The sequence below is a fragment of the Paractinoplanes durhamensis genome, from assembly GCF_016862175.1.
GTDB classification, from domain to species: Bacteria; Actinomycetota; Actinomycetes; order Mycobacteriales; family Micromonosporaceae; genus Actinoplanes; species Actinoplanes durhamensis.
In genome coordinates this window covers 1-55,626 of the sequence record NZ_BOML01000012.1, presented here as the reverse complement: position 1 = coordinate 55,626, position 55,626 = coordinate 1, and the positions used below count along the sequence as shown (strand labels likewise).

Here is a 55,626-nt window from a genome sequence, read left to right as displayed (position 1 = left end):
CGGCTCGGCCCGGGTGCGCAGCACGGCGAGCGTCTGCGGGAGGGTGTCGCTGTCCACCGCGTACACCGAAGACTTGGATTTTGATGCTCGCTTGGCGAGGGTCATCGCCTCGGCGACCGCCGTGCCCTCGTCGAGCATCGACGCGTTCGCCGTGGTCAGCCCGGTGAGGTCGGTGACCATGGTCTGGAAGTTGAGCAGCGCCTCGAGCCGGCCCTGGCTGATCTCCGGCTGGTACGGGGTGTACGCCGTATACCAGGATGGGTTCTCCAGGACGTTCCGCTTGATCACCGCCGGGGTGAACGTGCCGTAGTAGCCGAGCCCGATCATCGGGGTGGCGACCGTGTTGCGCGCGGCGATCTCCCGCAGCTCGGCGATCGTCTCCTCCTCGGAGGCGGCGGCCGGCAGGTCGAGGGCGTCGGTCCAGCGGATCACCTCGGGGATCGCCGCGTCCATCAGGGCGTCGAGCGAGGGATATCCGACGGCTTTGAGCATATGGGTCTGCTCGTCCGGATCGGGACCGATGTGCCGGGCGGCGAACGTCATGGCGGCTCCTAAAGGAGAGGTCGCTGAAGGCGGCCTCCCCCTCTGTCATACCCACCCGAGCAGCAGGTATTTCAGAGTCGCGTAGCCCACACGGTCCGTTGTGCCTGAGAGGTTCCGGGGAGGATTTGCCCCTTCGGCGCCAACCTGGGGAGGTTGGACTCTCCCGCATGGCTGGCACCCAAACTACCAGTGACCTTGTTTCAAATCGGTATCCCTAGGGTGTGTATGTGACCTACACCCCCGCGCAGCAGCGCTACGACTCGATGACCTACCGGCGCGCCGGTCGTAGCGGCCTCAAGCTGCCCGCCATCTCGCTCGGCCTCTGGCACAACTTCGGCGACACCCGCCCGCTCGGAACCCAGCGCGACATCGTGCGCCGCGCCTTCGACCTGGGCGTCACCCACTTCGACCTGGCCAACAACTACGGCCCGCCGCCGGGCAGCGCCGAGTCGAACTTCGGCCGCCTGCTCGCGACCGACCTCAAGCCCTACCGGGACGAGATCGTCGTGTCGACCAAGGCCGGCTACCACATGTGGGAGGGACCGTACGGCGAATGGGGCTCCCGGAAATACCTGGTCAGCTCGCTCGATCAGTCGCTGGGGCGGCTCGGCCTCGACTACGTGGACGTCTTCTACCACCACCGGCCCGACCCGGACACCCCGCTCGAGGAGACCATGTCGGCGCTGGACGCGATCGTCCGCAGCGGCAAGGCCCTCTACGTCGGCCTGAGCAACTACAGCTCCGAGCAGACCGCCGCGGCCGCGAAGATCCTGCGGGAGCTGGGTACGCCGTTGCTGATCCACCAGCCCTCGTACTCGATCCTGAACCGCTGGATCGAGCGCGACAACCTCCTCGACACTCTCCACGAGGCCGGCGCCGGGTGCATCGCGTTCAGCCCGCTGCAGCAGGGTCTGCTCACCGACCGCTACCTGGGCGGCATCCCGGCGGACTCGCGGGTGCGCACCAGCGTCTTCCTCAACGAGAGCAACCTCGATGACAAGACGATGGGCCGCATCCACGCGCTCAACGACATCGCCAAGCGGCGCGGCCAGTCGCTCGCCCAGATGGCCCTGGCGTGGGCGCTGCGCGACGAGCGGATGACCAGCCTGATCATCGGCGCGAGCAGCGTCGGCCAGCTGGAGAACAACGTCGCCGCCCTGGCCAACCTGCCGCTGACCGACGCGGAACTGGACGAGATCGACGGGACCGTCCTCGACCGGTAATTCGGCTGATCCCGCGCGGGCCGGCCGGTAGCGTCGCCCGCGTGAACGAGTTGGTCGAGCAGCACACGATCCTCGCGGTCGTGGTCGGATCCCGGGCCTACGGACTTGACGGCCCCGGCTCCGACCACGACCGCCGTGGCGTGTTCGCCGCCCCGACCCGCAGCTTCTGGGCCCTCGACAAGCCGCCCACCCACCTCGACGGCCCCCTTGCGGAGCAGTTCTCGTGGGAGATCGAACGGTTCTGCGTGCTCGCCCTGCAGGCCAACCCGACCGTCCTCGAAGTGCTCTGGTCCCCGCTGATCGAGAAGATCAACCCCGACGGAAAAGCCCTGCTTGCGGTACGCGACGCGTTCCTGTCCCGCCGCGTCGCGGACACCTACGGGGCGTACGCCCGGGACCAGCTCGCCCGGGTCGACGCCCGCCGGGAGCGCACCGGCGAGACCAACCACAAACAGGCCATGCACATGCTGCGGCTGCTGATGGCGGGCGCCCACGTGCTGCGCACCGGGGAGATCCTGCTCGACGTGCGCCCGTGGCGCGATCAGCTCCTGGCGGTCAAGCGCGGCGAGGTCCCGTGGGATTCGATCACGTCGTGGGCCGCTTCCCTGCAGGAGGAGCTGGCCGCGGCCGCGGAGGCGACCTCACTGCCCTCGTCCCCGGGCACCTCTGTCATAGATCAACTGCTTTACGACGTACGGGAAAGGGGGTTGACATGACCATCGACGTGCCGGAGTGGGCCGCCGAGACCGCGCACGCACTCCCCTACCCCTTGATCTTCGCGACCGTCAGCGGGGCGCATCTGTACGGGTTCGCGTCGGTCGACTCCGACCTCGACGTGCGGGCGGCGCACCTGTTGCCGGCGGCCGAGGTGCTCGGGCTGCGCAGCGGGCCGTGCCGCGCTGGAGGAGGCGCGGGATTCATCGCCGCTCCCCGCGGCGGCTTCCGAGTCGGCCGTCGAGGCCCTGCACGACCTCGTGGTCCACACCCGCCTGTCCACCGTGGGAGAACCGGCATGACGTTGCGGACAGCCGTTCCCGGCGATTTCGACGCCGTCCTGGCCCTCGCCGTCGACTTCTACGCCGAGGACGGGTTCGCGACGCCCCGCTCCCGCCTCGCCGCCCACCTGGAGCACCTGCTCGGCAGCGACGCCGCGCACGTGGCGGTGATTGCGTCGGGCGGGGCGGTCGTCGCGTTCGCGATCAGCACGTCCAGTTACGGCCTGGAGAACGGGCTGATCGCCGAGCTGGAGGACCTTTACGTCGCGCCGGACTTCCGGCGGCGTGGGCTGGCCGCTTCACTCATCGAGGACAGTGCCGCCTGGGCGACCGGGATCGGGGCGGCCCAGCTGGAGCTCGTGGTGGCCCCGAACGGGACGGACGCGTCGCATCTGTTCCGCTATTACCGGGCGGACGGTTTCGTCGACGAGGGACGCCAACTGCTGGCCCGGCCGCTCAGCGACCCGACGACCTGAAGTAGTCGTAGATCTCGGCGTGCAGGAACCGGTAACCCTCGCCGTCACGGATCATCAGGCCGCAGTCGGCGGCCTGCGCAAAAAACTTCCGCGGGCGGGGCGGCAGTATGCCGAACGCGACCGCCAACAGCCAGACACCGAACTCCTCGATCCCGACGGGTGGACGCCACCACCACCCCGAGCGTCACCAACGCCCAGTTCGGACCGGTCAGGTGCTGGACCGTGGAGGCGAGCCAGCAGCATGCAAGAGCTCGACGGTCAGCGGCACAGCTACGCCGGCGAGGGTCAACCCGGCCAGGAAGCCGGGGAGCAGCACCCAGCGGTAGGCGTAGAGCGAGGTTTCGCCCAGCAGGACAAGCTGGTAGTGCCAGGGCCACCGCACCCTGTATATGTGTGCCGGCGTCCGCTGCAGCCAGCGCCGCATTCGCACCGGCGAATAGTGCCCACTACGAAGCACCGCGGTGACGTACTGCTCGATGATGGCGTGACCCCGCCACCTCCGCATGGCAGCCATTGTGCCGGGCGGCGCACCTCACCAGGTCGGGAGCATGCCGCCGTCGATGCCGAAGTCGCTGCCGTTGACGTTGCCGGCCGCGTCGCTCGCCAGGAACAGCACGATCGCGGCCACCTCGTCCGGGGTGGAGAACTTGCCGCTCGGGATCTGGCTCTTCGCCTGCGCGACGATGTCCTCGGGCTTGGTGCCGGCGCCGGCCGAGACGGTGGCGGCCACGCCGTTGCCGCCGAGCCACAGGTCGGTCTCGACCGGGCCGGGGCTGACCGTGTTGGCGCGTACGCCCTTGGGGCCGAACTCCTTGGAGATCGACTTCGAGAACGACACCAGGGCCGCCTTGCCGGCGCTGTAGTCGACGACGAGGGGGTCGGAGAACCGCGCGTTGATCGATGCCACCGTGACGATCGAACCGTGGCCGCGCTCCACCATCGACGGCAGGGCCGCGCGGGTCATCCGCACCGCGGCCAGCAGGTTGAGGTCGATCGTCCGCGCCCACTCGGCGTCGGTCACCGACAGGAAACCGCCGAGCCGGGCCGGGGCGGTGCCGACGTTGTTGACCAGCACGTCGACCGTGCCGCCGGCCGCCTCGATCAGCGCCGCCGGGGCGGCCGGGTCGCTCAGGTCGGCCCGCACCCAGCGCACGTCGCCGCTCTTGGCGAGGGTCTCCAGCTCGGGGGTGCTGGTCCGGGCGGCCGCCAGGACGGTCGCGCCCGCTCCGGCCAGGGCCCGGACGATCGCCAGCCCGATCCCCTTGCTGGCGCCCGTCACGATCGCGGTCTTTCCCTGCATGGCCCCACCTTTACCTCGTCAGCATCAACATCGATGACGCTACGGCCAGGGTCAACCCGCCCGATTCAGTCAATCGACTGCGCCGCCGGCACCCGCCCGGGCGGGTGCGGAGCGCTCAGGCGGAGTGACGGACGAGGGCGCAGAACTCGTTGCCCTCCGGGTCGGCCAGGATCGTCCACGGCAGGTGGTCGTCGACGTCGGTGGCGCCGAGCGCCCGCAACCGGGCCAGCTGGGCCGGCCGGTCGTCGGCGAGGTCCGGCGCGGTGTCCAGGTGCACGCGGTTCCACACCGTCTTCGGCTCATCGACGCGAAGGAACTCCAGGTACGGCCCGACGCCCTTGGCCGACCGCAGCGACGCGTAATCGGCGGTCACCTCGTGCCGGGTCCACTCGACCGCTTCGCCCCAGAACCCGGCCATCGCCCGCGGATCCGCGCAGTCGACCACGACGGCGGCGATCGGCCCGGTGTCCCGGTATCTCTCCCGCGGCTCCAGCACGCAGAACTCGTTGCCCTCCGGGTCGGCCAGGACCGTCCACGGCACGTCCCCCTGGCCGATGTCGGCCGGCGTCGCACCGCGCTCGATCAGCCGGGCGACCAGCTCGGCCTGATGCTCGGCGGAGGTGGTGGCGAGGTCGAGGTGCACCCGGTTCTTCACCGTCTTGGGCTCGGCCGAGTTGATCAGGTCGATGCAGACCGCCGACGGGTCGGGCCAGTCGAACCCCACCGGCTCCAGATTGATCACGCCGGGGCCTTCGCTGGACAGATTCCAGCCGAGCGCCGCCGCCCAGAACCGCCCGAGCGCAGCCTCGTCGCGCGCCTTCATGTTCACCTGCACCAGCTGCATCGCCATATCGACGATCCTAGGAGCTACCCGCGAGGGCATCGCGCAACGAGGCCCGCGAGGAGACCCCGAGCTTGGGAAAGACCCGGTAGAGGTGAGCGCCGACGGTCCGCGGCGACAGGAACAGCTTGGCGCCGATCTCCTTGTTGCTCAACCCGCCCGCGGCCAGCTCGGCGATCTCCCGCTCCTGCGGGGTCAATGCCGAAGCGCCGTCGGCGGCACTCCCGGCCGCCGGCCCGGTCGCCTTCAGCTCGGCCTGCGCCCGAGCCGCCCACGGCACCGCGCCCAGCCGCTCGAACCCCGCCGCGGCCTCGGTCAGCACCGCCCGGGCCGCCGAGCGTTCCCGCTGCCGGCGCAGCCACATGCCGTGCGCCAGCTGCACCCGGGCCCGGTCGAACGGGAACTGCAGCGCCGCCGGATGAGCCGCCGCGGCCGCGAACCCGGCACCGGCGTGGTCGGTGAGGGCCAGCGCGGCGGTGGTGAGGAAATCCAGCCGCCCGGAGACCCCCGGCAGGTGCAGATCACGGGCCGCCGCCGCATGAGCCTGCGCCTGATCGAGGCGCCCGGTGTGCACCGCCGCCTCGACAAGATCGAAGAGCGTGCGAAGAGACAGCTGCGAGTACGGGCGGAAGGTGCCGGGTGCGGTCAGACCACTGGCGTACGCGTACGCCGCCTCGTAATCCCCCGAAGTCAGCCCGGCCGCCACCCCGATCGCCTCGGCCAGGTCGGTCAGGTACCCCACCCCGCGCGGCCGGGCCCAGCGGTCGAGCCGGTCGGCGGCCCGGTGCGCGGCCTCGACGTCGCCACGCCACGCCTGCACGAGCCCGGTGAACCCGTAGAACTGGTGCTCGAACAGCGTGTACCCGTGCTCGACGGTCAACTCGAGCCCACGCCGCCCGGTGGCCAGGGCGTCGTCCCACTCGCCGGCCGAGATCTGGTCGAGCATGACCAGCTGCAGCAGGGTCATCGCGTTGGTGACCGCCCCGCCGTGCTCCTCCCGGGCGGCCACCGACCGGACCAGGTCGCGGTGCTCGGCGAGCGCGTCGACGAAGAACGCCGCCACCCCGAGCCGCATGACGTCCCACGGCTGGCCGTCCCCGATCCGCCCGAACGCGGCCCGCACCCGGTCCCCCGCGCCGTGGCCGTGCCGGGCCACGTCGCCCCACGCGTCCCGGTAGAGCAGCGACATCTCGTCGGCCCCGGCGCAGAACCCCTCGGCCACCCGCCACATCGCCTCGTCGTGCGCGAACATGCTGATCGCCAGGAGCAGGTTGAGCAGCCGGGCCCGGGTGTCGGCATCGAGCGCACCCGCGCCGGACAGCGCCGCCGCCACCCGCCGGTGCGCCGCCCGCACGTCACCCTCGCGGTAGAGGGCCGCATACGCCGCGGTCAGCGCGGCCGCCGGCGACTGCGGACCGGCGGTCACCCGCAGCTCGTGCGCCTCGTCGAGCAGGGCCGCCTGCGCGGCCACGAACGCCGCCTCCTCAAGGCGCTGCGACCGGCCGGCCGCGGTCGGGCTCAGCTCGGCGGCCCGGGTCAGCATCGCCACCGCCGACGCCGCACCGCCACGCCCGCTGGCCGAGTGCGCCCCGTACTCGAGGGCCTCGGCGACCTCCTCGTCCGGGTCCACGGTGGCCGCCGCGATGTGCGTCGCGTACCGCTCGGCATCCTGTTCGTGCAGCTCGGCCAGGTCGCGGTGGGCGGCGTGCCGCTCGTTGGGCGAGGCCGTGCGCAGCAGCGCCGACCGGACCAGCGGATGCCGGAACACCACGTCCCCACTGGCCGGGTCGACGGTCAGCAGGCCGCTGTCGAGGGCTTCGCCGACGTCGGCAAGCCGGTAGCGGACCCGCCCCGCTCCCCCGCCGGCGACCAGGCCGTCGAGAGCAGCCCGGAGCAGCGCGGCCCGGACGGGCGGGCTCAGCGCGGCGATCCGCGCGCCGAAGAGCCGGTTGTCCGGTGTGGAGGAGGCGCTGGGCAGCGCCGCCCGGGGCAGCTCGACCAGGGCGAGCGGGTTGCCCTGGGCCTCGCGCAGGATCTCGTCGCGGGCGGTGTCGGCCAGCTCGGGCGCGATGGCCGCCAGGAGCTGCTCGGCCGCCGGGGCGGCGAGCGGCGCAACCACGAGCGAGGGCAGGCCGGCGGTGTCCCAGCCGGAGACGATCTCGGAGCGTACGGCGGCCAGCAGGTGCACCGCGTGCCCGGCGAGACGCCGCGCGATGAACGTGCACACCGCCACCGACTGCGGGTCGAGCCAGTGCGCGTCGTCGATGACCAGCAGCAGCGGCTCGGTGCCGGCGGCCAGGGCCAGCAGGTCGAGGACGGCCACGCCGAGAGCGAGGACCGACGGCGCTTCGTCGCTGCCCCGCCCGAAGATCGGGTCGAACGTGGCGCGGGTGGCCGGGTCCAGGCCCGCGGCGTACGGAAGCAAGGGGTAAAGAATTTGATGTAAGCCCGCGTAGGCGAGCTCCGACTCGGCCTCGGCGCCGATCGCCCGCAGCACCCGCCGCTCGCCGCCGGCTGCGTCGAGCAGCACGCTCTTGCCGACGCCCGCGTCACCGCGCACGACCAGCGCTCCCCCGGGGCCGCGGAGGAAGGCTTCGAGCGCGGCGAGCTCGGTGTCGCGGCCGACGATCTCAGTTGTCACGTAGGCGAACCTAACAACCCGTAGAGCGTCCTAGGATCCTACCCTTTTATGGTTCGGGTGGGTTGTCGGTTTACGCTGATCACATGCCCGCCACGACGCGAGAGGCCCCGGCCGTCCACCTGTCCCGGCCGCACCGTCCGGTTCTGGTCGCGGGCACCCTCGGCGAGCTGACCGGTCCCACCCGCGGGCTGGTCGAGCTGCCGCTGCGGCTCTGGTGGAACCCGATGCGCACGTTCGACCTCGGCGAGCCCACCATGCTGACGTGGATGTACGAGAACGTCCTGCGCGAGGCGATCCGGGTCGACGAGCTCCGGTCGTACATCGACGGGACCACCCTCGTACACCTGTGGCCGCAGTTGAATCTCCCCCGGGCCGTGCGGGCCGCGTGGGAGGCGCGGCATCCGCGCCTGCGCCGGGCGTGAGTTTCGAAAGCTTCTACCGCGACGTCGCCCGGGTCGCCCTCGCGGTCGCCGACAAGCACGGCTTCGTCCTCGGCGGCGGCGTCGCGTGGCTGGTCAACGGCCTGGTGGCCCGCCCGACCGAGGATGTCGACCTGTTCACCGACACGGCCGGCGGGGTGGCCGCGGCGGCCGGCGAGGTGAGCCGGGCGCTGGCCGACAGCGGCTACCGGGTGCTCCGCGAGGAGGGCGACGAGCTGTTCGCCGGGATGGACGAGGACATCCAGGAGTTCGTGGTCAGCCGGGACGGACGGGCGCTGCGGCTGACGCTGTGCCGGCTCGACCGGCACCGGGCGCCGGTGGTGATGGAGCTCGGCCCGGTGATGCACCTCGACGACCTGGTCGCCACCAAGGTGGCGGCGCTGGTCAACCGGCGCGAGGTGCGCGACTACATCGACGTGGCGGCCGCCCTCGAGCGCTACCCCCTCGACCGCATCCTGGAGCTCGCGCACGCCGTCGACCCGGCGCTGGATCCGGCGGACATCGCCGACGCCGGCCGCTACCTGGATCGCCTCGACGACGCCCGTTTCACCCTTTATGGGCTGGACGCGCCGCAGATCACGGAATTGCGGGCCAGGCTGGCCGCCTGGCCCCGTGGTTAGCGTCTCAGGCGCGGCGCAGCCAGTAGTTGAGCGTGAAGGGCCCGTGCCCGTACGTCGGTGAACCCCCCAGCACGTCCCCGACGCCGGTGGTCAGCTTCTCGATGGTGAAGCCGGCCTTGTCGAAGATCGGCTTGCAGGTCTTCTCGGTCAGCGACAGCGGATGCATGTGGTCCGCCTTGTCGTGCATGTCGAACGTGAGGAAAGCCAGCCCGTCCGGCGCCAGGTACTCCCGGATGTTGCGGACGATCTCCGCGAAGTCGAAGCAGTGGTCCAGCACGTTGATGCTGATCACCAGGTCGGCCCGGCCGACCAGGCCGTCGATCAGCTCCTCGGCCGGCCGCGAGTAGACCTCGGCGGCGTCCTTGAGGTCGCAGGCCGGGATCTCGGCCAGGAAGCGGTCGGCCAGCGGCTCCACCACGACCAGGTGCGCGTCGGTGAAGAACCGGGTCCGCAGCATGCTTCCGGCCCCGACGTCGACGACCACCTTGCCCGCGTACTGTTCCGGAGTGAAGCCGAAGTGGCGTAACAACCGGTCCGTCTGGTTCATGAAGTCGGGGGTCTTGCGCCACGTGTCGTTCTTGTGGAACTGGAACTCGCCGTCCTGGGCCACGGCGGCCCACGTCTCCCGCGACTCACTGGTCTTGGAGACGACGGCTTTGCGCCCCAGCAAGCGATTCACGATGCGCCGCACATCGATCAAGGTAGTCATGAGGGCGCAGGGTACGGCGACGCGGGCGGGAGCGGAACCCCCGTTTTCACAGATAACGCTAAGGTTTGCACATCATGACTTTGACTGATCGCCTTCCGGGCACGACCGAACCCGACGCGGTCTTCGACGCCTTCCAGAAATGGGCCACCGAGCAGGGCCTCGCCCTCTACACCCACCAGGAAGAAGCGCTCATCGAGCTGGCCACCGGGGCCAACGTCATCCTGAACACGCCGACCGGCTCCGGCAAGAGCCTGGTCGCCACCGGCGCGCACTTCATCGCCCTGGCGGACGGCCGCACCACCTTCTACACGGCGCCGATCAAGGCCCTGGTCAGCGAGAAGTTCTTCGCCCTCTGCGCGATCTTCGGCGCGCACAACGTCGGCATGCTGACCGGCGACGCCAGCGTCAACGCGGACGCGCCGATCATCTGCTGCACCGCCGAGGTCCTCGCCAACCTGGCCCTGCGCGAGGGCGCCGCCGCCGACGTCGGCCAGGTCGTGATGGACGAGTTCCACTTCTACGCCGAGCCGGACCGCGGCTGGGCCTGGCAGGTGCCGATCATCGAGCTACCGCAGGCGCAATTCCTGCTGATGTCGGCGACGCTCGGCGACACCACCCGCTTCGTCGACGACCTCTCCCGGCGCACCGGGCGGCCGACGGCCGTCGTGGCCAGCGCCGAGCGGCCGGTCCCGCTCATTTTCCAGTACGCGATGACACCGCTGCACGAGACCATCGAGGAACTGCTGGAGACCAAGCAGGCCCCGGTCTACATCGTGCACTTCACCCAGGCCGCCGCCCTCGAACGCGCGCAGTCGCTGATGAGCGTCAACATGGCGACCCGGGCCGAGAAGGACGCGATCGCCGTCGCGCTCGGCAACTTCCGGTTCTCGTCCGGCTTCGGCAAGCAGCTGTCCCGCCTGGTCCGGCACGGCATCGGCGTGCACCACGCCGGCATGCTCCCGAAATACCGCCGCCTGGTGGAGACCCTCGCCCAGGCCGGCCTGCTCAAGGTGATCTGCGGGACCGACACGCTGGGCGTCGGCATCAACGTGCCGATCCGCACGGTGCTGTTCACCGGCCTGTCCAAGTACGACGGGGTGAAGACCCGGCTGCTCAAGGCGCGCGAGTTCCACCAGATCGCCGGCCGGGCCGGGCGGGCCGGGTTCGACACCCTCGGCACCGTCATCGTGCAGGCCCCCGAGCACGTCATCGACAACGAGCGGGCCCTGGCCAAGGCCGGCGACGACCCGAAGAAGCGCCGCAAGGTGGTCCGCAAGAAGCCGCCGGAGGGCACCGTCGGGTACGCCCAGCCCACCTTCGACCGCCTGGTGTCGGCCGAGCCCGAGCCGCTCACCTCTTCGTTCCAGGTGTCGCACGCGATGCTGCTCAACGTGCTGGCCCGCGGCGGCGACCCGTTCGCGGCGATGCGGCACCTGCTCACCGACAACCACGAGGAACCGGCCGCCCAGCGCCGGCACATCCGGCGGGCCATCGCCATCGCCCGGGCGCTGATGGCCGGCGGGGTGATCGAGCGCACGGACGACGGGGTCTATCGCCTCACCGAGGACCTGCAGCTCGACTTCGCGCTCAACCAGGCCCTCTCCCCCTTCGCCCTGGCCTGCCTGGAGCTCCTCGACCGGGAGGCCCCCGACTACCCGCTCGACGTGGTGTCGGTGATCGAGTCGACCCTCGAGGACCCGCGGCAGGTGCTCTACGCGCAGCGCACCAAGGCCCGCGGCGAGGCGGTCAACGCCATGAAGGCCGAGGGCATCGAGTACGAGCAGCGGATGGAACTCCTCGAGGACGTCACCCACCCGCGGCCGCTCCTCGAGTTGCTGGAGAACGCGTACGAGACGTACCGGCGCGGGCACCCCTGGGTCGCCGACTACGAGCTCAAACCCAAGAGCGTCGTGCGGGACATGTACGAGCGGGCGATGACCTTCACCGAGTACGTGTCGTTCTACGGCCTGTCCCGCTCCGAGGGCCTGGTATTGCGGTATCTGGCCGACGCGTACCGGGCGCTGCGGCACACCGTGCCCGAGGACGCCCGCACCGAGGAGCTCGGCGACCTGATCGAGTGGCTCGGCGAGCTGGTCCGGCAGGTCGACTCCAGCCTCCTCGACGAGTGGGAACGGCTGCGCAACCCGGGCGCCGAGGTCGCCGAGGTCCGCCTCGACGACAAGCCGCCCGCGGTCACCCGCAACGTGCGCGCCTTCAAGGTCCTGGTCCGCAACGCGCTGTTCCGCCGGGTCGAGCTGGCCGCCCTGCGCCGCTGGTACGACCTGGGCGAACTCGACGGCGAGAACGGCTGGACATCCGACCGCTGGTCGGAGGCGATGGCCGACTACTTCGAGGAGTACGACGAGGTCGGCACCGGCCCGGCCGCGCGCGGGCCGGCCCTGCTGCACATCGACGTCGGCCCGACCGCGTGGACCGTCCGGCAGGTGTTCGAGGACCCGGACGGCGACCACGACTGGGGCATCGACGCCACCGTCGACCTGGCCGCCTCCGACGAGGCCGGCGCGGCCGCGGTGGTGGTCACCGCCGTCGGCCCACACTGATGTCGCCGCCGCTGTCCCCGCGGCGGCGGATCGCCGGGTTCGCCCTCGCCGCCGGCGGGCTGCCGCTGCTCACCGCGGTCACCGGGGAGATCTCCCTGTTCCTGGCGGCGGTGGTCGGGGTGGCCCTGGTCGGTGGGCTGTGGCCGGCCCTGCTGGCCGCGGTCGGCGGGTTCCTGCTGCTCAACTACTTCCACGTCGCACCGCTGCACACCCTGGCCGTGGCCACCGGCGAGAACCTCCTCGCCCTGGCCGCGTTCGTGGTGGTCGCGGTGGCCGTCTCGTGGGTGGTGGAGCTGGCCGCCCGGCGCAGCGCGCAGGCGCACACCCTGGCCGAGGTGGCCGGCGGCGTGCTGCGCGGCGGCCCCGACCCCCTCGACGGGCTGCTCCGGCAGCTGCGCGACACGTTCACGCTCGAGTCGGTGACGCTGCTGGAACGCGTACCCGGCGGATGGCACCCGGTCGCCGCCGTCGGCGAACCGCCCGCCGCAAGCCCGGCCGACGGCGACGCCGAGGTGACCGCCGACGATTCCCTGGTCCTCGTCCTGCGCGGCCGGCCGCTGACCGCCGGGAACCGGCGCATCGTCACGGCGTTCGCCGCGCAGGCGGCGGTGGCCCTGCGCCAGCAGCGCCTGGCCGCCGCGGCCGAGGGCGACAAGGTCCGCACCGCCCTGCTCGCCGCCGTCGGCCACGACCTGCGCACCCCGCTCGCCTCGGCGAAGGCCGCGGTGGCCGGGCTGCGCAGCACCGAGGTCGAGTTCGGCGAGCACGACCGCGCCGAGTTGCTCGCCACCGCCGACGAATCCCTCGACCGGCTGGCCGCCCTGGTCGCGAACCTGCTCGACATGAGCCGCCTGCAGGCCGGCGCGCTCGGCATGAGCCCCGCCGACATCGGCCTCGAGGACGTCGTCCCGGCCGCCCTCGACGAGCTCGGCCCGGCCGGCCGGGACATCTCCCTGCAGCTGCCCGACGACCTGCCCGCCGTGCACGCCGACCCCGGCCTGCTCGACCGGGTCCTGGTCAACGTGGTCGGCAACGCCCTGCGGTTCAGCCCGCCCGGCCGGCCGCCGTCGGTGACCGGCACCGCCCGCGGCGACCGGGTCGAACTGCGGGTGATCGACCACGGCCCCGGCATCCCGGCCGCCGAGTGGGAGCACGTCTTCCAGCCGTTCCAGCGCCTCGGCGACCGCGACAACCACACCGGCGTCGGCCTCGGCCTGGCCCTCTCCCGCGGCCTCGCCGAGGCGATGGGTGGTTCGGTGCAACCGGCCCACACGCCGGGCGGCGGCCTCACCATGATCGTGACCCTGCCGGCCGGGAGGACCTCATGACCCGCATCCTGGTCGTCGACGACGACCCGCAGATCCTGCGCGCCCTGCGGATCAACCTGCGCGCCCGGCAGTACGACGTGGACGTCGCCGCCGACGGCGCCGGCGCCCTGCACGCGGCCGGCGCCCACCCACCCGACCTGGTGGTCCTGGATCTGGGCCTGCCCGACATGGACGGCGCCGACGTGATCCGCGGCCTGCGCGGCTGGACCGCCGTGCCGATCATCGTGCTGTCCGGCCGGGCCGAGGGCACCGACAAGGTGGCCGCCCTCGACGCCGGCGCCGACGACTACGTGACCAAACCGTTCGGCGTCGACGAGCTGCTCGCCCGGATCCGCGCGGTCACCCGCCGGGCCCACCCGCAGGACCCGGCGGCCGGCGCCATCGTCACCGTCGGCCGGTACACGGTCGACCTCGGCGACCACACGATCAACCCCGAGCAGCGGCTCACCCCGACCGAGTGGCAGCTGCTCGAACAGCTGCTGCGCAACCCCGGCAAGCTGATCACCCAGCGCCACCTGCTCAAGGAGGTGTGGGGCCCGCAGTACGGCACCGAGACCAACTACCTGCGGCAGTACATGGCCCGGCTGCGCCGCAAGCTCGAGGACGACCCGACCCGCCCGAAGCACCTGCTCACCGAACCGGGCATGGGTTATCGCTTCCAGCCGTGACCACGCCCCGGCCGGATGTTCATCATTCGTGACACGCGACCGGACCCGTGCACTGATCCTGGTTGCGTCACCCGGGCGTCAGTAGCCTGGCCAGCAGCAGCCGTGTCACCCAGGCCCGGCGTCCGACCCCGACGGACCGGGAGCGACCATAGTGTCTCCACAGGTATCGGCAGAGGCGAACGTCAAGACGGCCGATGGGCGCACCCTGCGGTACCGGGTGCACGGCGCCACCGACGGTTACCCGGTCTTCCTCCTGCACGGCAGCCCCGGCAGTCGCCTCGGCCCGCAGCCGCGCGGCGGCGTTCTCTACCGCCTCGGCGTGCGCCTGATCAGCTACGACCGGCCCGGCTACGGCGGTTCCGACCGGCACCCCGGCCGCAGCATCGCCGACTGCGCCGCCGACGTCGCGTGCATCGCCGACGACCTCGGCCTCGGCACGTTCGCCGTGGTCGGCCGCTCCGGCGGCGGCCCGCACGCGCTCGCCTGCGCCGCGCTGCTCGGCGGCCGGGTCACCCGGGCCGGCGTGCTGGTCAGCCTCGCCCCGCACGAGGCCGGTGACGATCTCGACTGGTACGCGGGCATGAACGAGGCCAACGTCCGCGAGTTCAGCGACGCCCGCGCCGAGGAGCAGAAGCTGGTGGAGAGCCTGCGCCTGCGGGCCGACCGGACCAGGCGCAACCCGGCCAGCCTGCTCGAGGCGCTGCGCGGCCAGATCAGCGACGCCGACCGCCGGGTGGTCGCCGACCTCGCGATCGAGCGGCTGCTGCTGGAGGCGTACGCGGAGGCCTTCCGCTCCGGCCCCTACGGCTGGATCGACGACACCCTGGCGGTACGCCGCCCGTGGGGTTTCGCCCTCTCCGACGTCTGGCAGCGCGTGCTGCTGTGGCACGGTGCCGAGGACAACGTGGTGCCGGCCAGCCACACCCGCTGGCTGGCCGAGCGCATCCCGAACGCCGACCTGCGGGTCGAGTCCGGCTCGGCCCACTTCGGCGCCATGGTGACCCTGCCGTCGATCCTGTCCTGGCTGGTCCAGGACGACCAGCCACAGCTCTCGGCCGGCTAGAACGGTTGCGGGTCGAGCGTGCGGTGCAGGTAGCGCCGCTCCCGCATGGCCTCGACCGCCGGGTGGGCCGGGCCCAGCGCCCGGACCAGCCGCTGCAGCACCTCCTGCTCCTCGTCGGGTGACGGGCCGAGGAGGTCACGGCGGATCAGCGTCACGTTGGCCTCGGCGCGGATCGCGTCCGGGTGGTCCGGCCCGAGGACCCGTGCCGCCCGCTCGGCGACCGGCTGGAGCAGCTCGTACGCCTGCGGTACGGCACCCCACTCGGCCGCGAAGACGGCAAGGTTCGTCCAGGCCGCCATGGTGTACGGGTGTTCCAGCCCGAGCACCACCTGGAACTCGTCGGCCGCCCGCCGGGCCAACTCCCGCGCGGTGCCCAGGTCGCCGGTGGCCCGCGCCACCGCGGCGCGGTCGTGCAGGCAGAGCAGCGTGTACGGATGCCGGCTGCCGAACCGGTCGGCGTACCGGCGCTCCAGTTCGGCCAGTTCCGCCTCCGCGCTGGCCGGCTCGGCCGAGGAGAGAAGGCTGACCGCCCGGCTGAGCCGGCACATCAGCGTCGCCGCCGCGTCCGGCCCGAGCATCTGGTTCAGGTTCTCGTAGGCGAGCTCCAGATGCTCGGCCGCCTCATGGGCCCGGCCCGCGGCCCGCTCGGAGACCGCGAGGTTGGTCATCGCGGCGAACGTCGCCGGCGAGTTCTCCCCGAACGCCTCCCGGTGCCGCTGCAGGATGTCCCGCAACAGCGTCCGGGACGACTCGTACTCGCCGGCGTCGCGCAGGTCCCGGCCCAGGTTGCCACCGGTCGCCAGGGTGAGCGAGTGGGACCGGCCGAGCACCAGACCGGCCCGCTCGAAGGTCTCGGAGTCCCGGTCCCGGGCCGCCCGGAAGTCGCCGGCCAGCCGGAGCGACACCCCCAGATCGGCCAGCGCGCGCAGCGTTCCCGGGTGCTCCTTGCCGAAGGTCTCCACCCAGGCCGTCCCGGTCTGTTCGGCCAGCCGGTGGGCGTCCTGGTAGCGGCCCTGCGCGCGCAGGTCGGCCGCCAGCCCGCCCGCAGTGCTCAGGGTGTGCGGATGCTCCCCGCCCAGCAGGGCCCGCTGCTCGGCCAGGACGGCCTCGTCCATCGGCCGGGACGTGTCGAAGTCGGCCAGGTCGCGCAGGATGTTGGCGAGGTTGAAGCGCAGCTGCAGCAACTGCCGGTCGAGGACAGCGCGCTCGTCCGGGTCGACGAGGGTGTCCCGCCGGAGCTCCCATCGCCGCACGTAGTCCTCACCGGCCCGGCGGCCGTCGGCGAGAGCACCGCACTGCCAGAGGTAGCGGACCCGGTCGATGATCAGCCGGCGGACCGCCTCCACCCCGGACTCCCCGACCCGGGCGACCTCGAGGTGCGGCCAGATCCGGCCGAACCGGCGCCAGTTCGACGGGTCGTCGACCTCGCCGGCCGGGCGGGCCGCCGCCAGCACCAGGTGGGCCTCCCGACGGGTCCGGGCCCGGTCCGCCGGGGTCATCCGCTGCCGCACCACATGTTGCAGCATCTTGTGCACCCGGATCTGGCCGCCGTGCAGGTCCAGCGTCAGCAGGGCCAGGCGGCGGAGATGCTGGACCAGTGCACCGCGGTACATGGTTTCGCTGACCAGGGGGTCGAACGCGAGCAGCAGCTCGGCCATCCGGTCGCCGTAGACGAGTTCGAGGGCCACCTCGGGCGCCAGCACCGAGCACAGCTGCAACAGGCGGTACGCGGCCGTCGAGCGTTCCTCGAGGACCTGCAGCGAACGGTCCCAGATGGGCGGCAGGACGGCCAGGCCGTGCTCGCTGAGATGGCTCAGGTACTCGGCCACCGGTTTCCCGGTCTCGGCCAGCCAGGCGCCCGCGACGGTCAGCGCCACCGGCAGGTCGTCGACCGCCTCGGCCAGCCGGCCGGCGACGTCGGGCGCCATCGTCGGCACCCGGCGGCGCAGGTGGGCAACGCTCTCCCGGCGGGAGAACACGTCGAGCTCGATGGTTTCGGCACGCTCCGCCCAGCCGCCGTCCCGGGAGGTGATGATCACGTGGCCGCCGGGGCCGGACGGCAGGAACCGGCTGACCGCGGCGACGTCCTCGGCGCCGTCGAGGACGACCAGCCAGCGCGGCGCCGTCTCGCCGCGCGCCAGCGCGGAGAGCACCGTCCGGGCCTGCTCGTCGACGCTGCCGATGCCGGTCAGGCCCAGCTCCCGCCCCAGGTCGGCCAGCTGAGTGTCGATGAAGGGCACCGGGTCGGCGGTGATGCACCAGACGACGTCGTACGCGTTGCGGAAGCGATGCGCGTACTCCATCGCCAGCTGTGTCTTCCCGATGCCGCCCATGCCCAGCAGCGCCACCGGTGCCGCCCCGGACGACACCGCCGGGCGGACCGTGTTCGCCAGGCTGTCCCGGAGCGCGATCAGCTCGTCCTCGCGGCCGGAGAACTGCACGTTGCGCAGGGGCGCGCCGAACACCTGGGTGGCCCGGCCCGGATAGCGCAGGCCGATCCGGGTCCGGTCGAAGTCGTCGCCCGGGTGCCCGACCAGCTGGAGCAGACGGCTGACCGCCACCTCCTCGGGCTGGCCGGCCAGGAACAGCGAGTCGGCCGCCGGCTGCCCGCGCAGCCGCCGCACGTCGGCGACGTAGACCTCCAGCGGCGGACGGAGGTCCGCATCGACGAGCACCCGGGACTGCTCCTGGTCCGCGTTGGCCGGGGACACCACGATGAGCGGGCGGCCCGGCGGCATCGGCCGGCCGTCGGTGCCGGCGCCCTCGGTGACCAGGTTGACCTCCACCCCGGCGGTCTGCAGGACCCGGGCGATCCACTCGGCCCACAACCGGTCCGCGACGGCGTACCGCAGCGCGACCGTGTCCTCCTGCCGGACGGTCGCCCGCACGAACCGGGCCGCGGTCTGCAGCCGCAGCGGCTCGGCCAGCGGCGGCAACCCGGTCACCTCGCCGCCGGTGAGGTAACCGGTCAGCGTCTCGTAGGCGGCCAGCATCGAGGTGCGTGCGCCGGGCCGGTCGCCGAACGTCGCCAGGGTCTCCTCGTAGGCGTAGAACGACTGGTAGGGCACCTCGACCGCGGCCCAGTAAGTGTCCCGTTCGGCCGGCGTCAGGCCGTCGGGGAGGTCGCCGAACCGGAGCCGGGCCGCGAACCGGCCGGCTTCCACCCGGCTCTTCTCGGCCAGGTCGACCCGCATCGGCACCGGCAGGACCCGGACCGGGCGGCGGCCCTTGAGCAGGCGCACATTGGCCGCCACCGTGGCCGCGCCGCCGATGCCCTGCTCGCTGAACGTGAAGCAGTCGATCAGGACGTCGGGCAATTGGACGGTGCAGATGCCGGCCACGTCGCTCCACCCGGTCCGGCTGTCGAGCAACGCGTAGTCGTAGTGCGCCTTCATGTCGCCGCGCAGCGCGTCGAACAGCTGCCCACCGCCGAAGCGCTCGTAGAACTCGTCCCAGTCCCGCTCGAAGATGCTCCGCGCGTAGTTCTGGTCCTGGGTGCCGGCGCTCAGGAAGTCGATCCCGCCGCCACCCGGGAAGTGCGGCCAGTCGATGGTGAACGCGTGCCGGCTGACCCGGGCCAGGTCCCGATGCCAGTCGTCGGGGCGTTCCACGTCCTGCATGGTGGCCTGTTCGTAGCGCCGGACCAGCTCGACGACACCGCCGGCGGAGGCCAGCGCGCCCGGATCGATGAACGGCCGGAAGTAGCGGTGCAGGCCGGGCGAGTCGAGGTTCCAGTCGGCGACCAGCACCCGCTTGCCGTTCGCGGCCAGGATCCAGGCGACGTTCGCGAGGGCCATCGTCCGGCCCGTCCCACCCTGGTAGGAGTAGAACGTGACCACTGTGCCACCGGAGTCCTGAAGCATAGACCAGCATGGTTAGCGCAGGCGACGGAGCGCAATGGCTCACTCGCGGAAAGTATTCAGACCAGGGCGGCGGCCGGTGCCTCGCGGTCGGTGCGGGCGCCGCGCCGGGTCGCGCCGATGCCGGCCACGACCACCAGGGCGACACCCACGGCGCCGAGCGGATCCGGGATCTGGTGCAGGCCGACCACGCCGATCAGCAGCGCGAACGCCGGCTCCAGAGCCATCAGGGTGCCGAACGAGGCCGTCGTCAGCCTGCGCAGGGCGAGCATTTCCATGCCGTACGCGATGAGAAGCAGGCCGCCGAGCAGAAATCCGCGCAGAAGCTGACCGCCGGTCAGTTCGGCCAGCACCGACGGGGACACGGTCAACGTCGCCACCAGGGCCGCCACCGGCATCGACACGGCCAGGCCCTTGATCCCGTCGATCTGGTCGCCGACCCGCTGGGTCAGCACGATGTAGGCCCCCCAGCAGACGCCCGCCCCCAGCGCGAACACGACGCCGAGCGGGTCGGCGTGCCCCTGCCACGGCGTGGTCAGCAGCAGCACCCCGGCCCCGGCCAGCACCGGCCACATCAGGTTGCGGCGATTCTGGGCGACCGCCACCCCGAGCGGGCCCAGGAACTCGATGGCGCTCGCCGTGCCCAGCGGCAGCCGCCCGACCGCCGCCATGAACAGCACGGTCGCGCCGGCCGTCGCCACCCCGAGCAGCGCCGCCGCCCGCAGGTTGCGCGCCCCGAAATCACGCAGCCGCGGCCGGATCAGCAGCAGGAGCAGCAGACCGGCCCAGGACAGGCGCAGCCACGCGGCGCCCTCGGCGCCGATCTCGCCGATCAGGCCGACGCTCGCGGCGATGCTCGCCTGCACGGTCAGCATCGCGGCCACGGCCAGTGCGGTTCCCCTCGTCATACCCCTGTTCTACGGCCGGCGGATTGTTCGTGTCCACGTGCCGATGCTGGACATACCGTTCGGCGATTCCGAACAATGATCGGATGGAAACCCGCAGGCTGCGGTTACTCGTCCAGCTGGCCCGGCTCGGGTCGATGCGGGCGGTCGCCGAGGAGATGGGGCTCACCACCTCGACCGTGTCGCAGCAGCTCGCCATCCTGGCCCGCGACGTCGGCGCCGACCTGGTCGAACCGGACGGCCGCCGGGTCCGGCTCACCCCCGCCGGGCGTCGCCTCGCCGCCCACGGCGTGACCATCCTGGCCGCCGTCGAGGCCGCCCGGGTCGACCTCGACCCGGATGCCTCCCCGGCCGGGGAGTTGCTGGTCTGCGGGTTCGCCACCGCGATCCGGCGCTCGCTGCTGCCGGTGCAGGCGCGGCTGGCCCGTGACCATCCCGGGGTGCGGCTGCTGATCCACGAACACGAGCCGGCCGAGGCGTTCGCCCTGCTCGACACCGACGACATGGATCTCGCCCTCACCTACGACTACAACCTGGCGCCGGTGAGCTTCCCCGGCCGCTACGACAGCCGGCCGCTGTGGCGGGCCCGCTGGGGGCTGGCCGTGCCGGCCGGCATGCCGCTGCCGGACGCCTGGGCGCAGGACTGGATCGTCAACTCCCGCAACACCGCCGACGAGCGGGTCGCCCGCACCCTGGCCGCATTGAACGGCCACAGCGCGCGGATCGTGCACCGCTGCGACAGCCTCGAGCTGGTGCAGGACCTGATCGTGGCCGGCCTCGGCGTCGGGCTGCTGCCGAGCGGCCTCGCCGTACGCCCCGGGATCGACGTGCTCGACCTGGCCGCGCCCGAGGTGGAGATCCGGGCGTACGCCATAACTCGCCGCGGCCGCGCCGCCTGGCCGCCGCTCGCCCTGGTTCTGGGCCTGCTTGACTCAAGCCCCGCGGCGGAAGGCCGATAGGCCGGCCATGCGTTTCCTTCCGGCCGCGGCCGCCCTCGTCCTGCTCGTCCCGGGGACGGCCCACGCCGCCCCGGCCGGCACCACGAAGACCATGCGCTACGCGGCGTCGTCGGCGAGCATCGCCAACCCCGGGCGCGGCTTCTTCACCTACACCGAAACGCACCTCGCGGCCGGCACCGCCTTCGCCTGCTCGTTCGCGCCCGGCAAGCCGGTCACCCTGACGGTGGCGTTCAAGGCCCCGGCCAAGCCCGGCTCGTACGCGTTGTCGCTGGCCCTGCCCGACCCGTCGGTCCGGCTGGCGGCCACCCCCGCCTACGCGATCCAGCTGGCCAACGCCGGCGTGTGGAACGCCGGCGTCAACCGCCTCGGCGTCAGCTTGCGGGTTTCGTAGCCGCGTCCACCGCGGCCCGCACCTTGCCGGCACCGGCCGGGGTGCCGATCGGGTCCTCGAAGGTGCCGTAGGGCGGCCCGTACGCGGGCTGCCCCGGCTCGACCCGCCAGCTCTCGCTGAGCGGCCCGACGTCGACGGCGTCGTAGCCGATCGCGGTCAGGAACGCGGCCGCGGCCTTCTTGGCCTCGCCGTCGTCGCCCGCGATGGTCAGGGCGGTCCGGTCCGGGTCGCCCTGCGGCCGGGCGAGGTTGCCGAGGTGCTTGAAGAAGATGTTGTTGAACACCTTGACGACCTTGGCCGTCCCGAGGTGCTGCTGCTCCAGCTCGGCACTGGTCAGCTTGCCCTCGACGAGCTCGGCGACCTGGCCGTCCCGCTCCGGGTAGTAGTTGTCGGTGTCCAGCACGACCTTGCCGGCCAGCTCGGCCACCGGCAGCTTGGCGTGCGCATGGAACGGCACGCTGACCACCACGATGTCCCCCGCCGCCGCGGCCTCGGCGGCGGTGGCCGCCCGCGCCTTGGGCCCCAGCTCGGCGACCAGGTCGGCGAGCGTCTCCGGCCCGCGCGAGTTGCTCACCACGACGTCATAGCCACCGTTGACCGCCAGCCGCGCCACGGTCCCGCCGATCAACCCACTTCCGATGATTCCCACAGTCGTCATGTCCGGCGACAACACCCGGCCGTACCCGATCATTTCGGGACGACGCCTTTCGTGACACTGCATACTTCGCACGCGAAATACGTGCTTTCCGCCGCCGTCCGGGCTATCCGGCGAGCAGGGTTCCGGTGGTCAGGTCGACGAAGAGCGGGGCGTAGTTGACGCAGCCGACGGCCAGCAGGTCGCCGGTGATCGACATGGCGGACGGCTCCGGGGCCACGTGCTGCTTCCACAGCACGGTGCCGGTGGTGTCGAACGCGGTCAGGGTGCGGGCGGCCCGATCGGCCACCACCACCGCGTTGTCCTGGTGCCAGGCCAGGATCAGCGGCGCGTCGGTGGCGACCTGCCCGGTCCAGCGCACGTAGAGGTCACGGTCGTGCACCTCGAAGAAGCCGCCGTGGTGGGCCACCGCCAGGGTCTCGCCGGACGGCGACCAGGCCGCCGCGGTGATCGGCGGGAACCGCTGCGAGCGGGGCCGGCCGGGTTGCAGCAGCGGGCTGGTACGCCGCACCGTGCCGTCCTGATAGGCCGCGTGCAGCGTGTCGTCCGCTGCAGCATGCAGCGCCACACACTGCGACGGCCGGCCCAGAACCTGGGCATGCCGCACGACGGTGTCGACGTTCCACACGCTGACCGCGCCGTCGTCCCCCGCACAGGCCAGGAAGCGCCCTTCGGGCAGCCAGGCCATCGCGGCCGCCCCCGGCGCCGGGGACCGGACCGACAGCCACTGGACAGGCGGTTGGTCGAGCCGCAACTGCCACACCGTGATGCGGCCGTCCATCGACAGCGTGGCCAGCACATCGGCGGCCACGGGATGCCAGACGGCCGCGACCACGCGGTAGCGGTCACGGAGGCGGGTCAGCAACTGCGGACGCTCCGGGGAGTGAACAGTCCACAGTTTCAGGTCGCCGTTGGGAGCGGTCGTTGCGAGCAGGCGGCCATCGCCGCTGAAGGACGTCACAGAAGCTATGTGCGTGCTGATTTCGGTTCCTCAGATCACGAGCCGCCGCCACGGCAAATGGCCCCGAACGAGGTGCAAAGCCATATTCGAGGATGGATACCTCGTAAGCAAGACCCGGGCCAAAGAAATGTGCGCGAATGCTTACGCTGCGCCTATGGCAATAGCCGCCGGCTGGTCCGTCCTGGCCCTGCTCACCTGCTTGGGCTTCGTGGTCGACGCGTCCGTCACCGGCGGCCCGCACGCGCCACTCGCAGTGTTTGCGCTGGTCATCGTGGCCACCGCGGTGGGCCTGATAGGCGGGACGTTCGGAACCGTGGAGGGCCGGCGAGACGGACGCCCCGACTCGGCGCAGGTTTCGAGCCTGCTGGGCCGGGTCGGCAACGGCTGGCGGGCCGGCCTGATCGTCGCCACGGTGCTCGGCATCGGGATCCTGATCTCCGGGATCGCCCACGACCCGCCCGGCAACTCGGTGCGGACTCCCGACGGCGGCTACGCCCTCAAGTTCCGCAAGGGAAACCTGGTGCCGGTCACCGAGCCGGCATGGCGCGCCAACAGCCGGGCCGAACGCCGCGAACTGCTCGGCGGCGCGATCCTGCTCAACGCGTGGGGCGGAGCACTGTGCTGGGCCACCAAGCTGCGCGACGACGAGGAGGATCCGCTGTAGCGGAGATCAGCCCCGCGCTCCGCCCGGTGGCTGCGGCACCGGGGGTGACCAGCGACGGTGCCGGGCGAAGCGGCGGGGACTCATCCGACCCTCGTACTTATTGCTTGGTCTGATATTTCTCGAAGAAGACGACCTCTTCCAAGGGACGGCGTTTGGGCTGGGCCCAGCGGCCCTTGGCCGGGTAACCCAGTGGGATCAGGGCCATCGTCAGGGCGTCCTCGGGGAGGCCGAGCAGCTCGCGGACCTCGGCCTCGTGGGCCATGTAGAGGGTGGTCAGCGTGGTGCCGATGCCGTGTGCCCGGGCGGCCAGCAGCAGCTGCTGGACGGCGCCGTAGATGGACGAGCCCAGGCGCGGGTTCTGGGACTTCGCGGCGCCGAGCAGGACCGGGAAGATCCAGACGGGGGCCTCGGCGATGTGATTGGCCAAGTGGTCGCCGGCTCGGAAGGTTCGGGCGTCGCCGCTTGTCGGGTCGGCCAGGAGGCGGTCTCGGTTCACGCCGTAGCTCTTGTTCCAGCCCTCCAGGTAGAACTCGGCGATCTTCGCCTTCACCTCGGGGTCTCGGACGACGATCCACGCCCAGCGCTGGGTGTTGCCGCCGCTCGGGCCGCGCACGGCGGCGTCCAGCAGCTCTCGGATGACGTCGTCGCTGATCGGGTCGGGCGACAGGTAACGGCGGGCGGGGGTGCTGTGCAGGGCTTCCAGCACGCTGAGCGGTTCGGCCATGCGAACCAGCCTAGAGGGGTACGCAGCGGCGCCGGCCCCCGATGTCGGGAGCCGGCGCCGGATGAGGCTTGGGCTACTTCTTCTTCTTTTTGCCGCCGGTGGACGACTCGACCTTCGGGTACTTCGTGTTGAAGTCCTTGATGATCGGCAGGCCGACGTGGACCATGTCGCGGGTGCGGTGCACCACGTCCTCGGGGGTCAGGTGGTGCCGGGGCGCGGGCAGCTGGGAAGCGATCGTGCCGGTGAAGCTCAGCAGGTCGTGCACCGAGCCGGGGAACGTGCGGGCCATCTCGACCGCGGCCATCAGCTGTGACTGCGGGACGCCGGCGACGTACTCCCGCATGCCGGCCGACCAGGCGACCGGGTGCACCAGGTAGGCGGCCGGCAGGCCGCCGGGGCCGCCGATCGGGGTGAGGGCCGTGCGGCGGTCGACCGGGCCGGGCTTGTTGTTCAGCACCATGAAGAGTGCGCCCGCGCCGAACAGCACCAGCGGGATCAGGATGGCCGCGCCGGTGGCGACACCGGAGACGAGCAGGATCACGAACAGGACGGCCAGGATCATCGCGCCGGCCATGTATTCGCGGACGCCGTCGCGGGCGGCGCCCGCCTCGGCATCCGAGACACAGCGGCGGATCAAGCCTTCCAGGACCGGGTCGGTGGGTCGCCAGGCGTCGGCCCGGACCGGCATCTCGCGCATGGTCTGCGTCGGCATCGCTGGTCCTCTCTCATGCGGTGCGGGGTCGCCAGCGAGTATCGGCTGCCCGGGTGGGTGGGATGAGGATTCAGCCGGCCAGTGCCGCATACCTTCCGCCCGCGCCGAGCAGGGCGTCGTGCGTGCCGGACTCCAGCACCCGGCCGTGGTCGACGACCACGATCTGGTCGGCGTCGCGGATCGTCGACAGCCGGTGCGCGATCGTCACCGTGGTGCGGCCGCGGGCGAGCTCGTCGAAGGCGCGCTGCACGGCCCGCTCGGTCTCGTTGTCGAGGGCGCTGGTGGCCTCGTCGAGGACCAGGATGCGCGGGTCGCGCAGCAGGGTGCGGGCGATGGCGATGCGCTGCTTCTCACCGCCGGAGAACCGGTGCCCGCGCGACCCGACCATGGTGTCGTAACCGTCCGGCAGATCAACGATCCGGTCGTGGATCTGGGCCGCCCGCGCCGCCGCCTCAAGCTGCTCGTCGGTGGCGTCCGGACGGGCATAACGAAGATTTTCCCGTACGGTCGTGTGCAGCAGATACGTCTCCTGGCTGACCACGCCCACGATCGAGGCCAGGTCGGCGAGGGACAGGTCGCGCAGGTCGACACCGTCGATGGTGATCCGGCCCGCGGTCGGGTCGTAGAGACGGGCGATCAGGCTCGCCAGGGTGCTCTTGCCGGAGCCGGTCTCGCCCACCAGGGCCAGCGAGGTGCCTTCCGGCACGTCGAGGGTCACGCCGGCGATCGCGGCGGTCTCACTTCCCGGGTACGCGAAGGTGACGTCCTCGAAGCGCAGATGCCCCTTGGCCTGCAATCTGACCGGATTGGCGGGCTCCTTGACGTCGACCGACAGGTCCAGGTACTCGAAGATCCGGGCGAACAGGGCCAGCGAGCTGGTCAGCTGCACGCCGACGTTGAGCAGGCCCATCAGCGGCCGGAACAGGCCGGTCTGCAGGGCGGTGAAGGCGACCAGGGTGCCGATGCTCATCGTGCCCCGGGTGAAGGGCAGGCCCGCGGCCAGGTAGATGACGGCGGGAATGGCGGCGAAGACGATCGACATGGACGCCATCCGCCACCGGCCGGCCAGCTCACTGCGCAACTCGAGGTCGATGAGCCGGGTCGACGACCCGGTGAACCGTTCGATCAGGGCGGGCGCGGTGCCCATGGTCTTGGCCAGCTGGACGCCGCTGATCGACAGGCCCTCCTCGATCGTCACGTTCAGGTCGGCGAGCTCGCGCTGCCGCTGCGCGGTGATCTCCCGGCGCATCTGGGCGACCCGCCGGGACAGGTAGATCGCCGGCGGCAGCACGACCACCGACACCAGGGTGAGCTGCCAGGACAGCGCGGCCATCGCGACCACAGTGGCGACCGCGGTGGTCAGGTTGGACGCGACCGAGGTGGCGGTCGAGGTGACCACCGCCTCCATGCCGCCGATGTCGTTGGTGATGCGCGACTGCACCTCGCCGGTGCGGGTGCGGGTGAAGAACCCGATCGACTGGCGCTGCAGGTGGGTGAAGACGTCGACGCGCAGCCGGTGCATGACCTTCTGGCCGACGGCGGTGGAGATCCAGGTCTGGACGACGCCGAGGGCGGCGGTCACGGCGGCGACGGCGACCATGCCGATCACCAGCCAGACCAGCAGGCGCAGGTCGGCGTGCGGCAGCGCGTCGTCGATGACCGCGCGCAGCAGGAAGGGGGAGGCCATGCTGGTGATCGAGGACACCACGATGATCAGCACGACGATGGCCAGCGGCCATCGGTGGTCGGTGAAGAGGGCGCCGATGCGGCGCAGCGAGACCTCGCGGGCCTGCTTCTTCTCGGCCTGGGTGGGCTTGCGGCCGCGTTTCTGTGGGCTATCCAAGTTTGTCTCCTGTTCGTTGCCTCAATGCTGAGGTTACCTCATCTTGAGGTTAGAACAGGAATCGGTGTTAGCGTATTCCGCGTGGACGGCCGTGTGGACACCTCGGACTACGAGGAGAGCCTGTCGGAGGCGTTCTGGGCGGTGGCCCGGCGGTTGCGGCACCGGACCAGGGTGGCCCTGGAGCCCTGGGACCTCTCCCCCTCGCTGGCGCGTGCGCTCAGCGTGCTGGCCCGCCACGGTGACGTGCGGCTGAGCACCCTCGCCGATCATCTGCGGATCGCGCCGCGGACCGCCACCGAGGTCGCCGACGATCTGGCCCGGCTCGGTCTGGCCGCCCGCCATCCCGATCCCGATGATCGGCGGGCCACGCTGTTGTCGCTGACCCCGGACGGCGTTGATACCGCGCAGTCCATCCGGGCCGCCCGGCAGTCGTCCGGCGACGAGTTCTTCGAGGCGTTGAGCCCGGACGACCGGACCGCTTTGTCCGGAATTCTCGCGAAATTACGGGACAACTAGGCTTTTCGCCGTGCCAGCAGGGTCACGAACGCCGCCGCGGCCGCCGCGCACAGGATCGTGAAGGTCAAGGCGGACGGTACGACCATCGGGGTGACCCGGTCCAGGATGCCCAGCACCAGCAGAGCCGTCACGCAGACCGCGAGGACCACGGTCGACAGGTACGCCAGGACGCCGGTGGACGGCGCCGCAGCCGGCTCGATGCCGCCGGCCGGGATGCGCAGCGACTCGGCGAACTCGTCGGTGATCCGCACCAGCGACTCGGCGTCGACGATCCGCCTCTCGGCCGCGGCGATCCGGCGCAACTCCCCCTCGGCGCGTTCGTGCCCCGGTTCGAGCGCGACGGCCCGCCCGTGCGCCTCGCGGGCGCTCAGCGGCCGGCCCGCGGCGAACAGGGCGACCCCGTGCGCGACGTGCAGATCGGCGTCGTAGTAGGCGTACTCGGCGCCGGCGGACAGGACCCGCTCGGCCTCGGCCACCCGGCCGGTCGCGAGCAGCGCCCGGCCGTGCCGCTCGATCAGGCGCGGGTTGCCCGGGTCCTCGGTGCAGCCGGCCGAGGCGGCGGTGATCGCCATCTCGTGCCGCCCGGACGCGGTGTAGGCGGCGCTCACCCAGTACAGGGCCTCGACGCCGTGCGGTTCGAGGTGCAGGGCGTGCCGGGCCGCGTCGAGCGCCGGTCCGGGGTGCCGCAGTTCGAGGTGGGCGCGGGCCAGCAGCAGCCACGCCTCCACGTTGCCCGGCTCCTCGCCGACGACGGGGGCGAGCAGGGTCGCGGCCTGGTCGGCGCGGCCGCTGGTCAGCAGCGTGCCGGCCTGGTCGAGGAGGAGTTCGGTATGCACGTCCCGCACATTCGGCGGGGCGGGCGGCGACATGCGGGAGGTCCGGGTGCGCTCCGGTTGTCAAAGGAGAGTGGTCCAGTTCACTGCCCGGTTCCTCAACCGCCGGGTGCATCCGACCGATCCATGCGGTTGCAACCCAGGAGCGGAAGGAACCGCGATGAGCATGCGAATCGGGGGCGCCGGCAGCGCCCAGTGGGGATCCCACGTCGCCCGGATCCACCTGACCACCGACTACCGGCGGCTGTCCACCGACATGGTGGCCGGCGCGGACCAGCGGGTGATCGCGTCCGACAAGGCCGCGGTGGTGGAGAGCCGGCAGTACTACGCCCAGTTGCGGGGCAGCAACCGGTTCGACGTGACGGTCTGACCCTCTCCCCCTTCTCCCATCGAGCCGATAGAGTCACGGCCATGAATGAGGTGGCGTACGACGAACGGCGGCTCCGGCAGTGGCTGGCCGGGACGGCCCGCGGCTTCTCGCGGCGGGACTTCCTCGCGCTCAGCGCCGTGGCGGGTGCGGCGGCCGTGCTTCCGGGTGCGGCCCCGGCCGCCGCCGCGGCCGGCCCGATCGTCAAGCCACTGCCGCCGGAGCTGTTCACCGTGTTCGGGACCAACGCGGAGATGCGCTGGTCGGCGATGCGCGATCAGGGCTTCCACGTGCCGATCGACCGGTTCTTCGTCCGCAACCACACCAGCACGCCGGCCATCGACGCGGCGGCCTGGCGGCTCGAGGTGTTCGGGGCCGGCCTGCGCGGCGGGCCGGTCACGTTCAGCCTCGACGACCTCAAGCGGTTCCCGGCCGAGACGCACTCGGTGGCGGTGGAGTGCGCCGGCAACGGCCGCAGCTACTACACCAGCCAGCAGGGCCAGACGGTGAGCGGCACGGCCTGGAAGCTCGGCGCGGCCGGGGTGGCCCGGTGGCGCGGCGTGCGGCTCGGGCACGTGCTGCGCCGGGCCGGCCTCGCGCCGCACGCCGTGGACGTGCAGCCGGCGGGTCTCGACCCGAACTACGTGACCGGCGGCGTCGACCTCGGGCCGGTGCGCCGCCCGCTGCCGATCGGCAAGGCCCTCGACGACGTGCTGCTCGCCTACGAGATGAACGGCGAGCCGCTGCCGCCCGACCACGGCCACCCGGTCCGCCTGGTCGTGCCGCACTGGATCGGCATCGCCTCGATCAAGTGGGTGGGCCGGATCGAGGTGTCCGCCGAGCCGCTGTTCTCGCCGTGGAACACCCAGTTCTACCGGCTGTTCGGCCCGGACTTCCCGGCCGAGGGGCAGCCGTTCGACAGGCAGGTCGTCAAGAGCGCTTTCGAGCTCGACCCGGGCGCGACCTTCGCGGCCGGCGTGCGTACCACGCTCACCGGCCGGTCCTGGTCGGCCAACGGCCCGATCCGGCAGGTCGAGGTCAGCACGGACGGGGGTGCCCACTGGCGCCGGGCGCGGCCGGTCGGCCCGGCCGGCGGTGCCTGGCAGCGCTGGGAGACCGACTGGCGGCCGGCCGCCGGCGCGCACGAGCTGCTCGCCCGCGCCACCGACGTGTGCGGCGTCCGCCAGCCGGACGTGGCCCGCTACAACACCCTCGGCTACCTGTTCGACGCCGTGGTGCGGGTGCCGGTCACCGCCGCCTGATCCGCGGCGGTCTCGGCCAGGATGCTGTCGATCGCGGCCAGCATCTCCCGGGTGCGCGGCCGCAGCTCGGACAGGGGTTCCACGGCCGCGTCCAGGTCACCGGCGCGGGCCACCCGTTCCAGGCGATCGCACACCGCGGCCAGGTCGCGGGCGCCGAGGTTGGCGGCCACGCCCTTGAGCTGGTGGGCCTGCTCGTGCAGCCGGTCCGCGTCGTCCGTCGCGACCGCCTGGGCGATCTGCTCCACGTGGCCGGGTGTGCTCGCGCTCAGCCTTCGCAGCAGCCCGGCCAGCTCGGCCGGACCGAGCGCGGCTCCCGCCCCGCGCAGCAGGTCGAGCCGTTCCTCGATCTGCCGCCGGACGCCGGGGCGCGCCCAGGTCTCCAGGGCCGTGGCCACCCCGGCCGGCATCAGCGGCTTGGCGATGTGGTCGTCCATCCCGGCGGCGAGGCAGCGTTGCCGGTCCTCGGGCAGGGCGCCCGCGGTCATCGCGATGATCGGCACGTGCCGGTCGCCGGTCTCGGCCCGCCGGATCGCGGCGGTCGCCTCGTAGCCGTCCATCTCCGGCATCAGGCAGTCCATGAAGATCGCCTGATAGTCCTGGGCGGCGGCCATCCGGACCGCTTCCCGGCCGTCGCCGGCCACATCGGCGCTCCAGCCGAGGTTGCCGAGGATGCCGAGGGCGACGGTCTGGTTGATGTCGTTGTCCTCGACCAGCAGCACGTGCCCGCGGCCGGCCGGCACCTCGGCGACGTGCCGCGGCTGCGGTTCGACACCGTCGACCGGCGGCCACAGCGGCACCGTGAACCAGAACGTGCTGCCCTTGCCGGCCTCGCTGACCAGGCCGATCTCCCCGCCCATCACGCCGACCAGCTCCCGGCTGATGGCCAGGCCGAGCCCGGTGCCGCCGAACCGCCGGGTGGTGCTGGCGTCGGCCTGGATGAACGGCTCGAACAGGGCGGCCTGCTGGTCGGCGTCGATGCCGATGCCGGTGTCGGCCACCTCGAACCGCACCGGCATCCGGCCGTCGGGGACGTCACCCTCGGCGGGAGCCGCGGTGACGGTGACCCGGCCGCCCGCGGTGAACTTGACCGCGTTGCCGGCCAGGTTGAGCAGCACCTGCCGCAGCTTGCCCGGGTCGCCGCTGACCGGGCCGGCCAGATCGGGGTGGCAGCCGGCGATCACGATCAGCGACTTGGCGCCGGTGACGTCGCCGACCAGCGCGACCACCTCGTCGAGCAGCCGCCCGATCTCGAAGTTCGCCCGCTCCGGGACGACCTTGCCCGCCTCCAGCTTGGAGAAGTCGAGGACGTCGTTGATCACCGCCAGCAGGGCGACCCCGGCGTTGTTGATGCCCTGCGCGTACCGGTGCTGGTTCTCCGCCAGGTCGGTCTCCAGCAGCAGGCCGCTCAGGCCGATGACGCCGTTCATCGGGGTCCGGATCTCGTGGCTCATCGAGGCCAGGAACTGCGACTTCAGCCGGGCGGTCTCGACCGCCTGGTCGCGGGCCTGGGCGAGGGCCTGTTCGGTCTGCCGGCGGGCGGTGATGTCCCGGGCGAACGCGTGGAAGGTGGACCGGTCGTCCCGGCGGACCCGCCACATGGTCAGCTCGATCGGCAGCACGGTGCCGTCGGCCCGGACCGCGTCCATCTCGGTCGGCCGGTCGAGGAGCCAGTCCCAGCGCCCCTCGAGGATCCGGTCGAGGGCGGCGCCGTAACGGCGGGGCAGGATCGTGTCCACCACGTGCCGGCCCAGCACCTGCTCCCGGGTCCAGCCGAAGACCTGCTCCGACTGCCGGTTCCACTCGGTGATCAGGCCGCGGTAGTCCATGCTGACGAACGGGTCGCTGGCCGCCGTCATGATCATTTGGAACTGTTCGCGCTCGAAGCGCAGCCGCTGCTCGGCCTCCACCTCGGCGGTGATGTCGTGCGAGATGGTCGAGGCCCCGACGATCACGCCACCCGGGTCGCGGATCGGCGCCATGCTCAGCGACACGTAGATGGTGGTGCCGTCCTGGCGTACCCGCCTGGTCTCGTGGTGTTTGACCAGTTCGCCGGAGCGGACCCGGGCCAGCAGCCGCCGCTCCTCGTCGGGCTTGTCGTCGGGCAGGATGACCGTGACGTCCCGGCCGATCATCTCCTCCGCGGTGTAGCCGTAGAGGCGGGCCGCGCCCGGATTCCAGGTGAGGATCGTGCCGTCCAGGGTCTTGGAGACGATCGCGTCGCTGGAGGCGGCCACGATCCCGGCCAGTTGCGCGTCCGACTGGGCCTGGGCGATCCGGTCGGTGACGTCCTGCACGGTGGCGAAGACGACGGTGCCGCCCTCGCCGTCCACCGCGGCCAGGCTGATCTCCACCGGGCATTCGGTGCCGTCGCCGCACAGCGCGGTCAGCCGCATCCCCTCGCCCATCTTCCGCGGTGCCGGGGCGGCCAGGTAGGCCCGCCGATGCGCCCGGTGCCGGTCCCGCTGGGCCGCCGGGATCAGCGTCTCGACCGGCATGCCGAGCAGCTCGTCGGGCCGGTAGTGGAACACCTGCGCGGCCCGCGCGTTGGCGAGCACGACGACACCCTCGGCATCGACGCAGATCATCGCCTCCGGCGAGGCGTCGAGCAGCGCCTTGAACTTGCTCTCGGCGATCCGCAACTGGGTGATCTCGCTGGTCACCCCACAGATGGCGTACGCCTCCCCGCCGTCGGAACGCATCGCGAAGACGGTCGTCACGAACGATCGGAGGCCGTGCTCGCCGGGCACCTCGTCCTCGAAGACGAGAGGTTCGGCCGAGTCCACCACGAGCCGGTCCCGGCGGGCGACCTCGGCCAGCTTCCGCCCGGTGTGGATCTCGGAGTCCAGGCGCCCGGCGGCGGTGCCCGGCTCGACGCCGTACAGCTGCTCGAACGCGGCGCTGGCCATCCGGTAGCGCCCGTCGAGCCCTTTGACGAAGAACGCCGTCGGCGTGTGTCGCATGATCGTTTCCAGCTGGGCCTGCCGGGCCGCCCGGCCACCGGTGGGCAGCAGCGCGGCCGCACCGGCGAGCACCGCGATGAAGGCCGCCGGCGAGTGCCCGGCGGCCGGCACCGCGAGCGCACCGGCGCTGATCGCGGCGGCCGCCCCGAGCACCGCGGCCCGGCGGCGGCCGGCGGTGAACAGCACGATCTGCGCGGCGGCCAGCAGCAGGAGCGACGGGAGCAGGCCGCCGGTCCCCTGATCGCCGGCCGACTGCCCGCCGTTCAACAGCCCATCAGGCGGGAGTCCGTCGGCCAGCAGAGCGCCGGCCAGGAGCACGGCGGCCAGGACGGGCAGGACGGCCGCGAACCGGCGGCGTGGCCCGCCGAGCCGCACGTGGCACATGGTTCCGGCGCCGAACAGCACCAGGCTGAGGCCGATCGCGGCCTGATCCGGCCCGGCGAAGACCGGCAGGGCCGCCCCGATCACCCCGGTCAGCACGCCCATCGACTGCGAGAAGATCATTGCGAGCCGGCACGCCGCCCGCTCGGCGGCTTCCGGGGCTGAAGACATATATCCGGAATATCATCTTGAAGGTCCGTTTGTGGCGGTAATTTCCTGGGTGAGCGATAGTCGTTCCTTGAGAGGGGTTGCTGTGGCGACCGTGCTTGTGGTCGACGATGTGGCGGCCAATCGGGAGCTCATGGCCATGCTGCTCGGATATCGCGGGCACGAGGTCATCGAGGCCTGCGACGGTGCCGACGCGCTGGCCCTGGCCCAGAGCCGGCACCCCGATGTGGTCGTCTCCGACGTCCTGATGCCCGGCATCGACGGCCTCGAGCTCGTCCACCGGCTACGCAGCGCCCCCGACGAGCAGGCCGCGCACGCGCCGGTCATCTTCTACACGGCCAACTACCTGGAGCCGGAGACCCGGCCGATCGCCGAGGCCTGGGGCGTCTCCCAGGTGGTGCTGCGCAGCGCCGACCCGCGCGAGCTGCTCGACGCGGTCGACGTGGCGCTGCGCAACGGCCCGGTCGAGATCACCCCGCGCCCGGCCGACGAGTTCGCCACCGTGCACGCCCGGGCGATCAACGCGACGCTGGTGGAGAAGGTCCGGGCGCTGCGGCACACCGAGGGCCGCTTCGAGGCGATGGCCGCGTCCTCCCCGGTCGGCATCGTCCTGCTGGACGCCCACGGCGACGCCACCTACGTCAACCCGCGGCTCACCGAGATCGTCGGCGAGCCGGCCGAGCGGCTGCTCGGCCGAGGCTGGCTGACCTGCCTCGACCCGGAGACCCACGACGAGGCCCTGGCCGTCGTGCACGCCGGCGCGGCCGAGGCGGTCGAGCACCGCTACCGCAACCGGATCACCCGCCCCGGCGACGACGCGCGCTGGCTGCGCGTGCACCTGCGGCCGATCCGCGACGCCGAGGCCGAGCTGTCCGGCGCGGTGGTGATGGTCGACGACATCACCGACGTGGTCGCGGCCGAGGAGCGGGCCGGCTGGGAGGTCCGGCAGCGTCAGGCCGAGGCCCGCCGCCGCGACGCCGAGCGCCTGGACAGCCTGCGCCGGATGGCCGGCGGCATGGCGCACGACTTCAACAACCTGCTCGGCGCGATGCTCGGCTTCCTGACCCTGGCGATCGAGCAGATCACCGAGGAGATGCAGGCCGGCCGGATCGGCTCGACCACCGGCGACGCCCTGCTGGACGACCTGGCCCAGGTCACCAAGGGCGGCGAACGGGCCACCAAGCTGACCGAGCAGCTCCTCGCGTTCGGCCGCCGCGAGATCAGCCAGCCGGAGCTGGTCGACCTGGACGCGTTCCTGGCCGAAGCGGCCCCCGCCCTCGCCGAGGCGGCCGGCCGGAACATCAAGCTGGACGTGCGGCCGGGCGAGGTTCCCGCGGTGCGGATCGACCCCCGGCTTCTCGAACGCCTGCTGCACATCGTGATCGCCAACGCCCGCGACGCGATGCCGGACGGTGGCACCATCACGGTCACCAACGGCCGTTCCCCGCACGGGCAGGCCACCATCTGCGTCGCCGACAACGGCCGGGGCATGTCGCCGGAGGTGCTCGCCCGCGCGTTCGAGCCGTTCTACTCGACCAAGGCGGGCAGCCGCACGGCCGGGCTGGGCCTGGCCACCGCGCAGGGGGTGGTGAGCCAGGCCGGCGGCGACATCACCCTCGACTCCGCGGTGGGCCGGGGCACCCAGGTGCTGATCCGGCTGCCGGCCGCGGAGAGCCCCGACGCCCGCCCGCGGGAGCCGGCCGCATCGACCGCGCCGGCCGTGCCCGCTCCCCCGGTGCCGCCCGCCGCCAACGGCGACCTGACCGTGCTGCTGGTCGACGACGAGAAGGACCTGCGCGAGGTGACCGCCCGGTTCATCGCCAAGGCCGGCTACCGGGTGCTGACCGCGGCCGGCGGCGCCGAGGCCCTGCAGGCCGCCGAGCAGCACACCGGCCCGATCCACTGCCTGGTCACCGACGTGGTGATGCCCGGCATGGACGGCCGCCAGCTCGCCCACCGCTTCCTCAGCGACCGCCCCGACACCAAGGTCATTTTCATTTCCGGGTACGCCGAGGCCCTCATCGACGACGAGGGCCGCTCGCTGGAACCGGGCCGCATGATCCTGGCCAAGCCGTTCAGCAGCGCCGACCTCACCGGGGCGCTGAAGGCGGCCCTGACCGGATGAGCGCCCCGAGCAACGCCTCGACCGTGCCGACGTAGGCGGCGTTGTCGACGCCGTCGTCCCACACGGTCTGCACGAGCAGCCCCTGGTAGACGGCGATCAGCACCCGGGCCAGCGCGTCCGGGTCGAGCCCCGGCGCGAGCGGCAGCGTCCGCAGCACCGCCGCCACCGCGGCGCGCGGGTCGTCGACGTTACGGCGGGACAGCTCCCGGATCCGCGGGTTGCGCACCGCCTCGGCCCAGATCTGCACCCCGAGCCGCAGCCGCGCGGCCGATTCGGGATCCCCCACCGACCGCAGATAGTCAAGATAGGCGGCGACCCGCTCGTCGACACCGCCGGTGGCGAAGATCTGCCGCTGGTCGTGCCATTCGCCGACGATCGCCGCGATCACGTCGTCCTTGCCGGCGAAATACCGGTAGACCAGCCCCGCGCTGATCCCCGACTCCCGCACGATGTCCTGCATGGACGTCCGGTGAAAGCCGTCCCGCGCGAAGCAGGCCGCCGCCGCGTCGAGAATCTGCCGCCGCCGGGCGGCCAGGTACGCCGCACTGACCTTGGGCACTACTGGATCTCCGCCTCGGCCACCCGGTAGAAGGTGGCCGCCTCTTCACGTCGCCCGAGCGGCAGCAGATAGCGGTCGGCCGCGTCCCGGGTGGACATGTCGAGAGCGAGCCGCATGCCCCGCTCGGCGAGATAGCCGCCCAGGCGCGCCGGGTCGAACCCGAACGTCCACGGCTCCCCGGCCCGCTTGACCGCCTCCGGCCACGGCCCCCGCGTCGATCACCCCGTCGAGAACCCGCCTGTCGACATAGGTGAGCACGAGCCGGCTGCCGGTGGCGGTCAGGTCGGCGAGCCGCCGCAGGGTGGCGTCGACGGCCGCCTCGGTGAGGTAGTTGGTGACCCCTTCCCACACCACCACCGTCGGCTCCAGCGCCGCGAACCCGTTGCGCAGCAACGCTTCCCCAAGATCTTCAACCAGCAGATCCACGGGTACGAACGTGACGTGCCCCCGCCGCTCGGGCCGCACCGCCCCGCGGATCAGCCGCCGCTTGACCGCCTGGGTGGCCGGGTGGTCCGCCTCGAAGACCGCCACCCGCGACATCCCCGGCAGCCGATAGGCCCGGCTGTCGTAGCCCGCCCCCAGAAGGAGAACCTGCCGCGCTCCCCCGCGCAGGGCCGCGACCACCAGATCGTCGATGAGCCGGGTGCGCGCGACCGCCGAGGGCCGCGGCCCCGGCCATCGGGAGTCGATGAACCGGGACAGTCGCAGCCCGACCGGCCGGACCCGCGCGGCCCGGGCCAGCCAGCGATAACCGCCGCTCAGGAACCGGACGGCCAGGGGGTCGTCGAAGACCCGGTCGTGCCCGCGCGCCGTCTCCAGCGCGCGGAACAACGCCACCTGCTGCGCGGTCCGGCTGGCCTTGTTCTGCACGCCGCCCACGATAATGAACGAGCGTCCATTTTTCTAGGCCGCGTTTTTCAGGCGGCCGGCCCGACCGGCACGTCCCCGCGCAGCGTGATCCGGTGCATGACCCGGCGCTGGTCGCCGTAGTCGCGGTTCGCATAGTGCGAGGTGCTCCGGTTGTCCCACATCGCCACGTCGCCCGGGCGCCACCGGTGCCGCACGATGTGCTCCGGCTTGGTGAGGTGGGCGTAGAGCAGGTCGAGGATGCCCCGGCTCTCGAACTCGGACACCCCGACGATGTGCGAGGTGAAGCCCGGGTTCACGAAGATCCCCGGCCGCCCGGTCTCCGGATGCACCCGGACGACCGGATGCTCGACCGGCGTCAGCTGGGTGACCACCTCGCCGTCCCACTCATTGCCCTTGCCGCCACGCCGCTGCGCCAGGTAATACCCGAACTCCCGGTTCCCGTCGTGCACCGCGGTGAGCTGGTCGGCCAGCCGCCGCACCGGCGCGGACAGCGACTCGTAGGCCAGCTGCGCATCGGCCCACTGGGTGTCCCCGCCGGACGGTGGCAGCACCACCGCGCGCAGGATCGACCCGAGCGGCGGCCGCTTCATGAACGTCACGTCGGTGTGCCACACGTCGGCGAACCCGTTGTCGGCGCTGTCCAGGGCGTACACCTCGGGGTGGGCCGCGTCGACGCCGCCGACCACCGGGTGCGAGGCGGTGAGCTCGCCGATCCGGCGCCCGAGCGCGACCTGCCCGTCGTCGTCGAGCAGCTGGTCGCGGAAGAAGAGGACCTTCCGGTCGACCAGCGCGGCCCGGACGTCGGCGAGCACCGCGTCGGACGCGCCGGCCAGGTCGACACCGTGCACGATGGCGCCGAAGTGCGGGCCGAGCGGTTCGAGTTCCTTCATGCGAGCACTCCCTCTGGATGTCGGACCGCGGCGCCGACCTGGGCGCGGGCCGCGGCGAAGGCGGGCAGGCCACGCAGCTCGTCCGGGTCGATCCCGGTGCGCGGCAGCTCGATCGGCAGGTCGAGGGCGACCCGGCCGGGCCGGGGCGTGAGGACCACGACCCGGCTGCCGAGGAAGACCGCCTCGTCCACGCTGTGCGTCACGAACACGCAGGTCCGGCCGGTCTCGGCACTGACCCGGCGCAGGTCCTCCTGCAGGCGTTCGCGGGTGAGCGCGTCCAGCGCCGCGAACGGCTCGTCGAGCAGCAGCAGCGGGTTGTCGACCGCGAGCGCCCGGGCGATGGCGACCCGCTGCTGCTGGCCGCCGGAGATCTGCCAGGTGCGCCGGTGCGCGACGTCGTGCAGTCCGACCCGGGCCAGCAGCCCTTCGACCCGCTCCCGGCCGTAGGGCTGGCCGGCGTAGCGCAGGGCCAGCGCGACGTTGCCACCGACGGTCCGCCACGGGAACAGCCGCGGCTGCTGGAAGACCAGACCGGCCCCGCGGCCGGGCACCGGGCGAACGCCCGCGGCCAGCACCGAACCGGCCGTGGGCTGTTCGAAGCCGGCGATCAGCCGCAGGAGCGTGCTCTTGCCGCAGCCGGACGCCCCGACCAGGACGAGGAACTCCCCGGCCGGCACGTTGAGCGAGACCGGCCCGACCGCGGTGACGTCGCCATAGGTGTGCGTCACCGCGTCCAGGACGACCGCGTCAGCTTCGCTATCCGAGGGCACTGGGCAGCCCCTTCACGTAGATGGCCTTCTGCACGTCGGCCAGCGACGGGACCGCGTCGATCTTCTGCTGGCCCTTGAGGAACTCGGCCGCGCTGACCAGGTTGTCGGCGAGCTTGCCGACGCTGCCCTCGGTGCCGAGCCACTCCGGCGAGGCGATGTCGGCCGGCTTGAGGAAGACGCCCTGCGACAGCTGCGACTGGGCCTCCTCCGGCGACAGGTTGAGCTCGACGGCGATCGCCTTGGACGCGGCGGCCGGGTCGGACGCGATCAGGTTGAGGGCCTGCGACTCGACCTTGCGCCACGCGTCGACCGCGTCCGGGTGGGCCTGCGCGAACGCTGACGACACCACGCCGAGGTCGAGGGTGGGCTTGCCGGCCGTGGCCAGTTCGCGGCTGCTGATCAGCACCTTGCCGGTCTTCTTGATCTCGGCGAGCGACGGCAGCCAGGTGTAGGCGGCGTCGATGTCACCGCGGGTCCAGGCCGCCTGGATGTCCTGCGGCTCCAGGTCGACGATGGTGAGATCGGACTCCTTGAGCCCGGCCTTGTCCAGCGCGGCGAGCAGGCTGTAGTGCGCGGTCGAGGCGAACGGCGTGGCCACCTTCTTGCCGCGCAGCCCGGCCACGTCGTTGACGCCGCTGCCGTTGCGGGCGACCAGGGCCTCGTTGTCACCGGCCACGTCGAGGACGAACGCGACCTGGTAGGGGATGTTCAGCGGCGCCGACAGCCCGCGGGCCACCGGCGACGAGCCGATCGCCGCGATGTCGATGCTCTTGGCGACGAAGGCGGTGTTGATGCTGGCCCCGGAGTCGAACTTGGTCCAGGTGATCTTGTAGTCCGGCAGCGCCTTCTCGAGCAGCCCCTGGTTCTTGACCACCAGGTCACCACTGGGGAAGGCCTGGTAGGCGAGCCGGATCGTCTTGTCCGAGGCCGCGGCGCCGCCACCACCGCCGGCGGCGCCGTTACCGCAGCCGGCCAGAAGCGCAACGGCGGCCAGCGAGGCAAGAATCTTCTTCATCGAGTGTCGGTTCCTTAATCTTCGGGGGTCGGGGAAGTCTTCAGGGGCCGGCGAGCATCAGGCACGACCGCGCCACGGGATGAGCCGCTTCTCGGCGACCTGCAGCAGGGCGTCGATGAGCAGGCCGGACAGGCCGATGGCGAACAGTCCGAGCACGACGACGTCGGTCTGCGAGTAGCGCTGGGCGTCGCGGACCATGCCGCCGATGCCGGGTACGCCGTTGATCGTCTCGGCGGCGACCACGGACGAGTAGGCGACACCCACCGCGATGCGTACGCCGGTGAAGATCTCCGGAAGCGCGTGCGGCAGCACGACGTCGCGCACCGCCTGCCACTTGTTGGCGCCGAGCGCCCGGGACGCCTCGACGAGCCCGGTGGGCGCACCGAGCACGGCCGACGCGGTGGCCACGGCGACCGGCGGCAGCGCGGCGATCGACAGCAGCCACAGCTTGGGCGTCTCGTCGATGCCGAACCAGATGATGAACAGGCTGAAGTAGGCCAGCGGCGGCAACGCCCGGATGAACGTCACGACCGGCTCGGTCACCACCCGGATCCAGGTCACGGTGCCCATCACGAGCCCGAGCACGAGTCCACCCACGACGCCGATGACCGAACCGATCAAAATCCGCCGAAGGCTCACGCCGAGGTGCTCGATGAGCAGATGCCCGCTGTAACCCCGTACACCGTCATGCACGCTCGAGGTGACGATCAGCTGATGCCAGACCGCGCCGGGCGAGGGAATGAAGGTCGGGTTGTTCATCGTGCGCGCCGTGATCTCCCACAGGGCGTACAGCACGACCAGCGCGACCAGCCGCAGAAGGATGCGGCGCTTGCGCCGCGGCGGGGCGAGAGCGGTGGTCGCGCCCGGCGTCGCGGTGACGGGTCGTGTTTCCAGCGAGGTGGACAAAGGGTCACTCCAGGTGGGAACGCTGCGGCAAGGCCTAATTCCTATATTGCCCATCGGTTTTAGGCAAGGGTGCGTCCCGACAGCTGGACATCGACCACCGGCACCGGATTGATTACGCCTGCTATTCAATGCCGATCGGAGATCAGTATTGGACAGCGCCGGTCGGCCGCACGCATGCTGGCGGCATGACGACTGCGCACGACGAACCCACCGGCATCGCCGCTCGCGGCACCCTCCTGGTCGCCGCCGGCCGGGGCGAGACGGAGGCGGCCTACGAGCGATTCGGCCGCCGCATCGCCGCCGACGGCTACCGGGTACGGGTCCTGCCGGACGTCACCGCCGACCTGCCCGCAAGCTTCGCCGAGGCCGAGAAACTCCTGGTCGACGACGCCCTGCCCGGCCCGAAGGTGCTGGTCGGCTCGGACACCGGCGCCCTGTTCGCCCTGGCCCTGGCGGCCCGCCGCCCCACCGGCCTGGACGCCCTGATCCTGGCCGGCCTCCCGATCGCCGCACCCACCAGCGCCGACGGACCCGCCGTGAACCTGCTGGGCTGGGAGGCCGAGGTCGACGCCCGCACCGCCTGCCCCAACCACCAGCGCGTGCTGGGCGGCGGCGCGGCCACTCCCGGCGCTCTCCTGTCGGCCCAAATTCCTACCGCGCTGATCGGCCACGAAGGTAATGTGCACGTACCGTCGCTCGGCCTGCACGGCGACGCCGACCCGATCAGCCCGCTCGCCGAGGCCCGCCCGCACTACCCCGGCACGCTGGTCACGATCGCCGGCGGGCGGCACGACATCCTCAACGACGTCACCCACCGCACGGTCGCCGCCACCATCGTCGTGTTCCTGGAACGCCTGCGCCTCGGCGCCGACCTGCCGGTGATCGCCCAGGTCCAGCCGTGACCCGCTACGTCGTCATCGGAGCCGGCGCCCTCGGTGCCTCCCTCGCCGCCGAGCTGCACCGGGCCGGCGTGGAGACGCTGCTGGTGGCCCGCGGCGCACACTTGGCCGCCCTGCGCGCCGACGGCCTGCGCTACCTCCGCCCCGACGGCGAGCACAGGCTGCACCTGCCGGCCGTAGCCGGCCCCGCCGAGGCCGACCTGACCGAGGACGACGTACTGCTGCTGACCACCAAGACCCAGGACACCGCGGCCGCGGTCGCCGCCTGGGCCTGGCAGCCGGTGAAACGCGCCGACGGCAGCACCGGCACCGCCGGCACCGACCTGCCGATCGTGACCCTGCAGAACGGCCTGGCGAACGAGCGGATCGCGCTCCGCTCGTTCGACCGGGTCATCGGCGGCGTGGTGTGGATCCCGGCCCTGCACCTGGAGCCGGGCGTGGTGGCCAACCGCGGCGCCCCCGAACCGGCCGTGGTGTGGCTGGGCGGCTACCCGGCCGGCGCCGACGGTTCGGCCATCGCCAACGACCTGCGCCGGGGCGGCCTGACCGTGCACGTGGTCGCCGACATCACCGCCCACAAGGCCGCCAAGCTGCTGGGCAACCTGGTGAACGGCCTGGACGCGCTCTACCCCGAGGGCCCGCTGCGCACCGCCGCCCTGACCGCGCTGCGCGAGGAGGCCCGGTCGGTCTACGCGGCCGCCGGCATCACCCCCGCGACCCCCGACCACAGCGGCTTCGGGACGGCCGAGATCCCCGGCTACGAGCGGACCGGCAACTCGACCTGGCAGAGCCTGGCCCGCCAGGTGTCCTCCGAGATCGACTACCTGAGCGGCGAGATCGTCCTGCTCGGCCGCCTGCACGGCGTGGCGGCCCCGCACAACGACGCGATCCGCCGCCGCCTGCACCGAGCGGCAGCCGAGGGCACCGCGGCGGGCTCGCTGGGCGAGTCGGACCTGGCCGCGACCCTGCCCGGCCTGACCGCAACTCTGCTCGGCACCCGCCCGCACCCGCCGGTCCTCATCTCGGCCGCCGACCTCTACCACCGGGTGGCCGAGCCGGAGCCACCGGTCCTGCTGGACGTGCGCTGGCAGCTGGGCGACCCGCACGGCGCCGACCACTACCGGGAGGGCCACATCCCCGGCGCCGTCTACGTGGACCTGGAGACCGAGCTGTCCGGCCCACCGGCCCCCGGCGCCGGCCGCCACCCGCTGCCGACGATCACCCAGGTGCAGGCCGAGGCCCGCCGCTGGGGTGTCACCCGGGAGCGCGGCGTGGTCGTCTACGACAACACCGGCGGCCTGGCCGCGGCCCGGGCATGGTGGCTGCTGCGCTGGGCCGGCGTCCCCGACGTACGCCTCCTCGACGGCGGCCTGGCCGCCTGGCAGGCCGAGGGCTACGGCACCGGCCAGGGCGAGGCCCGCCCCCACCCGGCGAGCGACATCGTCCTCGACGGCGGCCACCTGCCTACCCTGACCGCCGACGAGGCCGCCGCCCTGCCCACCACCGGCACACTGCTGGATGCCCGGGCCGCGGCCCGTTACTCGGGCGAGGTGGAGCCGATCGACCCGCGGGCGGGCCACATCCCCGGCGCCCGCAGCGCCCCCACGACCGACAACCTCCGCGACGGCGTCCCACTCCTCCGGACCACCGCCGAACTGCGAGAGCGCTTCGCCGACCTGCCCGGCCCGGTCGGCGTCTACTGCGGCTCCGGCGTCACCGCCGCCCACGCGATCGCGGCCCTGGCCGTAGCCGGCATCGACGCGGCCCTCTACCCCGGCTCCTGGTCGGCATGGTCGTCCGACCCGGACCGTCCGGTAGCAACGGGAGACCAGCCGTGAAGCCGGTCGACCTGACCAAGCTGCCGTCGGTGACGGCCGAGCTGGCCACCCACGCCGCCGAGTACGACCGAACGGGCGCGTTCCCGCACCCCAGCATCCGAGCCGTACACGAAGCGGGTTTGCTGACCGCTCCGGTAGGCGCCCGGTTCGGCGGCCCCGGCCTGGGCACCGCCGACCTGACCCGCATCCTGCTGGCCCTGGGCAAGGGCGACCCGTCGGTAGCCCTGATCGCCTCGATGACCCAGCTCCCACACCTGCTGCAGGCGCTGCGCCCAAGCTGGCCCACCACCCTCTACCGCAGAATCCTGACGGAGTCGGCCACCAGCCCCACCTTGCTCAACACGCTCCGGGTGGAGCCGGATCTGGGTTCCCCGTCCCGAGGCGGCCGCCCGGCAACAACAGCCCGCCGCACCCCGAAGGGTTGGTCCCTGACCGGCCACAAACGCTTCACGACCGGCGCCGCCGGCCTCACCTACCTCCTGGTGTGGGCAGCCACCGACGAGCCGGAGCCCCGGGTGGGCAACTTCGTGGTCCCCGCCGAAGCCACCGGCATCGAGGTGATACCCGCCTGGAACCAGCTGGGCCTGCGAGCAAGCGGCAGCCACGACGTGGTCCTGACGGAGGCCCCCGCCATCGAGGCCCTGGACCTGCTCCCGATCGCCCAGGCCACCCACGACAACCTGGCCGGCGGCGTCCTGCAGCTACCGTTGGCCGCCATCTACGTGGGCGTAGCCCGAGCCGCCCAGGACTGGTTCCACCGTTTCGCCCACCAGTGAGTCCCCGCCAACCTGGGCCGCCCGGTAGCGACAACCGACCGTTTCAAGGCAGCCGCAGGCGAGATAGAGGCTCTGCTGACCACCGCCGAACGCCTGCTGCTGGACGCCACCACCCGCTTCGACGAGGGCGCCCCGGTAACCGGCGCCGAGGCCCTGGCCGCGAGGACAATAGCCAACCGCCACGCGGTAGCCGCCGTAACGCTGGCGACGCGCCTGCTGGGCAACCCCGCCCTGAGCCGGGACAACCCACTGGAGCGCCACTTCCGAGACGTGCAGTCGGCCCAGGTCCACGCCCCCCAGGAGGACGTGGCCCTGCAGGCGATAGGCACGGCCGCCCTGGCCGCCGCCAAGCCGCCCAGCTCCCCGCCACCCACCCCACCGGACAGTTCCCCGCCGCCCACCCCACCGGACAGTTCCCCGCCGCCCATCCGGCCGGTCAGCTCTCCGCCGTCCACCCGGCCAGCTCGATGGCCCGCGCCGCGATACCTGCGACCGAACGCCCATCGGTAGGAACCCGGTGCACCCAGTCCGGGCTCAGCTGTTCGAGCTGACGCGCGGCAAGATCACTCCGCTCGATATGCCGGTCCAGCGCCGTACCGATCTCCCGCTGAGCGAGCCGCTGCCGGGCCGTCCCGTCATCCGCGGTCAACAGCACCGCGGTAACCCGAGGATCGTCACCCATCGCCGCGGTCAGCACGTCAACCTGCCGAACGCTGACGGTATTCGTATAGATCAACCGCCGATACCCGAGCGCCCGATAGTTGGCCCACATCGCCGCCAGGTTCCGCTCCGCCAGAGAATGCTCCCACGGCGACGGATAAGCCATGTCCAGGTTGTCGCCCTCGATCAGACAGTGCCGCACCCCCACCGCCGACAACTGCGCATGAATCTCAAACCCAACGCTGCTCTTGCCCACCCCGGACCGCCCGCCCAGAATGAGCACCTCACTACGTGTAGTCACCCCGCAATGATGACCATGCTTCAGATCGCGTCCACGACCCGTCCGTGATCCACGAATGGCGCCCCGGTCATTCTTCGGCAACCGGTCTGTGACCACGAAGACGTGCGCGCAGCCGCAGCCGGAGCAGTTGAGAGACCCGTTCCCATTTTCCACCCCACGATCGACGGCAACGATGCTCACTGCCGTCGCCGTCCTCGCCCTCACCGCGACAACGTCCCCGACACCGCCCCCGTCGAGCCGTCCTGGCAGTTCAGCCAGACAGCCACGACTCCACCAGGTCGCTTCCGGGTAGCCGCACCGACCCAGTCAGGCCAATCCCACCCAGTCAGGCCAATCCCGCCCTGCAGTTCAGCCCGCCCGGTAGGACGAGCCGCCCCGGGTACGACAAGCCGGTCCTGGCAGGACAAGCCGGCCCGGCCCGGGCAGGTGCGGTGCGGTGCGGTGCGGTGATCGAACGCCGGTGATCCGGCTGCCGCACCCTGTTCCCCCGCCGACCATCGCCCGCACAGGAACCGATGGGTTCGAGCCGCCCAGCGTCCTCCGCCACCTGCAGATCCCAGGCCGAGCATGCCCTGTCGACCGCGTCGCCAGCCAGCCCGGGAAAGACCACGCTCAAAGGCTCCTGGCCAGCAAGCACCGCAGTGGCCGACGCGACAACCTGGCTGAGCGTCCACCAGACCCGCCTGTTGATCGAGACCGCTCGACGGGTCACCCGCGATGACGTTGCCGACGGTCCTCGTCCAGCCTTGGCGAACGACCGGGCAGCGGGCAGCGGGCAGCGGGCAGCGTATTCGGCTGCAGCCGGGTGGAATGGCCTGCCATTACGCCTCCTCCTCGAGCGATCACGTTGACGGGGCCGGCGGACACGTCGGGTCGGCCTGTGGGCGTGGGTGATAGAGGTTGCGGCGGGGGTGTTGCTGTGGGTCGACGTCGGGTGGAGGGATGAAGTCGGGTAGCTGGTCGGGGCCGAGGCGGATCTTCCAGCCGGCGGTGGGGTGATGGATCTGTCGGTGGTGGCGGCGGCAGAGTAGGACCAGGTTGTCGAGGGTCGTGGTTCCCCCATCCGCCCACGCTGTGAGGTGGTGGGCGTCGGTCCAGCGGGGTGGGTGGTCGCAGTCGGGGTGGGCGCAGCCGCGGTCGCGGACGGCGAGTGCTTGGCGTAGGACTCCGGTGGCCAGGCGTCGGCTGCGGCCGGCGTCGAGGATCTGCCCGGCGCCGCCGAGCGTCAGCGGGAGGATGCGGGCGTCGCAGGCCAGGCGGCGGGCGGTGGTCGCGGAGAGTCGGTGTCCGGTGTCGGTGGTTGCAGTGCCGAGGGCTTGGGTCAGCGGGTTGTAGGCAACGGTGACGGTTACCTGGGGTGGTTGGCCGCCGTCGTCGGGGAGTTCGCCGATGCGCAGGGCGAGGCGGCAGATGTCGATCAGGGCGTCGGCACGCTGCTGTGCGGGTGTGCGCTGGTCAGCGGGAGTGCGCTGGTCACCGAAGTCCCGCTGCTCTCGGTGACTGCGCTGCTCGCCGGGACTGCGCTGGTCGCCGGGAGTGCGCTGGTCTCCTGAAGTTCGCTGGTCGCCGGGACTGCGCTGGTCGCCGGGAGTGGGTGTGCACAGTGGGTGCAGGGCGGCCTGGATGGTGGCGGCGTCTTCGACGCCCAGGATTCCGCGCACGTGTACGAGTCCGTCGACCGGCGCCGACAGAGTGAAACCTCGACGGGCCTGGGCGCGGGCTTCCTGGCGGGCCAGGGCGGCTTCTTCGGCTTGTTCGGCCACGTGTGGGGCGACGTAGGCGAGGATCCGTTCGCCGACGCGGCGTAGCTGGAACGCGGGCAACCGCTCAGCCATCTCGATCAGGGTGCTTTGTGCCTGCTCCGCGATCCGGGCGCTCTCACCGGGACCGATCTGTGTGGATCCGGTCTGGTCGGTGCAGGTCTGGTCGAGGTCGGCCAGTTCCTGCGGGATTGCTTCGAGGGTGGTGGCGATCGCGGTGGCCTGGCGGGTGTTCAGGTGGCCGTCGAGCAGGGCCTGCTCGACGGCCGGGTGCCGGTGGAGCAGCGTGGCGCGGTCGGCGAGTTCCCGGGATGGTTGCGGGTCTATGCAGAGTTGGGTGCGTAGCCAGGACGCGGTGGTGCGGTGGCCCTGGGCGGTGGGCAGGCCTCGGGTGGTGGCCTCGTGGACGAGGCGGGCCTGCAGGGCGGCGGCGGTCTGTTCGAGGCGGTGAGCGGCGTGCAGGCAGTCGGCGAGCTCACGGTCGGCGAGGGGCCACAACGGTGTCGCGGCGAGTTTGGTTGTCTCGTCGTTGAGCTGCTGCAGGTCTGCCAACATGGGACCATTTTCGAACAGCTGTACGACAGTTTTCGGCGGCCTCGGCCCGCCCGGAGATCCACATTCACCATCTGCGAACAGGACCAATAGGCAGGCTCAACACTTCGAGCAAAACCGGAAAATCGGCATGAGTCGGGGCCCGCGAGCGGCGAAGCTGATCGACTGCCGCCGGCGCTGTCCTCGGCGATTTGATGGGACGTGGCTGGGGGCATGCGGCACGAAGGGCATGGCGTCACCTGGTGCCGGCCGCATCGGAGCCTCGCGGTGGCTGCGGATCCGGATGTCGGCGGATCGGAGGTGGGTCAGAGGTGGGTCAGAGGTCGGTCAGAGGTGGGTCAGGTCATCTGACGGCTGACTCGATGAGTTCGGTCAGTGCCGGGAGCTCGGCGCGAGCCGCGCTCAGCACCGTTCCGCGGACCTCGCCGGGCCCTCGTTGAACTGCTCGGCCAGTGCGGTCAGCACTGGGATCGGTTGCGGGATCCGGGGCTCCTCCTGGCCGAAGATCGGCTCCAACGGGCCTACGCCGCTTGCCAGGAGCCATAGGTAGTCGCTCAGGTTCTGCGCGATCACGCCGGTCTCGCCCTCGGAGCCGAGGAACACGATCGGCCGGGTCTCGACGGCGGCCGTCGGATCCCGGGTCCAGAACGCCAGCATCCCGCCGGTGCCGTCGCGTCCGAAGACCCGGAACGGCGCGACCTTCAGGCCTCGGTTGCCGGTCCAGGCGCGCCACCATTCGGCGGTCTCGACGGACCACTCGAACATGTCGTCCGGTTCGAAGTTGTTCCATTGGTGGAACTCGGCCAGCCAGAGCTCGTGGGCCTGCCCGAGCGGCACCGGAAGCGTCCGATCCTCGTCGAATCCTAACGAGGTGGCGCCCGCACCCGAGGGCGTCAGCCGTTAGCGTGATGGCGTGGAGCGGCTGGTGCACGCGTGGCGGATCGAGGAGCGGGAGTATCGGCGGCAGGAGTCGCGGCGGGGGCGGCGGCACGCCTACGAGCGGCTGGTTCCGGAGCGGACCGCGCTGATCGTGGTGGACATGGTGCCGTTCTTCGGTGAGGACAATCCCTACGTGGCGGGGATCGTGCCCAACATCGCTCGGCTCGCCTACGCCGTACGCAAAGCAGGCGGAGCCGTCGTCTGGGTTTTGCCGAAGGCCGGGCCTCCGTCCGACGCGATGGTGGAGTTCTACGGGGCGAAGCAGGCCGCGGTGTTCGCCGGCAGCGGCGGCAGCGGGCCGCTTCGGGACCGGCTGTGGCCCGAGTTCGAGGTGGACGAAGCCGTCGATCTGATCGTGGAGAAATCCGCCAGCAGCGCGTTCTTCCCGGGCCGGTCGCCGGTGCCGCAGCTTCTCGAGGAGCGCGGGATCGACAGCGTGCTCATCACCGGCACCGTGACCAACGTGTGCTGCGAGGCGTCCGCCCGGGATGCGAGCACGCTCGGCTTCCGCGTGGTGATGGTGGCAGACGCCAACGCCGCCCGCCGCGACGAGGACCACAATGCCACCCTTTACACCATTTACCGTACGTTCGGGGATGTGCGCACGACCGACGAGGTGATCGAGCTGGTCACGGCATGAAGGACCGCCCGGACGGCGTGACCGACGCCGACATACGCGCGGCGCTGGCTGCCGGGTGGGGCCTCGACGCCACCGACATCCGCTACCTGCCGGTGGGCGCGGGCAGCTACCACTGGGTGGCCGGCGACCGATGGTTCGTGACCGTCGACGGCCTGGGGTTCGCCGACTCGTTCACCCCGCTCCGGACGGCTCTGGAGACGGCGACCGCACTACGACGGGCCGGCCTGCGGTTCGTGGTCGCCCCGATCGACGGGCCGCAGGTGCTGTGGCCGCTCCGCAGCACGCATGCCGTGGCGGTGTACCCACTGATCGACGGCCACACCGACGGCTTCGGCGACGGCCATGCGAACCGGGAAGCGGTCATCGATCTGATCGCCGCCCTGCATCAGGCCCGGCCGACCGGCGCCGACGTCACCGACCTGCAGCTCCCGGGCCGGGCGGGTCTTGAGAAAGCGCTCGACGACCTGGAGAAGCCGTGGTCGACCGGCCCGTACGCCGACTCCGCCCGAGCCCTCCTGACGACCCACGCCGACAAGGTCCGCACCTGGCTGGCCGACTACGACCGGATGGCCGGCGCACTGCGGGAGACCACCGCCGACTGGGTCATCACCCACGGCGAACCCCACCCCGCCAACGTCCTGCACACCGCCACCGGCCCGCTGCTGATCGACTGGGACACGGTCCGGATCGCCCCGCCCGAGCGCGACCTCTGGCACCTCGCGAAGGACCCGTTCGCCCCCGACCCGGCCGACCTGACCCGCTGGGCGGCCACCACCGGCCGCGAGCCGTCACCGACCGGCCTGGCCTTCTACCGCCTGTCCTGGATCCTCGCCGACGTCGCCTCCTACGTGCACGACCTGCGCGGCCCGCACGGCGCGGGCGGCGACGCCGAGGACGCCCTGACCTACCTGGCGGTCAACATCACGATGCCGTGAAGCGGACCCCGGTCATCTCCTCCGAGACCTGCCACAACCGTTGCCCGGCCGCGGGATCGGCCGCCGCCGGCGCGAACCTCAACGATGACGGAGCGCCACGCATCTCCCCCGGCCCGCCCGGGCCGATCAGCTCACCGCTGCGAGCGTCGGGCGAGGTGGCCGCGAACAGCAGCGGCACCGCGCCCTTCGAGGCCGGGACGGCGATCAGCGGGTTGCCGAGCTTGGTCAGCAGGAACCGGTAGAGGCCGGGCGGCACCGAGGCCTGCAGGTTGGTGACCGCGTAGCCGGGGTGCGCGGCGATGCTGCGGACCTGGCTGCCGGCGGCGGCCAACCGGCGGTGCAGTTCCAGCGCGAAGATCGCGTTCGCCAACTTCGAACGGTTGTAGGCGGCGTTCGCCGAATATCCCCGCTCGGCGGCCGGATCCTCGAGGTCGAGGCGGCCCTTGCGGTGCAGCACCGAGGTGACCGTGACGATGCGCCCGGCGATCAGGTCGAGGAGCCCGGCGGTCAGGGCGAAATGCCCGAGATGATTGACCGCGAACTGCAACTCGTACCCCTGCGCGCTCAGCGTCCTCGGCACCGCCATGATCCCGGCATTGTTGACAAGCAGATCAATGCGGGCATTGCTGCCACGCACGGCCGCGGCGAACTCACGCACGGAGTCCAGATCGGCCAGATCCAGTGTGTACGCCGTATGGCCGGCGCCGGGCAGCTCCGCGATGACCGCGTCGGCCTTACGCGTGTTCCGCGCCCCGATCACCACCCGGACACCGGCGCCGGCCAGCTCACGGGCCACGACCAGGCCGAGTCCACTGGTCGCGCCGGTGATCACCGCCGTACGCAGGCCTTGATCCTCGCTGTTCGTCCCCATGCGACACATCATGCTTTTCGTGGCACTGAGTGTCAACGAATGCATGCAGTAGCATCGCCGGCATGAAGCCGACTGCCAGCCTCGCCGACCGCAAACGGCAGGTGGTGGTGGACGAGCTGACCGAGGCCGCCCTGCAGACGATGGCCGTCAAGGGTTTCGAGACCACCACGGTCGACGAGATCGTGGCGGTGGCCGGCGTGTCCCGGCGCACGTTCTTCCGCTATTTCGCGTCCAAGGAGGACGTGCTCGTCCAGCTCCTGGCCTATCTGGGCGACCTGATGCAGGCGACCGTGGCGGCCCACCCGGCCGACGAGCCGGCGTCGGCCGCACTGCTGGAGGCCCTGGCGGCGGCGATCGAGGACTGCCGGGATTCACGGGACAAAGCCTTGCGGGTGGTACGGCTGGTGCTGGCCACCCCGCCGCTGCTGGCCCGGTTCCTGGAACGGCAGTCCCAGTGGCAGTCCGGCCTGGCCGCGTCGCTGGTCGCCCGCGGCGCCGACCCGTTCCACGCCGACCTGTCCGCGGGCATCGCCCTCGCCGCGTTCGTGGCGGTGCTGCGCCGCTGGGCCGAGGCCGACGAGCCGGAGGACCCGATCGCGCTGCTCGACCGGGCGTTCATACAGATCGCCCCGGCGCTCTGACATGTTGAGCATCCGCACGTTCGACTGGTCCGACTACGACGCCGTCGTGGCGGTGTGGGCCGCCGCCGGCCGTGCGGTGGTCCCCCGCGCCGAGCTGGCGGCGAAGCTCACTCGCGACCCGGAGTTGTTCCTGGTGGCCGAGGACGGCGAGGTCGTCGGCGTGGTGATGGGCACCTACGACGGCCGGCGCGGCTGGATCCTGCGGCTGGCCGTGCATCCCGGCCGGCGCCGCCAGGGCATCGCGAGCGCGCTGGTCGCCGAGCTGGAGGACCGCCTGGCCGAGCTGGGCTGCCCGCGGATCAACCTGCTGGTCATGCCGGACAACACGGCCGGCCTGCGGTTCTGGCAGGAGCTGGGTTACCTGCCGATGCCGGACGTGCTCTGCACGAAGCCGCTCGCCCCGTAGCGGAAACACCGGCCCGAGTGGCCGGCGAAACGGCGGCCCGAGTGGCCGACGCGAATCGCGCCAGGAGCGTTCAGGAGAAGCGGACGTGGCCGAACGGGATCGACCGGTAGGCGAGGCTGATCCCGGCCGCGAACAGGGCCGGCCCGACCAGCCACAGCCACATCGGGTTCTCGACGCCGTCGACGGCCGGCACGATGACGGCCTGGACCGCGACGACCAGCACGACCACCGCCGCGACCGTGTAGTCGCGAGCCCGGTACCGCCGCACGACCGGCCGCCGGGACACCGTTCGTACCCCAGGATTCTGCTCGATCCACCGCTCGGCGTCGGCCGCCGGAACGCCCCGCAGAAAGAGATCGCCGCCGCGCAGCGCGGCCGGTGTGCCGGCCGTCGCCGGAATGGCGAACCGAGGCACCACATCCGCCGGAACCAGCAGGTTCACCCGTTCCGCAGTCGTCATTCCGCCGCCTCCCCGTGATCTTCGGCAAGCGGAATTTAGTGCACTCGATCGGACCCGCTCCAGCAGGGTCAGGCGGTGATTCCCCGCCGGCTCAGGACCTCGAGCCGATCGGCCGCGTAGCCCACCATCCAATGCGGACGAAGACGATACAACCGGACCTCCTCGCCCCAGCTCAGCGGCGAACTGTCGTAGTAGTCGGTCCAGTGTTCGAGGGTCTCCTTGAAGTCGTCGTCGACCGGGAAGATCTGCTCGGCCCGCCCGTGCGAGAACACGGCCAGTTCCTCCCCGTCGATGTGCGCCACGCTGACCGCCGGCCGCCGCTCGAGGTGCCGGGCCTTGGCCGCCGCCGCGTCGGTGCTGAAGGTCCAGGTGGCATGCAGAAAATGCCCGTCGAGCGCGCTGATCCGGGGTTCCCCGGCCGCGGTCACGGTGGCGACGCTGAGCACTTTCATGCCGGTCAGCAGCCCGGCCAGATCCTCGGCGGTGAGCGTCCGCCCGGCATGCACGATGTTCCGAAGATGACTGGTCGCACCCGCATGCGACCGATCAAGCAGCCCCTGCAACGCGACGATCTCGTCCGCGGTCTCCAGCATGGCCCCAACGTAACGTCGCCCACCACGCCGAGTCACCGCCCGGCAACCCCCGATCGCCCAACGAACACCCGCACGAGCCAACCGGCACCCCGGACGGGGTTACGGTGATCAAATGCGAGGGCTGACCTATCCCGAGGTCGGCGCCACCCGTAACGACCGGCTGCCCGGTGGCTATGGCCATGTGCAGCGCGACGTTCGAGTCGGGGACGGGCGGGCCGCCTTCGAGCGGGCGGTCCACGGGCTGTTCAGCTGGCGGATGCACGAGTTGGCCGGGCTGACCGTCGGCGGCGGTGGTGGCAGCCGGGCCGCGCCGGGGGTTGTCGTGGTTCTGCGGGCCGGCTGGGGTCCACTGCGGGTCACCATCCCCTGCCGGGTCGTCTACACCGTTGCGGAGGCTGGCCGGCGGGGCTTCGCCTACGGGACCCTGCCTGGGCATCCGGAGCAGGGTGAGGAGTCGTTTCTTGTCGTGCTGACCGGCGCCGGCGAGGTGCGGTTCCGGATTCGCGCGTTCAGCCGGCCGGCGTCGCTGCTCGCCCGCGCCGGCGGGCCGCTCACCCGGGCGGTCCAGCAGCACGTGACCGACCGCTACGTGAAGGCGGTCCGGAATCTCGCCTCGGCGGACGGTGGTGCGGCCGAATAGGGTGGGCCGGTGAGGGAACGGCTCGATCCGATCGCGATCATTCCGTATGACGATGGGTGGCCCGCCTCGTTCGAGCGGCAGCGGCGGCGGGTCGCGGCGGCGCTAAAGCCGTGGATCGTGGGGTCGGTCGAGCACATCGGCAGCACCTCCGTCCCGGGCCTGGCCGCTAAACCGATCATCGACATGGTCGCGCTGGTTCGTGACTACCAGGAGACCGATGGTGTGGTCGACGCCATGGCGGGCATCGGCTGGGTCCACGCCCCGGAGCCGGGTGACGAAGCGGGCCGGAAGTGGTCGTTCTGTTTCCGGACATCGGTCGGCGCAGCCATCACCTGCACATCTTCGAGGCCGGCTCGGCGAACAGACAGTCGCTGCTGGCCTTCCGGGATCACCTGCGGAGTCATCCCGGGGACGCCGCCGAATACGGGCGGATCAAGGCCCTGCTGGCCGCCGCCGATGACCGTGATCGCCCTCGCTACCGGGCGGGCAAAGCCCCGTTCATCGAAGGGGTGCTGAAGCGGCTCGGGTGATCTCTGTTGACGGCGTGCGGCAGACTGCGGCGATGAACACGATTGCCGTCTCGGTCCGGCCGCGCGGGAGCGCTGCGGTCGCCGCGATCCGCGGGGCGATGGTCGGAGCGGTCGTTGTCGCCGTCTGGGTCGTCGCCCTCCGGCTGGCGGACGTGTTCCTTCCGGAAGGGCTTGCCGCCGAGCGGCCATTGAGAGCACGCTCGGGCTCGCCATCGAGTTCGCGGTGCCGGCCAGCCTCGTGGTGGGGCTGCTGGTCGCGTGGCGGCTGCGGCTGCGGCATCCGTGGCTGGTCTCCGCGGTCGGGCTCTTCCTCGCCATGGTCTTCGGGGTGGCGATCGCGACGGTGGTCGCCGAGGCGCTGACCACGGTCGTCGGCTACGGCGCCGGGCTGGCCGGGGTTATCGCGGCGTACAGCGGCATTGCGGTGTTCTGCGGGCCGGACACTCGCGCTTGACGCTGTCCGCCATGATGTGGCCCGTGCATTTCGTTCGCGGGCAGGTCGTGCGGCGGACCGACCGCGACTTCCCGGGCTGGGTCGAGGTGCAGGTACGGCTCGCCGACGGCACCACCGCGGTCCTCGTCGACAAGGAACCGGTCTTCTTCCGGGAGCAGACCCTGACCGCGGACACCACCTTCCCGGTCGACGTCGAGATCCCTTGTGACGTGCGCGAACGTTCGGCCGATCGAACTGCCCTGATCGAGTTGCACTCGCACATCGAGGACGAGCACGGCAACGGCGTCTTCCGGGTCGCCGCGGACGATGTGCTCGGCGCCGCGTCGTGACAGACGATCGGTTGAGTGCGTCGCGGCGCCAGTTTCCCCGGGGGACACGGGTCCGCGGAACGGTGACCGGTTTCCCGGGGTGCGTGGCAGGTGTGCAGGTCGACATCGGCGGTCCGGTCCCCGGCTGGGTCGACTGCCTGCACCTTCCCGGCGAAGCTGCCGACTGGCCGCCGATCGGACGCAGCGGAATCTTCGAGGTAGTCCAGCACCGCGAGTCCGAGGTGCGCCTGTTCCCGCTGGATGCCGGCATGCGCGGCCTCCTGACCCGGCAGAAGCGGTGGACCGGACCGGAGTGGGCGGCGATCACCGAGGCCCACCCGGTCGGCAGCGTCATCGAGGCGACGGTGGAACGGGTCTTCCCGAGCAACCGCGAGCTCTCAGTACGGTTCGAGCACGGTTGGGCAGCCGTCGAGTACGACGGCGTCCCGCCACAGCCAGGATCGACCGTGTCGCTCACGGTCGAGCGCCAGTCGGAGTGGACCCAGAGCCTGATACTCAGCCTCGACTGACCCAGCCGCCGCCGGACGCCACGCGGCTTCGCTGATCCGGTTGCGGCCGGCGCCGAGCGCCAGCCCTCAGCCCTCCAGCGCTCAGCAACCAGCGCCCTTTGGCCCGCCGCTGACGCCGGGCGCCCGCGCCCGGCGGGACTTTGGTCCCGCTGAAAAGGGATCTGCGGCCCGGGTACGGCGGGTTGCGGC

At 71.8% G+C, this 55,626-nt stretch carries 56 protein-coding genes, 2 pseudogenes and 1 riboswitch (1 of these 59 only partly in view); of the genes and pseudogenes, 31 read left to right on the top strand and 27 right to left on the bottom strand.

The window, feature by feature from the left end:
* Positions 1-543: the beginning of an aminomethyl-transferring glycine dehydrogenase gene (gcvP, locus tag Adu01nite_RS06040; RefSeq protein ID WP_203725520.1), read on the bottom strand. 2,262 nt of this gene lie to the left of the window's left edge; 543 of the gene's 2,805 nt are visible here — the first part of the coding sequence; its start codon is at positions 541-543; the stop codon falls past the left edge of the window.
* 81 nt (positions 544-624) lie between these two features.
* Positions 625-719, bottom strand: a riboswitch (glycine riboswitch).
* 45 nt (positions 720-764) lie between these two features.
* On the opposite strand from gcvP, the gene mgrA reads away from it, so the two are divergent.
* Genes mgrA through Adu01nite_RS47580 form a run of 3 tightly spaced genes read left to right on the top strand, consistent with a single transcriptional unit; the run spans position 765 to position 3,237 of the window.
* Positions 765-1,766, top strand: coding sequence for an L-glyceraldehyde 3-phosphate reductase (gene mgrA / locus Adu01nite_RS06035; protein WP_438871070.1), 1,002 nt, complete (start codon positions 765-767; stop codon positions 1,764-1,766).
* A 41-nt stretch (positions 1,767-1,807) separates the two neighbouring features.
* Entirely contained in the window at positions 1,808-2,482 is a 675-nt protein-coding gene (locus Adu01nite_RS06030) for a nucleotidyltransferase domain-containing protein (protein WP_203725518.1), read from the top strand.
* Complete coding sequence (locus Adu01nite_RS47580; protein ID WP_239132166.1) at positions 2,479-3,237, top strand: GNAT family N-acetyltransferase; 759 nt, start codon at positions 2,479-2,481, stop codon at positions 3,235-3,237. The genes Adu01nite_RS06030 and Adu01nite_RS47580 overlap by 4 nt, the downstream gene beginning before the upstream one ends.
* Positions 3,238-3,445: 208 nt before the next feature.
* Here Adu01nite_RS47580 and Adu01nite_RS06015 read toward each other — a convergent pair whose 3' ends face one another.
* The 4 genes from Adu01nite_RS06015 to Adu01nite_RS06000 form a co-directional block, all read right to left on the bottom strand.
* Entirely contained in the window at positions 3,446-3,742 is a 297-nt protein-coding gene (locus tag Adu01nite_RS06015; RefSeq protein WP_203725517.1) for a hypothetical protein, read from the bottom strand.
* 27 nt (positions 3,743-3,769) lie between these two features.
* Positions 3,770-4,537, bottom strand: coding sequence for an SDR family NAD(P)-dependent oxidoreductase (locus tag Adu01nite_RS06010; RefSeq protein ID WP_203725516.1), 768 nt, complete (start codon positions 4,535-4,537; stop codon positions 3,770-3,772).
* Between the two features lie 115 nt (positions 4,538-4,652).
* Positions 4,653-5,387 carry a VOC family protein gene (locus tag Adu01nite_RS06005; RefSeq protein WP_203725515.1) on the bottom strand — a complete coding sequence of 245 codons (735 nt, stop codon included), beginning with the start codon at positions 5,385-5,387 and terminating at the stop codon, positions 4,653-4,655.
* A 10-nt stretch (positions 5,388-5,397) separates the two neighbouring features.
* Complete coding sequence (locus Adu01nite_RS06000; RefSeq protein WP_203725514.1) at positions 5,398-8,019, bottom strand: AAA family ATPase; 2,622 nt, start codon at positions 8,017-8,019, stop codon at positions 5,398-5,400.
* 83 nt (positions 8,020-8,102) lie between these two features.
* On the opposite strand from Adu01nite_RS06000, the gene Adu01nite_RS05995 reads away from it, so the two are divergent.
* Together Adu01nite_RS05995 and Adu01nite_RS05990 are read left to right on the top strand one after the other, a co-directional pair.
* A complete protein-coding gene (locus tag Adu01nite_RS05995; RefSeq protein ID WP_203725513.1) occupies positions 8,103-8,441 on the top strand; it encodes a hypothetical protein in 339 nt (112 codons plus the stop codon).
* Positions 8,438-9,079: a nucleotidyl transferase AbiEii/AbiGii toxin family protein gene (locus Adu01nite_RS05990; protein ID WP_203725512.1), complete on the top strand. Its 642-nt coding sequence runs from the start codon at positions 8,438-8,440 to the stop codon at positions 9,077-9,079. Before Adu01nite_RS05995 ends, Adu01nite_RS05990 begins: the two co-directional genes overlap by 4 nt.
* Before the next feature lie 4 nt (positions 9,080-9,083).
* On the opposite strand, the gene Adu01nite_RS05985 is transcribed toward Adu01nite_RS05990, so the two are convergent.
* Positions 9,084-9,788, bottom strand: a complete 705-nt coding sequence (locus Adu01nite_RS05985; protein WP_203725511.1) for a methyltransferase domain-containing protein — start codon at positions 9,786-9,788, stop codon at positions 9,084-9,086.
* A 74-nt stretch (positions 9,789-9,862) separates the two neighbouring features.
* Between Adu01nite_RS05985 and Adu01nite_RS05980 the strand changes: the two genes are divergently transcribed.
* The 4 genes from Adu01nite_RS05980 (at position 9,863) to Adu01nite_RS05965 (ending at position 15,408) form a co-directional block, all read left to right on the top strand.
* Positions 9,863-12,349: a DEAD/DEAH box helicase gene (locus Adu01nite_RS05980; protein ID WP_203725510.1), complete on the top strand. Its 2,487-nt coding sequence runs from the start codon at positions 9,863-9,865 to the stop codon at positions 12,347-12,349.
* Positions 12,349-13,677 (top strand): sensor histidine kinase, encoded by a 1,329-nt coding sequence (locus Adu01nite_RS05975; protein ID WP_203725509.1) that lies wholly within the window; start codon positions 12,349-12,351, stop codon positions 13,675-13,677. The genes Adu01nite_RS05980 and Adu01nite_RS05975 overlap by 1 nt, the downstream gene beginning before the upstream one ends.
* Entirely contained in the window at positions 13,674-14,345 is a 672-nt protein-coding gene (locus tag Adu01nite_RS05970; RefSeq protein WP_203725508.1) for a response regulator, read from the top strand. The genes Adu01nite_RS05975 and Adu01nite_RS05970 overlap by 4 nt, the downstream gene beginning before the upstream one ends.
* 151 nt (positions 14,346-14,496) lie before the next feature.
* Complete coding sequence (locus Adu01nite_RS05965) at positions 14,497-15,408, top strand: alpha/beta fold hydrolase (RefSeq protein WP_203725507.1); 912 nt, start codon at positions 14,497-14,499, stop codon at positions 15,406-15,408.
* On the opposite strand, the gene fxsT is transcribed toward Adu01nite_RS05965, so the two are convergent.
* Positions 15,405-19,271 carry an FxSxx-COOH system tetratricopeptide repeat protein gene (gene fxsT, locus Adu01nite_RS05960; RefSeq protein ID WP_203725506.1) on the bottom strand — a complete coding sequence of 1,289 codons (3,867 nt, stop codon included), beginning with the start codon at positions 19,269-19,271 and terminating at the stop codon, positions 15,405-15,407. The two genes, Adu01nite_RS05965 and fxsT, sit on opposite strands and share 4 nt — an antisense overlap.
* Positions 19,272-19,327: 56 nt before the next feature.
* Positions 19,328-20,176, bottom strand: coding sequence for an EamA family transporter (locus Adu01nite_RS05955; protein WP_203725505.1), 849 nt, complete (start codon positions 20,174-20,176; stop codon positions 19,328-19,330).
* An 83-nt stretch (positions 20,177-20,259) separates the two neighbouring features.
* On the opposite strand from Adu01nite_RS05955, the gene Adu01nite_RS05950 reads away from it, so the two are divergent.
* The gene (locus Adu01nite_RS05950; protein WP_203725504.1) at positions 20,260-21,132 is read left to right on the top strand and encodes a LysR family transcriptional regulator; all 873 of its coding nucleotides are present in this window, start codon (positions 20,260-20,262) and stop codon (positions 21,130-21,132) included.
* A gap of 7 nt (positions 21,133-21,139) precedes the next feature.
* Positions 21,140-21,523 (top strand): DUF4832 domain-containing protein, encoded by a 384-nt coding sequence (locus Adu01nite_RS05945; protein WP_203725503.1) that lies wholly within the window; start codon positions 21,140-21,142, stop codon positions 21,521-21,523.
* On the opposite strand, the gene Adu01nite_RS05940 is transcribed toward Adu01nite_RS05945, so the two are convergent.
* Both Adu01nite_RS05940 and Adu01nite_RS05935 read right to left on the bottom strand, forming a co-directional pair.
* On the bottom strand, positions 21,504-22,181 hold the full coding sequence (locus Adu01nite_RS05940; RefSeq protein WP_203725502.1) for an NADPH-dependent F420 reductase: 678 nt from the start codon (positions 22,179-22,181) through the stop codon (positions 21,504-21,506). The genes Adu01nite_RS05945 and Adu01nite_RS05940 overlap by 20 nt on opposite strands.
* 103 nt (positions 22,182-22,284) lie before the next feature.
* Positions 22,285-23,043 (bottom strand): WD40 repeat domain-containing protein, encoded by a 759-nt coding sequence (locus Adu01nite_RS05935; protein ID WP_203725501.1) that lies wholly within the window; start codon positions 23,041-23,043, stop codon positions 22,285-22,287.
* A gap of 250 nt (positions 23,044-23,293) precedes the next feature.
* On the opposite strand from Adu01nite_RS05935, the gene Adu01nite_RS05930 reads away from it, so the two are divergent.
* The gene (locus tag Adu01nite_RS05930; protein ID WP_203725500.1) at positions 23,294-23,803 is read left to right on the top strand and encodes a hypothetical protein; all 510 of its coding nucleotides are present in this window, start codon (positions 23,294-23,296) and stop codon (positions 23,801-23,803) included.
* A 97-nt stretch (positions 23,804-23,900) separates the two neighbouring features.
* On the opposite strand, the gene Adu01nite_RS05925 is transcribed toward Adu01nite_RS05930, so the two are convergent.
* From Adu01nite_RS05925 to Adu01nite_RS05915, 3 genes are all read right to left on the bottom strand, one after another.
* Positions 23,901-24,527, bottom strand: coding sequence for a nitroreductase family protein (locus Adu01nite_RS05925; RefSeq protein WP_203725499.1), 627 nt, complete (start codon positions 24,525-24,527; stop codon positions 23,901-23,903).
* 73 nt (positions 24,528-24,600) lie between these two features.
* On the bottom strand, positions 24,601-25,239 hold the full coding sequence (locus Adu01nite_RS05920) for a hypothetical protein (RefSeq protein WP_203725498.1): 639 nt from the start codon (positions 25,237-25,239) through the stop codon (positions 24,601-24,603).
* 70 nt (positions 25,240-25,309) lie between these two features.
* Positions 25,310-27,082, bottom strand: coding sequence for an ABC transporter ATP-binding protein (locus Adu01nite_RS05915; RefSeq protein WP_203725497.1), 1,773 nt, complete (start codon positions 27,080-27,082; stop codon positions 25,310-25,312).
* An 81-nt stretch (positions 27,083-27,163) separates the two neighbouring features.
* Here Adu01nite_RS05915 and Adu01nite_RS05910 point away from each other — a divergent pair, with 81 nt between their 5' ends.
* Positions 27,164-27,598: a MarR family winged helix-turn-helix transcriptional regulator gene (locus tag Adu01nite_RS05910; RefSeq protein ID WP_239132165.1), complete on the top strand. Its 435-nt coding sequence runs from the start codon at positions 27,164-27,166 to the stop codon at positions 27,596-27,598.
* On the opposite strand, the gene Adu01nite_RS05905 is transcribed toward Adu01nite_RS05910, so the two are convergent.
* A complete protein-coding gene (locus tag Adu01nite_RS05905) occupies positions 27,595-28,434 on the bottom strand; it encodes a tetratricopeptide repeat protein (RefSeq protein WP_203725495.1) in 840 nt (279 codons plus the stop codon). The genes Adu01nite_RS05910 and Adu01nite_RS05905 overlap by 4 nt on opposite strands.
* Positions 28,435-28,591: 157 nt before the next feature.
* Here Adu01nite_RS05905 and Adu01nite_RS05900 point away from each other — a divergent pair, with 157 nt between their 5' ends.
* A complete protein-coding gene (locus tag Adu01nite_RS05900; protein WP_203725494.1) occupies positions 28,592-28,801 on the top strand; it encodes a hypothetical protein in 210 nt (69 codons plus the stop codon).
* 41 nt (positions 28,802-28,842) lie between these two features.
* Entirely contained in the window at positions 28,843-30,060 is a 1,218-nt protein-coding gene (locus Adu01nite_RS05895) for a sulfite oxidase (protein WP_203725493.1), read from the top strand.
* Here Adu01nite_RS05895 and Adu01nite_RS05890 read toward each other — a convergent pair.
* Positions 30,015-33,572, bottom strand: a complete 3,558-nt coding sequence (locus Adu01nite_RS05890; protein WP_203725492.1) for a PAS domain-containing hybrid sensor histidine kinase/response regulator — start codon at positions 33,570-33,572, stop codon at positions 30,015-30,017. The genes Adu01nite_RS05895 and Adu01nite_RS05890 overlap by 46 nt on opposite strands.
* Before the next feature lie 82 nt (positions 33,573-33,654).
* Between Adu01nite_RS05890 and Adu01nite_RS05885 the strand changes: the two genes are divergently transcribed.
* Positions 33,655-35,694, top strand: coding sequence for an ATP-binding response regulator (locus Adu01nite_RS05885; RefSeq protein WP_203725491.1), 2,040 nt, complete (start codon positions 33,655-33,657; stop codon positions 35,692-35,694).
* Here Adu01nite_RS05885 and Adu01nite_RS05880 read toward each other — a convergent pair.
* The 6 genes from Adu01nite_RS05880 to Adu01nite_RS05855 are packed head-to-tail and all read right to left on the bottom strand — an operon-like array spanning position 35,660 to position 40,704.
* Entirely contained in the window at positions 35,660-36,253 is a 594-nt protein-coding gene (locus Adu01nite_RS05880; RefSeq protein WP_203725490.1) for a TetR/AcrR family transcriptional regulator, read from the bottom strand. The two genes, Adu01nite_RS05885 and Adu01nite_RS05880, sit on opposite strands and share 35 nt — an antisense overlap.
* 45 nt (positions 36,254-36,298) lie before the next feature.
* Positions 36,299-37,123 (bottom strand): class I SAM-dependent methyltransferase, encoded by an 825-nt coding sequence (locus Adu01nite_RS05875; protein WP_203725489.1) that lies wholly within the window; start codon positions 37,121-37,123, stop codon positions 36,299-36,301.
* A gap of 47 nt (positions 37,124-37,170) precedes the next feature.
* On the bottom strand, positions 37,171-38,013 hold the full coding sequence (locus tag Adu01nite_RS05870) for a TauD/TfdA dioxygenase family protein (RefSeq protein WP_203725488.1): 843 nt from the start codon (positions 38,011-38,013) through the stop codon (positions 37,171-37,173).
* Entirely contained in the window at positions 38,010-38,783 is a 774-nt protein-coding gene (locus Adu01nite_RS05865; protein ID WP_203725487.1) for an ABC transporter ATP-binding protein, read from the bottom strand. Before Adu01nite_RS05865 ends, Adu01nite_RS05870 begins: the two co-directional genes overlap by 4 nt.
* Positions 38,770-39,798 carry a taurine ABC transporter substrate-binding protein gene (locus tag Adu01nite_RS05860; protein ID WP_203725486.1) on the bottom strand — a complete coding sequence of 343 codons (1,029 nt, stop codon included), beginning with the start codon at positions 39,796-39,798 and terminating at the stop codon, positions 38,770-38,772. Before Adu01nite_RS05860 ends, Adu01nite_RS05865 begins: the two co-directional genes overlap by 14 nt.
* A 57-nt stretch (positions 39,799-39,855) precedes the next feature.
* Positions 39,856-40,704: an ABC transporter permease gene (locus Adu01nite_RS05855; protein WP_239132164.1), complete on the bottom strand. Its 849-nt coding sequence runs from the start codon at positions 40,702-40,704 to the stop codon at positions 39,856-39,858.
* 185 nt (positions 40,705-40,889) lie between these two features.
* Here Adu01nite_RS05855 and Adu01nite_RS05850 point away from each other — a divergent pair, with 185 nt between their 5' ends.
* The 5 genes and pseudogenes from Adu01nite_RS05850 (at position 40,890) to Adu01nite_RS48830 (ending at position 44,727) form a co-directional block, all read left to right on the top strand.
* Entirely contained in the window at positions 40,890-41,606 is a 717-nt protein-coding gene (locus tag Adu01nite_RS05850; protein ID WP_203725484.1) for an alpha/beta hydrolase, read from the top strand.
* Positions 41,603-42,496, top strand: a pseudogene (locus Adu01nite_RS49080) (ketopantoate reductase family protein); the annotation flags it as partial. The gene Adu01nite_RS05850 and the pseudogene Adu01nite_RS49080, both read left to right, overlap by 4 nt.
* A gap of 93 nt (positions 42,497-42,589) precedes the next feature.
* Positions 42,590-43,441 (top strand): sulfurtransferase, encoded by an 852-nt coding sequence (locus Adu01nite_RS49075; RefSeq protein ID WP_379138757.1) that lies wholly within the window; start codon positions 42,590-42,592, stop codon positions 43,439-43,441.
* On the top strand, positions 43,438-44,217 hold the full coding sequence (locus Adu01nite_RS05840; RefSeq protein ID WP_203725482.1) for an acyl-CoA dehydrogenase family protein: 780 nt from the start codon (positions 43,438-43,440) through the stop codon (positions 44,215-44,217). The genes Adu01nite_RS49075 and Adu01nite_RS05840 overlap by 4 nt, the downstream gene beginning before the upstream one ends.
* Positions 44,218-44,229: 12 nt before the next feature.
* A complete protein-coding gene (locus Adu01nite_RS48830; RefSeq protein WP_203725643.1) occupies positions 44,230-44,727 on the top strand; it encodes an acyl-CoA dehydrogenase family protein in 498 nt (165 codons plus the stop codon).
* Here the strand turns inward: Adu01nite_RS48830 and Adu01nite_RS05830 are convergent.
* From Adu01nite_RS05830 to Adu01nite_RS05820, 3 genes are all read right to left on the bottom strand, one after another.
* Complete coding sequence (locus tag Adu01nite_RS05830; protein WP_203725481.1) at positions 44,654-45,160, bottom strand: hypothetical protein; 507 nt, start codon at positions 45,158-45,160, stop codon at positions 44,654-44,656. The two genes, Adu01nite_RS48830 and Adu01nite_RS05830, sit on opposite strands and share 74 nt — an antisense overlap.
* A gap of 860 nt (positions 45,161-46,020) precedes the next feature.
* On the bottom strand, positions 46,021-47,493 hold the full coding sequence (locus Adu01nite_RS05825; RefSeq protein WP_203725480.1) for an HNH endonuclease signature motif containing protein: 1,473 nt from the start codon (positions 47,491-47,493) through the stop codon (positions 46,021-46,023).
* 399 nt (positions 47,494-47,892) lie between these two features.
* Complete coding sequence (locus Adu01nite_RS05820; protein WP_203725479.1) at positions 47,893-48,327, bottom strand: SMI1/KNR4 family protein; 435 nt, start codon at positions 48,325-48,327, stop codon at positions 47,893-47,895.
* A 76-nt stretch (positions 48,328-48,403) separates the two neighbouring features.
* On the opposite strand from Adu01nite_RS05820, the gene Adu01nite_RS05815 reads away from it, so the two are divergent.
* Both Adu01nite_RS05815 and Adu01nite_RS05810 read left to right on the top strand, forming a co-directional pair.
* Positions 48,404-49,069 (top strand): cysteine hydrolase family protein, encoded by a 666-nt coding sequence (locus tag Adu01nite_RS05815; protein WP_203725478.1) that lies wholly within the window; start codon positions 48,404-48,406, stop codon positions 49,067-49,069.
* A complete protein-coding gene (locus Adu01nite_RS05810) occupies positions 49,066-50,004 on the top strand; it encodes a phosphotransferase (protein ID WP_239132163.1) in 939 nt (312 codons plus the stop codon). The genes Adu01nite_RS05815 and Adu01nite_RS05810 overlap by 4 nt, the downstream gene beginning before the upstream one ends.
* Here the strand turns inward: Adu01nite_RS05810 and Adu01nite_RS05805 are convergent.
* Entirely contained in the window at positions 49,991-50,875 is an 885-nt protein-coding gene (locus tag Adu01nite_RS05805; RefSeq protein WP_239132162.1) for an oxidoreductase, read from the bottom strand. The genes Adu01nite_RS05810 and Adu01nite_RS05805 overlap by 14 nt on opposite strands.
* A 62-nt stretch (positions 50,876-50,937) precedes the next feature.
* Here Adu01nite_RS05805 and Adu01nite_RS05800 point away from each other — a divergent pair, with 62 nt between their 5' ends.
* Together Adu01nite_RS05800 and Adu01nite_RS05795 are read left to right on the top strand one after the other, a co-directional pair.
* On the top strand, positions 50,938-51,516 hold the full coding sequence (locus Adu01nite_RS05800; RefSeq protein WP_203725476.1) for a TetR/AcrR family transcriptional regulator: 579 nt from the start codon (positions 50,938-50,940) through the stop codon (positions 51,514-51,516).
* Between the two features lies 1 nt (position 51,517).
* On the top strand, positions 51,518-51,922 hold the full coding sequence (locus Adu01nite_RS05795; RefSeq protein ID WP_203725475.1) for a GNAT family acetyltransferase: 405 nt from the start codon (positions 51,518-51,520) through the stop codon (positions 51,920-51,922).
* Between the two features lie 70 nt (positions 51,923-51,992).
* On the opposite strand, the gene Adu01nite_RS05790 is transcribed toward Adu01nite_RS05795, so the two are convergent.
* Together Adu01nite_RS05790 and Adu01nite_RS05785 are read right to left on the bottom strand one after the other, a co-directional pair.
* Positions 51,993-52,382 carry a hypothetical protein gene (locus Adu01nite_RS05790; protein WP_203725474.1) on the bottom strand — a complete coding sequence of 130 codons (390 nt, stop codon included), beginning with the start codon at positions 52,380-52,382 and terminating at the stop codon, positions 51,993-51,995.
* A 68-nt stretch (positions 52,383-52,450) separates the two neighbouring features.
* The gene (locus Adu01nite_RS05785; protein ID WP_203725473.1) at positions 52,451-52,975 is read right to left on the bottom strand and encodes a pyridoxamine 5'-phosphate oxidase family protein; all 525 of its coding nucleotides are present in this window, start codon (positions 52,973-52,975) and stop codon (positions 52,451-52,453) included.
* Positions 52,976-53,087: 112 nt separating this feature from the next.
* Here Adu01nite_RS05785 and Adu01nite_RS05780 point away from each other — a divergent pair, with 112 nt between their 5' ends.
* From Adu01nite_RS05780 to Adu01nite_RS05760, 6 genes and pseudogenes are all read left to right on the top strand, one after another.
* Positions 53,088-53,615 carry a DUF1990 domain-containing protein gene (locus Adu01nite_RS05780; protein WP_203725472.1) on the top strand — a complete coding sequence of 176 codons (528 nt, stop codon included), beginning with the start codon at positions 53,088-53,090 and terminating at the stop codon, positions 53,613-53,615.
* Between the two features lie 9 nt (positions 53,616-53,624).
* A pseudogene (locus Adu01nite_RS48825) lies at positions 53,625-53,834 on the top strand (GrpB family protein); the annotation flags it as partial.
* Between the two features lie 71 nt (positions 53,835-53,905).
* Entirely contained in the window at positions 53,906-54,145 is a 240-nt protein-coding gene (locus tag Adu01nite_RS48820; protein ID WP_369076808.1) for a GrpB family protein, read from the top strand.
* A gap of 223 nt (positions 54,146-54,368) precedes the next feature.
* Complete coding sequence (locus Adu01nite_RS05770) at positions 54,369-54,599, top strand: hypothetical protein (RefSeq protein ID WP_203725470.1); 231 nt, start codon at positions 54,369-54,371, stop codon at positions 54,597-54,599.
* A 23-nt stretch (positions 54,600-54,622) separates the two neighbouring features.
* A complete protein-coding gene (locus tag Adu01nite_RS05765; protein ID WP_203725469.1) occupies positions 54,623-54,928 on the top strand; it encodes a hypothetical protein in 306 nt (101 codons plus the stop codon).
* A 92-nt stretch (positions 54,929-55,020) separates the two neighbouring features.
* A complete protein-coding gene (locus Adu01nite_RS05760; protein WP_203725468.1) occupies positions 55,021-55,437 on the top strand; it encodes a hypothetical protein in 417 nt (138 codons plus the stop codon).
* Positions 55,438-55,626: the final 189 nt, after the last annotated feature.

Bases quoted from the DNA above. Each gene is read 5' to 3' on its own strand.
- Adu01nite_RS47580 (WP_239132166.1), top strand. From the start codon at position 2,479: ATGACCATCGACGTGCCGGAGTGGGCCGCCGAGACCGCGCACGCACTC.
- Adu01nite_RS06015 (WP_203725517.1), bottom strand. From the start codon at position 3,742: ATGCGGAGGTGGCGGGGTCACGCCATCATCGAGCAGTACGTCACCGCG.
- Adu01nite_RS06010 (WP_203725516.1), bottom strand. From the start codon at position 4,537: ATGCAGGGAAAGACCGCGATCGTGACGGGCGCCAGCAAGGGGATCGGG.
- Adu01nite_RS06005 (WP_203725515.1), bottom strand. From the start codon at position 5,387: ATGGCGATGCAGCTGGTGCAGGTGAACATGAAGGCGCGCGACGAGGCT.
- Adu01nite_RS05995 (WP_203725513.1), top strand. From the start codon at position 8,103: ATGCCCGCCACGACGCGAGAGGCCCCGGCCGTCCACCTGTCCCGGCCG.
- Adu01nite_RS05985 (WP_203725511.1), bottom strand. From the start codon at position 9,788: ATGACTACCTTGATCGATGTGCGGCGCATCGTGAATCGCTTGCTGGGG.
- Adu01nite_RS05980 (WP_203725510.1), top strand. From the start codon at position 9,863: ATGACTTTGACTGATCGCCTTCCGGGCACGACCGAACCCGACGCGGTC.
- Adu01nite_RS05975 (WP_203725509.1), top strand. From the start codon at position 12,349: ATGTCGCCGCCGCTGTCCCCGCGGCGGCGGATCGCCGGGTTCGCCCTC.
- Adu01nite_RS05970 (WP_203725508.1), top strand. From the start codon at position 13,674: ATGACCCGCATCCTGGTCGTCGACGACGACCCGCAGATCCTGCGCGCC.
- fxsT (WP_203725506.1), bottom strand. From the start codon at position 19,271: ATGCTTCAGGACTCCGGTGGCACAGTGGTCACGTTCTACTCCTACCAG.
- Adu01nite_RS05955 (WP_203725505.1), bottom strand. From the start codon at position 20,176: ATGACGAGGGGAACCGCACTGGCCGTGGCCGCGATGCTGACCGTGCAG.
- Adu01nite_RS05950 (WP_203725504.1), top strand. From the start codon at position 20,260: ATGGAAACCCGCAGGCTGCGGTTACTCGTCCAGCTGGCCCGGCTCGGG.
- Adu01nite_RS05945 (WP_203725503.1), top strand. From the start codon at position 21,140: ATGCGTTTCCTTCCGGCCGCGGCCGCCCTCGTCCTGCTCGTCCCGGGG.
- Adu01nite_RS05940 (WP_203725502.1), bottom strand. From the start codon at position 22,181: ATGACGACTGTGGGAATCATCGGAAGTGGGTTGATCGGCGGGACCGTG.
- Adu01nite_RS05930 (WP_203725500.1), top strand. From the start codon at position 23,294: ATGGCAATAGCCGCCGGCTGGTCCGTCCTGGCCCTGCTCACCTGCTTG.
- Adu01nite_RS05925 (WP_203725499.1), bottom strand. From the start codon at position 24,527: ATGGCCGAACCGCTCAGCGTGCTGGAAGCCCTGCACAGCACCCCCGCC.
- Adu01nite_RS05920 (WP_203725498.1), bottom strand. From the start codon at position 25,239: ATGCCGACGCAGACCATGCGCGAGATGCCGGTCCGGGCCGACGCCTGG.
- Adu01nite_RS05900 (WP_203725494.1), top strand. From the start codon at position 28,592: ATGAGCATGCGAATCGGGGGCGCCGGCAGCGCCCAGTGGGGATCCCAC.
- Adu01nite_RS05895 (WP_203725493.1), top strand. From the start codon at position 28,843: ATGAATGAGGTGGCGTACGACGAACGGCGGCTCCGGCAGTGGCTGGCC.
- Adu01nite_RS05890 (WP_203725492.1), bottom strand. From the start codon at position 33,572: ATGTCTTCAGCCCCGGAAGCCGCCGAGCGGGCGGCGTGCCGGCTCGCA.
- Adu01nite_RS05870 (WP_203725488.1), bottom strand. From the start codon at position 38,013: ATGAAGGAACTCGAACCGCTCGGCCCGCACTTCGGCGCCATCGTGCAC.
- Adu01nite_RS05860 (WP_203725486.1), bottom strand. From the start codon at position 39,798: ATGAAGAAGATTCTTGCCTCGCTGGCCGCCGTTGCGCTTCTGGCCGGC.
- Adu01nite_RS05850 (WP_203725484.1), top strand. From the start codon at position 40,890: ATGACGACTGCGCACGACGAACCCACCGGCATCGCCGCTCGCGGCACC.
- Adu01nite_RS05825 (WP_203725480.1), bottom strand. From the start codon at position 47,493: ATGTTGGCAGACCTGCAGCAGCTCAACGACGAGACAACCAAACTCGCC.
- Adu01nite_RS05810 (WP_239132163.1), top strand. From the start codon at position 49,066: ATGAAGGACCGCCCGGACGGCGTGACCGACGCCGACATACGCGCGGCG.
- Adu01nite_RS05805 (WP_239132162.1), bottom strand. From the start codon at position 50,875: ATGGGGACGAACAGCGAGGATCAAGGCCTGCGTACGGCGGTGATCACC.
- Adu01nite_RS05800 (WP_203725476.1), top strand. From the start codon at position 50,938: ATGAAGCCGACTGCCAGCCTCGCCGACCGCAAACGGCAGGTGGTGGTG.
- Adu01nite_RS05795 (WP_203725475.1), top strand. From the start codon at position 51,518: ATGTTGAGCATCCGCACGTTCGACTGGTCCGACTACGACGCCGTCGTG.
- Adu01nite_RS05790 (WP_203725474.1), bottom strand. From the start codon at position 52,382: ATGACGACTGCGGAACGGGTGAACCTGCTGGTTCCGGCGGATGTGGTG.
- Adu01nite_RS05785 (WP_203725473.1), bottom strand. From the start codon at position 52,975: ATGCTGGAGACCGCGGACGAGATCGTCGCGTTGCAGGGGCTGCTTGAT.
- Adu01nite_RS05780 (WP_203725472.1), top strand. From the start codon at position 53,088: ATGCGAGGGCTGACCTATCCCGAGGTCGGCGCCACCCGTAACGACCGG.